Origin of the sequence: Streptomyces marianii (genome assembly GCF_005795905.1) — a bacterium.
In the GTDB taxonomy this organism is placed as follows: domain Bacteria; phylum Actinomycetota; class Actinomycetes; order Streptomycetales; family Streptomycetaceae; genus Streptomyces; species Streptomyces marianii.
In genome coordinates, this window is the sequence record NZ_VAWE01000001.1 from 1,029,340 (window position 1) to 1,087,010 (window position 57,671).

Consider the following 57,671-nt stretch of genomic DNA (forward strand, 5'->3'; position numbering starts at 1 on the left):
GAGGTGGGCGCGACGCGGCCCGGCGATCCGCGCCCCGTCGCGTTCCGACTCGACACTGTGGGCCTCCACGCCTCCGTGACCGACCCCGCCCTCACCTCCATGACGCTCCTCAACGACATCGCCGGGCGGTATCCGCAGGCCGTCTCCTTCGCGGCCGGCCGTCCCTACGAGGGCTTCTACGACACCAGCTCGCTACCCCGCCAACTGCGTGCCTTTGAGGAACACCTGGCGAAGGAGGCGGGCCTCAGCCCGGACGACGTCCGTCGCACCTTCTTCCAGTACGGCCGCACCAAGGGCGTCATCCACGAGCTGATCGCCCGGCACCTGGAGCTCGACGAGGCGCTGACCGTCGACACCGAGTCAATCGTGGTCACCACGGGCGCCCAGGAGGCGATGGTCCTGGTCCTCCGCGCGCTCCGCCGCGACACGCAGGACGTCGTCCTCGCCGCCGCACCGGCCTACGTGGGGTTCCTCGGCGCGACACGGCTGGTCGACATGAGCGTGCGGCCCGTACGCGAAGGCCAGGGCGGCATCGACCTGGACGACCTGACCGTGCAGATCCGCCGGGCCCGGCAGGAGGGACTGCGGCCACGAGCCTGTTACGTCGTACCGGACTTTGCCAACCCGAGCGGCGCCACCATGTCCCTGGAGGACCGGCAGCGGCTGGTGGACCTTGCTGAACAGGAGGACATCCTGCTCCTTGAGGACAACCCGTACGCGTTCTTCCACGGCGGATCCCTCAGACTCCCCACACTCAAAGCCCTGGACCGGTCACGGCGGGTCGTCTACTTCGGATCGTTCTCCAAGACCGCCTACGCCGGTGCCCGCATTGGATACGTGGTCGCCGACCAGCCCGTGACCAGGGACGGCTTCGGGGCCGTCCTCTTCGCTGACCAGCTGGCCCGTCTGAAGAGCATGCTGACACTGAACACTTCCACCGTCGCCCAGGCGGCGATCGGAGGCTTTCTCGTTGAGAACGGGTGCAGCATGGAACGCGCCACCCGGCGCGTCGCAGCCGTCTACCGGCGCAACCTGGGGGCCGTGCTCGACGGCCTCGAAGAGCGCTTCGGTAGCCGCTCCGGCTTCCGCCCGGCCAACGCGGTCTCATGGAACAGTCCGAGCGGTGGCATGTTCGTAGTCGTCACCCTCCCCTTCGTCGCGGACGACGCGGCGCTGGAACGCTCCGCAGCGGAGTTCGGCGTGCTGTGGACCCCGATGCACCATTTCTACGGCGGCGCAGCCGGGTTCCACCAGATCCGCCTCTCCTTCAGCGTCCTCACCCCGGAGCAGATCACCGAGGGCCTCGACCGCCTCGCGTCCTTCGCCGCCACCGGACCCCGGCTCGACCCTTGAACCACTGCAGAACGGACCCCATCATGACCGAACCCACCGAGGCCGGCAGCACGGCTCTCTCCACCGTCCACACCACGGACCACGGCACTCTCACCTGCGGTGACGCCCTTGACTGCCTGCGCTCCCTGCCCGCCGACAGCGTCCGTCTCATTGTCACCGCTCCGTGGTTCCAGGGCCCCTACGTCATCGACTCGACGGATCCGACCTCCCCTCGGTTCGGGGACTGGCTTGTGACGTTCATGGAGGAGTGCGAGCGCGTCCTACTCCCAGATGGCAGCGTCGTCCTTGAACTGGGATGCACTTGGGCCGCCGACCGACCGGTCCGCACCATCCAGCACTACGCGGCACTGTCCCGGTTGGTCGGCGAGCACGGCTGGCACCTGCTCCAGGAGCTGTACTACTACAACCCGCAGCTGATGGGTGCCTGGGACACCTGGGGAGGCCCAGGCGCCTCACGACTCAACGACTGTGTCAGCAACTTCTACTGGCTCTCCCGCACCCCCGATGTACCGGTGGACACCGCCCGAGCCCTCGAGTTCCAGAACACGCTGGTCAACCAGTCCGGAAACCTGCTGGCCCTTGGGGACACGTACGCCGACCACCTCCACATGCGCCAACGTGCCTCCGAGGGCAAACCGCCGGAGCCGGAGCGCAACCCCGTCTCGGTCCCCCTCTACTTCATCAAACTGCTCACCCAGCCTGGCGACCACGTGGTCGACCCGTTTGGTGGCACGGGCTCCATGGCAATCGCCGCCGAACTGACGCGACGCCACTGGACCTGCAACGACCTATCCCGGGACGCCGTCGACATCGCGAAGGACCGCCTCGCCCTGCTTGACAGACACGCCGCGCACTGACGGGGCACTAGGCTCCGACAGCGCCGTCACCGCGCTGCAGGTCCTTCCAGCCTGCGGCCTCGATTGATGCTGACGACGCTGTCCAAGGCGACCGGGCGGGGCACCGGTCAGCCCAGGAGCCGTTCATCACGGACAGCGAGGCGGACATGACGACAGCGCCCGGCTGAGATGAGGGATCCCGCACTGGCGAAAGGCTTACGGGAGATCTCGATCGCTCCTCTGCGTGCTGAAGCACTGCGTGAGACGAATCACCCCGACCAGGTCTCGGGTAGAAATGTCAGTGCCCAGGTCAAGACCCCAACCGCTGAAGCAATGAATGGTGCCCGACAACGGATGCTCGGATACGGCGACGCCCGCAACGAATCATCGGCGCCCGGCCGCACCCGCTGGTGCGACGTGCCCCCGGACGAAGCCGTCGCCCAGGTGGTCACGCACATCCGGCGGTTTCGCCCCGACGTCATCGTGACTCATGACGCGCTCGGCCAGCTCACCGGGCACCCGGATCACCGGCGCACCCACCAGGTGACGCTGCTCGCTGTGGAAGCAGCCGGAATCGCTCACCTCCACCAGGAGGCCGGCGAGCCGTGGCAGCCCCGCGCGCTCTACGCGGCCACCCACCCTCAGTCCGGTATCGGCGACCTCGGGCCGCTGCTGCGCGAGGTCGGCAAGACCCTGCTGGCCATGCCGGACGAGTACGTGACCGCCGCCGTGAACGTGACGGAATGGCTCGACCGCAAATGGCGCGCGATCTGCTCCCACAGCAGCCAGCTCGAAGGCGAGCGACCGCTGCCAGCGCTGCTGTCCCGCGTCGATACGGAGATGCGGGACAGCATTCTGGCCACCGAGTACTTCACCCGCTTCAGCCTCCCGACCGGCGGCCCCGTCGCCTCCGCGTTCACCGGCGGTCCGTCGTCCCGGTGACGCCCCGTCGCGTCTGACCAGCCCCAACCAGTGACCTCGGCCCACCCGATGACACGGACAAGGAGATTCATGCCCAGTTCATCCCACCTCTCCGGCCAGACGACCGATCCGACCTCGACCGGTGCCTCAGCCCCGGACCCGTACCGGGCCGCCAACGGACCAGCCGTTGCGATGAGGACCGGGCGCTGCCAGTGCGGGAACATCGTGTACCAGGTGGAAGGCATCCCGGACGATCCGCATCTGTGCTCATGCCGACACGCCTCGCCCTGGTCGGTGCGGATGGTGCGGGGGTCGAGTCGGCTGAGGTCGAGGCGGCCAGGGTGAGGGGTGGCGCGCGAGGCGTTGCCGCGTGCATAGCCGTCGCGGTCGACCCGTCGGCGGCATTCCACCGCGCCAAGGACGCCGACGTCCGGTACATGCGCAACCGGCATCCACTCCTCGACCTAGGCTGGTCGCGCAGTGACTGCGTCCGCTACCTCACCTCACTGGGCCTGGCGGACACGCCCAAATCGAGCTGTCTCGGCTGCCCCTTCCACGGAAATGCGCAGTGGCGGCACATCCGTGACAGCAGCCCGGATGAGTGGCGGGATGTCGTGGAGTTCGACGCCGCCATCCGGCAGGGAAATGCCCGCGCGAACAAGAGCGGCAACCCGCTGCTCGGGCAGGCGTTTCTCCACCGCTCCCGGGTGCCGCTGAGCGAGGCGCCGATCGACCACGTCACCGCAGCCGAGTGGGCCGCCCGCCAGCACGAGCTGGCCGACGCCAATGAACTGGAGCAGGGCGTGGTCGACGGCTGCTCTCCCTGGGCATGCCGCGGTGACGCCGAGCCGATGCAGGACGACTTCGGGCTGGCTTCTTGATACTGGACCTCTTCGCGGGTCCGGGCGGGTGGAGTCACGCGCTGACCGTGCTCGGCGTACGGGACGTCGGCCTGGAGTGGGACGAATGGGCGTGCAAAACCCGTGCAGCCGCCGGGCAGTTGACGATCCGAGCCGACGTGGCAATGTATCCGGCATGGCCGTGGGTCGGCCGGACGCGGGGGTTGATCGCGTCTCCACCTTGTCAGCAACACCGTTGCGTTAGCGCTGTGAGCGGCTGTTGAGGCCGTGGGCGAAGAACGCGACGGTGGTGTGGACGGTGTAGTTCTGGGCCTTCTGGGGGTGCTGTCCGGCGTTCGGTCCGTACTTGCTGGTGGGGTTCTTGCGGGTGCGGGCCTTCACTCGTTGCCGTCGGTGGGCGGGCAGGAGGTCGCTCAGGGCGGCGTGGCCGATCGTGCCGACCAGGTCGATGGGGGTGCCGGGGAAGATTCCATGGCCGGCGGTGACGGTGTCGGTTGCGGCGGCCAGCAGGACGGTGAAACTGATCCGTTCCCTGGGTACTTCCGGCCGCCTGGTCAGGGCGTCGTCGCCGGCGCGGATCAGAGCCTGGTAGGCGGTGAGCAGGGCGTAGACCTCCTGGTCGAGGCCGTCGGTGCTGCGGGAGCGCAGGACACGGCCGTCGAGCATCGTGGCCTTGATCGAAAAATACGTGGTTTCCGCCTGCCACCTGCGGTGATAGAGCTCAACGAGCTCGGCGGACGGATAACGGACGGGGTCCAGCAGGTTGGTGATCAGCCGCCATTGCTCGGTGCGGACGGTGCCATCGGCCAGGGTGACGGTGAGGGCCGCCTCGATTATGCGCACCGGCAGCAGCACCGGCAGGACGCCGTAGCCGATGCGGGCGATGTAGGAGCCGTCGCCCAGGTGCTCGGCGGGGGTGGGGACGCGGCGGGCCCCGGAGCGCACCAGGAACCGGGCCCCGCTCTGATGGACGGCATCAAGGAACTCGTTGCCGTCGAAGGCCGTGTCGGCGAGTAGGAGCATTGTCTGGTCCAGGGAGGTCAGAAGCCGCTTGGCGTAGGGGAGTTCGCCCTGGGACTCCGGTCCGAAGGCGGCGGCTATGAGCGCGCGGGTGCCGCACTCGACCAGGGTCAGCAGCCGCAGGAGCGGATAGCCGAACTCCAGACCCTCCCCGGCCCGTTTGGGGTAGTGCCAGGTGAGCGTCTCGTCGTCGGGGGTGTGCAGCAGGGTCCCGTCGACGGCCACCGTGCGCAGGCCCCGGTAGAAGGACCCCTCCTGCCCGGGGCGGGCGACGGGCCCGGCAAGCGTCTCGAACAGACGCCGCAGAGGTGCGGCCCCCACCCTGCGCCTGGCCCGCGTCAGCGAGGAGACCGCAGGACGCACCAGGGCCAGCGGGGTCAGGGCGGCAGTCAGTTGGGACCACACCGTGCGGTACGAGCGGTGTTCGAACAGCGCGAGAGCGAGCACGAAGTACACCACCACCCGAGAAGGCAGCAGCCGCAGGCGCTTCTCGCGCCGGCCGGTCTCCTCCAGCACCGCGTCCACCAGCGCGAAGTCCACGACCTGGGTCAACTCCCCCAGATGACCCGGCGCGAACACACCCCGGGCTGTCTCGATCGTGGACGTGATGACAGACTTCTCCTGCAACGGGACCCCTGACCTTGATCGACTCTCTTCGCCGATCGTTGATCTATCAGGTGGTCCCGTCGCGCTGTTCAGCAGGGCTTGACTTACAACTCAAAGACCAAACGCAACGGTGTTGACCTTGTCAGCAACACCGTTGCGTTAGCGCTGTGAGCGGCTGTTGAGGCCGTGGGCGAAGAACGCGACGGTGGTGTGGACGGTGTAGTTCTGGGCCTTCTGGGGGTGCTGTCCGGCGTTCGGTCCGTACTTGCTGGTGGGGTTCTTGCGGGTGCGGGCCTTCACTCGTTGCCGTCGGTGGGCGGGCAGGAGGTCGCTCAGGGCGGCGTGGCCGATCGTGCCGACCAGGTCGATGGGGGTGCCGGGGAAGATTCCATGGCCGGCGGTGACGGTGTCGGTTGCGGCGGCCAGCAGGACGGTGAAACTGATCCGTTCCCTGGGTACTTCCGGCCGCCTGGTCAGGGCGTCGTCGCCGGCGCGGATCAGAGCCTGGTAGGCGGTGAGCAGGGCGTAGACCTCCTGGTCGAGGCCGTCGGTGCTGCGGGAGCGCAGGACACGGCCGTCGAGCATCGTGGCCTTGATCGAAAAATACGTGGTTTCCGCCTGCCACCTGCGGTGATAGAGCTCAACGAGCTCGGCGGACGGATAACGGACGGGGTCCAGCAGGTTGGTGATCAGCCGCCATTGCTCGGTGCGGACGGTGCCATCGGCCAGGGTGACGGTGAGGGCCGCCTCGATTATGCGCACCGGCAGCAGCACCGGCAGGACGCCGTAGCCGATGCGGGCGATGTAGGAGCCGTCGCCCAGGTGCTCGGCGGGGGTGGGGACGCGGCGGGCCCCGGAGCGCACCAGGAACCGGGCCCCGCTCTGATGGACGGCATCAAGGAACTCGTTGCCGTCGAAGGCCGTGTCGGCGAGTAGGAGCATTGTCTGGTCCAGGGAGGTCAGAAGCCGCTTGGCGTAGGGGAGTTCGCCCTGGGACTCCGGTCCGAAGGCGGCGGCTATGAGCGCGCGGGTGCCGCACTCGACCAGGGTCAGCAGCCGCAGGAGCGGATAGCCGAACTCCAGACCCTCCCCGGCCCGTTTGGGGTAGTGCCAGGTGAGCGTCTCGTCGTCGGGGGTGTGCAGCAGGGTCCCGTCGACGGCCACCGTGCGCAGGCCCCGGTAGAAGGACCCCTCCTGCCCGGGGCGGGCGACGGGCCCGGCAAGCGTCTCGAACAGACGCCGCAGAGGTGCGGCCCCCACCCTGCGCCTGGCCCGCGTCAGCGAGGAGACCGCAGGACGCACCAGGGCCAGCGGGGTCAGGGCGGCAGTCAGTTGGGACCACACCGTGCGGTACGAGCGGTGTTCGAACAGCGCGAGAGCGAGCACGAAGTACACCACCACCCGAGAAGGCAGCAGCCGCAGGCGCTTCTCGCGCCGGCCGGTCTCCTCCAGCACCGCGTCCACCAGCGCGAAGTCCACGACCTGGGTCAACTCCCCCAGATGACCCGGCGCGAACACACCCCGGGCTGTCTCGATCGTGGACGTGATGACAGACTTCTCCTGCAACGGGACCCCTGACCTTGATCGACTCTCTTCGCCGATCGTTGATCTATCAGGTGGTCCCGTCGCGCTGTTCAGCAGGGCTTGACTTACAACTCAAAGACCAAACGCAACGGTGTTGACCTTGTCAGGCTTGGTCGATGGCCGGTAAGCGCCTCGGACTGGTGGACCAGCCACTGGTGCACCAGGCGGTCGCCGACCTCGCCGCCGGACGCGACACCCGCGAGCAGCTCCTCGCCGCCTGCCGGGACGAGCGCTCGCTTCTGGCCGCCGAGCCCATGCGCTACCTCCACGCCTTGCACACGGCCGGCGAGCCGGAGTGGGTCGCCATGGAGGAAGTACCGGACGTCCTGCCACTGTGGAAGCAGTACGCGGCGACTCTGCGCCGCTGGGGATTCTCCGTCTGGACCGGCATCCTCAACGCCGCCGACTACGGCGTCCCGCAAACGCGGAAGCGGGCGATCCTGCTCGCTTCCCGGGTCCGCACCGCCGGGCCTCCCCCGCCGACGCACGCCCGGCTCCCGGAGCCCGAGTCGCTGTTCGGGCTGGGCCGCGCACGGTGGGTCTCCATGGCCGAGGCCCTCGGCTGGGGCGCGACCGACCGGCCCGTTCCCACTGTGTGCGCCGGCGGCGGCCCCGGCGGCGGACCGGAACCGTTCCCCTCCGGTTCACGCAAGACACTCTCCGACGCCCGCGACCGCGGCACCTGGACGCCCCGGCCGGACGGAATCGTCCTGCAGTCCCGCAGGGAAGGGGCCGGCTGGGCCGCCCGGCACGGCACACGCGACAACCGGCCCGCTGATGCCCCCGCCCCCACGTTCACGGCGGAAGCTCACCGCTGGTCCTGGTCTCTGCGTAGCAACAACCAGGCCAACGCCACCGTCCGGTCCATCGAGGAGCCGGCCGGGACGCTGTTCTTCGGCCACCGCGCGAACGAGTGCACCTGGATCGCCGAACCCCGCGCCGCCCAGCCGGACGCCGAGCGCCGGGCCACACCGGAGCCGATCCGGATCACCGCCCGAGAAGCGGGCCTGCTGCAGACCTTCCCCGCCGACTATCCCTGGGCCGGAAACAAGGGACAGCAGTTCTCCCAGATCGGCAACGCCGTACCTCCGCTGCTCGCCGGCCACCTCCTCGCCCCTCACCTCAACCGGCCCCTCAACCCCGACGACTTCACCCTGGCCGCCTAATGGCACACACCCCCGACCACGAGGACGACGACCTCGACCCGACCCCGCCGCCACAGCCCGTGTACTACGCCGAGCAAGCCCTCCTCGGCGCCCTCCTCCTCGAACCCCAGCGCCTCGGCGACGTACCCGGCATCGGTCCGGACGCGTTCTCCACCGCCGCGCACGCCGCTCTGTTCGCCGCGTTCCGCTCCCTGCCGGCCCCCGATCCGGCCCAGCACGCGCAGAACACCAAGTGGCTCAACCTGGTGCTCACCACCGCTCGCGAGCAGGCCCGCGGGCTGACCGCCTCCTACCTCCACACTCTGATCCAAGTCTGCCCCTGGCCCCGGCACGCGCCCGCGTACGCGAGGATGATCGAGGCAGAGCACGCCCGCCGCCGCCTGCGCGCCGGCGGCCAGCGCCTCGCGCAGACCGCGCGGGACACCTCGCTCCCGCACCCGGTCGCGACCACCCAAGCAGCAGCCGACTCCCTCGCCAGCGTCGTGGACGACCTCGCAGCCCGCTTCCCTTCGCACGCCGGCTCCCTGCCCCGCACCCCCCAACCCGCGCCGACCACCGCCCCGTACGACGTCGAAGAAGCAGTCGACGAGGAACGGCTGCTGCTCGGCACCGCGACAGCGCACCCCACAGAGGTCGAACAGATGCGGTGGCTGACCCCGGACGACTTCACCCACCCTCTGCACACCGGGCTGTGGTACTGCCTGACCGCCCTGACCCGGCGCCGAGCGCCCGTCGACCCGGTCACCGTGCTGTGGGAAGCCCAGCACCGCGGCCTACTCACCACAGGCGTCGAACCCACAGATGTGCTCGACCTCCTCGGAAAACCGGCTGGCTGCCCGCAGCACTGGGGCGAACAGATCCTCCAGCGCGCCGTCCTCGCGACCGCGCACCACGTAGGCCGCCGCATCGAGGCGTTCACCGACGACCCGGCAACAACGCCGTACCAGCTCGTCATCGGCAGCCGCCGCGCGCTCGCCGACCTGTCTGCGGTACGCACCCGCTGGCAGCACGCCACCGCACCCGCACCCGCACCCGCACCCGCACCCGCACCGGCGACGAAGCCTGCACGGCCCAGGGCAACGCCCCCACCCCGGGCCGGCCCGCCGCCTACCACGTCGCCGCCCGCTGCGCGCATCTCCCGCTGACCCCGAACCCGCCGGTGGCCGGACCCCACGGCCCGGCCACCGGCAGAAACGAGCACCCCTTCGTGCCGACACCCACCACCGACGCGCATGTCCGCCTCGACACCCACCCCATACACCCCAGCGCCATAACCGCCACGATCACCGGCCCCCGTCCCCACCTCGCACGCGCTCTGCTGACCGCCCACGGCTTCGAAGCCATCAACGAGCGCACCCTGGTCATGGCCCGCATCGACCACGAGGAGCCCCACTGGGCCGAGAAGGCCGCCCAGGCAATGACAGCGGACGGAATCACCACCGAGATCAGCCCCCGGCTCCACGAGGCGATCGACGAGGAGTGGACCTGGGCCAACTATCCGATGCCCTGGTGCAGCCGCGAGGAGATGCGGGAGGTCTCCAACGAAGCCCAGAAGATCTACGACGACATCCGTCTCGGGCGCCTGATCATCCACGCTCATGCCGACGACAGCGGCACCGTGGTCGCTGTCGGCACCTACCCCGACAGCGGCAAGAGTGTCTACCTGCACGGCGAGAACCATCTGCGGCAGGTCGCCGACACCTTCGACTCGCCCGCCCGTGCCCTGGCAGCCTTCGAACGCCTCCACGGCGACACCATGCGCCCCGGCCCCGCACCGCTGACCGACACCGAGCGCCACGCCGCCGACGCCCGCACCACCCTCGGCACACCAGCCGCACACCCGGAGCCCGCCGTCCCGAAGCCGGAGATCGTACCCGCCTACGCCGCCGACCCCGGCGACCACGACTCCATCCTCGACCAGTTCCTCGCCGCACACGGCGACTGGGAGAAGTGGAGGACCTGGTCCGACGACACCACCCACGCGATCCACGAATCCCAGACACTGCGTATCGAGCGCGTCCACGAAGCCCACCCGCGCGAGACCGCCTGGACCGTGGCTGCGTACGAGTCCCCTGTCTCGGAGCGAATGTGGCACCTCACCGCGACCGCCTCCACTCCCGCGCCACTGCTCCAGACACTGCTGAAGCACCTGGCCGAGGGCGACGGCTGGGACACCGCCATCGGCGGCCCCATCAATGAGAAGACTGTTGCCGCCGCCACCAAGCCGCTCACCGACGCCGGCTGGGAACACACTGTCGACGGACGCTGGATCCGCTGGACCAACCTGACCGGGGACGCCGGCGTGCAGTTCGACGCCTTCGCCGCCCAGAAGGCGAATAGCCCCCTCGCCACCTGGACCGTCTGGGCGGGCCCCAGCATCGACCAGCCAACCTGGACCGTCACGGCGTCCCCGCACGCCCCGACTTCGCTGCTGGCCGACCTCACGGAGACCATCGCCCACGAAACCGGTACCCGCCGCGCCGATACCGCAACGCGCCCCCGCAGCGTCTATCTCCGAACCGCGCCACCAGCCAACCCCTCGACAGCGACCGGACCCCTGGTCAGCCGTCGTCTTTGAACCGGACACACCCGAGTCGTGCGCTGCTGCCGACCGGCAGCCGCCTTGCGCCCCGTGAGCCCGGTTTCCGTATCTGCCCTCGTTCGGGGCACGTCCTACCCAAGACCGGCCCTCACCCGCACACCGCCCAGAGGGGCAGCACGGGATCGATCTCCTCGTCAGTCACACTTGCTACGCCTTGCCCCGAATCTCCCTCGTAGCGCGGCTGTGACTTGGTACGTTCGGGCGCATGACACCGCGTTCAATGGATCTGCGCAAAGAGCCCGTGGAAGCCGTGCTGGACCGTGTCGAACGGTCGCTTGGGGTGCGCCTGAGCCGGGAGGCTGTGGTACGTAAGCGCCGGTCTGTGGGCGCGCGTACGGACCGCAATACGTGGGTGCGGATCGAGCGTCGCGGACTCGATCGGATCGGGGTCCAGGGAGGGGACGGCACCGCGTCCGCCGAGGCCCTTCGCGGGATCGCGAAACCGGCCTGGCTCACAGGCGTCGCATGGCGGGACGACACAGAGCCGGTGATGTGGCGGGCGGACGAGACAGAGCTGCTGCCGGCGGCACCGGTGAGCAACGCCGTAGTGGCGGAGGATCCACAGCTGCCCGAGGAGTGGTGGAAGGCGCTGAACGCCACGCTGGATGCCTTGGCCACGCAGCACACCAACCGCATCGCGACACCAGACACTGAGACCCTCACGCAGGACCTGGTCAGCGGAACGATCCACAGCGTGTTCCCGGGCGTCGATACGACCGTGGCCGAATGGCGGCCGGCCCATGCAGATTTCAACTGGGCGAATATCACGGCGCCGGTGTTCTGCATGTTCGACTGGGAGGACTGGGGCATGGCCCCCCGCGGCCTGGACGCGGCCAGTCTGTGGGGGGCCTCCCTCGCCGTCCCGGCTCTGGCCGACCGCGTCCGCAGCGAGCGGCGTGAGGATCTGGAGAGCCAGGACGGCATGCTGATGACGCTGTTCGTCGCCGCGAAGATCCTCGGCCCTTACGCCGATCCCGAGGACCCCCGCCTGGTCCCCGCGCGGAAGACAGCGGAGCAGCTGCTGCAGGAACTTCAGTCAGACTGACGGGCTTTGAGGAGCTGCCGGTACTCCCGGACCACGTTCTCGTCGACCTCGTACGCCAGGGCCTCGGTCAGCTCCCGCAGATGGGCGACGTCGTCTGTGCCGACCGCGACCGCGTCGACCCGAGGGAGGCCGTACGAGGAACGGAAGGCAGCCTGAATCTTCGTGGCGGACGGGGAGCCTCGCAGGAAGATCCTCGGATCGAAGCGTTCCCACACCGCCTCGGCCGTACTTCCGCCGAAGGGGCTCATGCCCCACACCTGCGACGGGCACCACCGCATCGCCAGGGCCTCGGCCGCTTCGAGGACGTCGACCCCGACCAGCAACCCCGCTCGGGCCATAAGGACATCAGGGCTTGGCACGTCGAAGTCCATGAGCGAGCGCGGATCCCAGGTCGAGACGCCCCAGCAACGGCAGAGCCCCGCCTGCGCTGCGTCGGCCAGGATCGTGCACGCCTGTTCCAGCGTCTCGGCGTCGGGTGCCGAGCGCTCTGGGTTGTGGAGAAATACCAGATCAGGCTCCCGCCCAAGATCCTTGATGGATTGCTCGACGGCTACGCGGAGCCGGGCGGGAGCGAGGCTGTGCCCCTCGGGGAAATACCCGACCTTGGTGGAGACCGAGAATTTCGGCAGAAGATCGCCTGCCGTCGCCTTCAGGACCTCGTGGGAGCGATGACGCAGGTAGTTAGACGCGGTGTCGAGGCGTGTTACATCGAGGTCGGCGGCTGCTTCGAGTAGGTCACGGGCGTGACCAGACCGGTGTAGCCCGAGGACGATAGTTCCGTCAGCGGTTCGCACAGCCCCTCCGTGATCAACAAGTCGGCCAAAGTGATGATGTCGTCGGGGGCACCCTCGAGGTAGATCGGGTGACCTGACAGGAGCGCACGCAAGCTCGGTTCTGCGCGCTCGTGGAAGGTCAGCCGCTTACCGCCACCGCACACTTGGACGGTGTCACCGGAGCGGACGATGGAGGGCGCGAACTCGGTGACGGCCGCGACTCCGTCCGGCCGACCGAAGGCGGCCACGTGCGGCATGTGGCGTGCGGGTGGGGTGCTGGACCGCAGTTCGTCCAGGTACCGCTCTGGGCTGTAGGTGGCGGCCAGGGCGCTGAGCTTGTCCGTCAGCACCTGGTGTGCGGTGCCCTGGGCGCCCTCCAGGTCGTGACGGAACGCGTCGTCTGCGCGGGCGGCGTCAGAGAGGAAGTTGGCCCAGGTGACACCGGTCCGTTTGGTGAACCCGAACGTCACGTGCAGGGAGTGTCCACCACTCCCCGAGCCGAGGCGGGTCGCGGTGTGCCAGAAGCCTCGTGGGATGTGCATGACGTCCCCGGCCCGCATCGTGCCCTTCCACAGCACTTCCTCGGAGGGCGTGCGATTGCGTTCCGCGTCGCGGTACATCGGCGCCGGCCGCGAGGGACCGCGCACTTCCCACGACTTCTCGCCAGAAAGCTGCACGGCGATGACCTCGTGGTCATCCCAGTGCAGATGGAATCCGTCGGTGTCACCCACCGCGAGGTAGGCGTTGGCAGAGGTGAGTTCGCCGGACCACCAGCCCAGGGCCCGGCAGGCGACTTCCAGCGTCGGATCGAAGAAGTCCACGTGATCCAGGACCACGGTGCCGCCGTCGTTGAGAATTCGGCCGAGGGCCGCCATGTCGGCCTGGCTCACCGCCTGCCTGCGCCGGTTGACGTTGGTGGACAGGAACGTCGACGGGTGCACTTCCTCGCCCTCGGCATAACAGCGCAGCTGCGGATTGGCCAGATGGCGGCGCTTGATCAGGTCCAGCAGTCTGAGCGGAGTCAACAGCCGTGCGGGCAGCTCCGGGTCCGTGAGACGGGCGCGCGCGAACGCGGTCCCCACGGAACCCGGCCCGTCCCAGCCGAGAGCTTTCTCGATGTGGCTGACGAGCCGGTGCTCCATGGGTTCCCCTTACTCTTTCGGGAGGTTCAGGTCGCGGTTGTCGCCGTCATCTCCCGCGCTGTTCTGCGAGCTGGTGATGTCGGACCGCTCGGACTCGCTGCGGTCGTGGGCGGTCGCCAACTCCTCCACGGCGATCAGAAGCGCGGGGCTGGTCCCCGCCACCTGGGTGGATGCGCTCTCTGCCATCTCGTGCCCTCCTCTTCGACTTCTCCCGACCGGCTCCGGGCGAAGGACCTGAGTTAACCCGCCTCCATGGGATGGCAGTAGGGCGGGATTCGGACAGCGCCGCAGGGTGCCCCCCAGGAGGGCACAGGATTGATAGAGGGTGACTCAAGTTGGATTAACCCGGACGGCCGCTGCGACAGTGACCTGCGTGATTTCCGATGACGTGACCGACGCCCCACCCCTGGTCTACGCCGACAGCGTGGACATACCCGTGCTGTTCCGTGACGGGCCGGCCAAGCGACCATTCAAGCAATGGCGGACGGCGAAGCACCTGCCGTGGACCACGCCGGGAGCCTTTCCAGGCAAGGATGGCTGGTACGCGCCGACGACGACGTGGCGGGAGGTCGTCAAGGCAGCCACCGAGGTAGGCCGTGACGTCACGCCCTGGTTGCACCAGGCCCCGCGATTGGCACGAGGTGAACTGGTCGCCCGCGTCTCCCCTCTGTACGCCTACCTCGGCATCCACGACGTCACCCCGCGGCATCCGCTCCCCCACACGTCGGGCCGGCGCCTGACGGTCAACGCCGTCTACGAGCACGGCACCGAACGCTCCGCCAAGACCATGCTCGGCTACCGGCTGGGCATGACGATGGCGGAATGGGCATGCCGCTCGTTGATGGGGCTGGGCCAGACCTGGCACATCGAGGACGGCGGCCCGATACCGGCTCTGGAGAATGACTCTGTTGCGCAATTCGTGGCGGGTCATGCGGTGAGCTGGTAGGCGAGGCGTTCGAGTCGGCTGGAGCGGGTGCGCCGGAGAGGGCTGTCGGTCCAGTACGCGTCGAGTCGGATCACGTTGATCGCGGTGGCGGAGAAGGCGTGCTGGAGGCGGACTTTCGGCAGGCCGCGGTAGCGGGCCTGGCGGATGTCGGTGATGTCGAGGGCCTGGTTGATGGTGCCCTCGACGCCTGCCCGCAGGGCGTATTTGTTCTTCCAGGTGTTGGTCTGCTGCTCGGCGCGGGCCCGGGCGAGGTTCTCGTGAAGTTCCTGGGGTCTGAGGGTGAGCATGCGGCGCCCGGGTTTCGAGGTGGTGCACTGCTGTTGGAAGGGGCAGTCGCGGCAGGTCAGGACGCTGAAGGTGATGACGATGGCGTCCTTGCCGTGCTGTTTGACGGGGTTCCAGTGGGAGCTGGTCTTCCCGGCGGGGCAGCGGACCTGGCGGGTCTTCCAGTCGATGGTGAAGGCGTTCTTGGCGAAGCCTTCCGCGGCCTTGGCCTGCGCGGAGTGGTCCAGAAGGACCGGGGTGACCATGCGGATACCGTCCTTCATGGCCTTGGTGATCAGGTCGGCCGACGGGTAGCCGGAATCGAGGTAGTGCTCGGCCGGCTTCACGCCGTGCCCGGCGAGCTTGCGCTGGATCGGCGCGGTCGCCTTCACGTCCGGCACGGTCGCGTCGGTCGTGTGCACGTCGGTAATCAGATTCGGCTGCACCCCTGCTACCGCTTCGGCTTCGGCTTCGGCTTCGGGGAGTGTGCCGCATGTTTCGGTGAGGTGGACCTTGTAGCCCAGCCAAAACAGGTCCTCGCCTTTGGCAGCCCAGCGTGCGTCGGTGTCGTAGGGGGAGGCCAGGCGGAGTTGGCCGGGCGGGACGCCGTCGTCGGCGTCCCGCTTCCTGATCACCTGCCGTCCCCGCGTGTCGCTGCGGATGGTGTAGGTCTGCACGAGGACCTGCCGCAGCAGGCCCACGGCCTCGATCTCACGGATCCATACCGGGGTATCGGCGGCCCAGGCCGCCCGGCATAAAGCGAGGGCGTCCTGACCGAAGACCTGGGCGAGGCGGTCGCGCTTGGTCTGCGAGGACGGCATCCGCCAGCCATCCACCCGGGGCCCGTACCGCTGGGCGAACTCCGCCACATCGATCCGGCCGGCCAGCCACGACGGCGCCGCAGTCGCGAGGGCCTCCAGGGCCGCCCGCACGCTCTCCCCTGCCAGCTCAAGACGGTTCAAGTCCCGCACCGCACTGATCACATGGGTGGAATCAGTACGCTGCCTGCCTCCGTCCCCCACCAGGCCGGCGTCCTTGCAGTGCTCAAGGAGCCGGTCGAAGACCACCCGTTCCATGCCGTTGTCCGCGAGCCGGGCCCGGAACCTGGACAGCACACTCGCGTCGAAACCGGTGTCCGTCAGCTCCATCCCGAGCGCGTACTTCCAGTCGATCGCCCGCACCATCATCGCCGCGGCCTGCCGGTCGGTGAGGTCCTCGCAGTACTGCAGCACCGTGACCAGCGACAACACCCCCGGCGACAGCCCCGGAGCACCCCGCACCCCGAACGCCCCCGCGAACGGCTCATCAGCGAAAATCCCCGCCAGACGGTCCCGGGCCCGTATCGCCAGGCTCCCCTTCGGGAACGCCGCCCGAGCCACCCTCACCGTCTGCTCCGGGATCTCCGGCAGCCCCACCGGCCGCATCGACACCCGCCCCACCTCCACGGCCGCACGGCACGAAAGCGACCCAGAGACGATCATCACCGACCCGGCCCCACCCCCGCAGCGAATTGCGCAGCAGAGTCGAGAATGACTTCAAAGATCCCGTCCGCACGCTGCCGGACCTGTGGGGACTGCACGACGCAGAGAACGCGTACTGGCTGATCGAGGCCAAGGGCGGCAACGTCCGCAAGAACCGGCTCACCGAAGGGTGGGAGCAGCTCGAGGAAGGGACCAAGGTCCTCCACGCGTACGCTCACCGCCGCATCCTGTGCGGTGCCTCCGTCCAGCCGCAGGGCGACCTGTTCGTGACCATCGACCACGACCACCACCCCGGACAGCCGGCGCTCCCAATCAAGGGGAAGACCGCTCCAACGCCCAGCAGCCCCGAGGACCACCTCGGAGAGAGCGACGACGCCCTTCTGACAACCGCTCGCACACAGATGCTGACCTACCTCGCCCTGCGCTCCGCACCCACTTCCCAGCTCCGGACTGTCGCCTTGCCCGCGGACCGCGCCACCCGCCGCCGGCGCGCCGACGGACTGACCACACCGCTGGAGCGCGACGAGATAACCCGAGGCATGCGCGCAGCCGTTCGCGCCGAATCACCATCGGACGACGAGCAGGCCCGCCGCAACATCACCCGGGCGATCGGCCTGGACGATTTCCTCACCTACCGCATCCCCGGCACCGAATTGCGCCTGGGCATGTCCCGTCGTCTGTTCGCCGCCTGCGACCAACTCCACTCCGAGGACCAGGACATCGCGGCGCGCACGCCCGGCCTTCGCGCCGAGGACCAGCGCACCGCCGAGGAGCCCGCCGACGAAGAGGTCGAGGAGCAGCGCCGTCGCACCCAGCGGCGTGTCTTTCGCGAAGCGCAGGAGGAGGAACGCGAGCTCATCCAGGAACGCCTCCGCGACGCCTACGAAGACGGCGCCGGCCGCCAGTGGCGAGACCTCCTGCCCGGTCAGGCAGAACCGAGCCTCGACCTCGACGACCACCCCGACCTGCTGGAGGCCGCGACCCCGGAGACCTACCTCGCGCTGCGCCGAGACGACCTGCCGCACCACCGCCGCTGACGGAGACACCCCATCCCTGTGACCACACTGCTCGTCCTCGCCAAGTCACCCGTCGCCGGCCAGGTCAAGACCCGGCTGACACCGCCCTTCACCCTGGCCGAGGCACGAACGAGATGGCGCCGCGAGCTACGGCAAGCGAAACTCCTGGCAGACCGCCCTGTATCGAGCTCTGGCCGCATCCCCGTGGTGCGTGAAGTCCGGATACCTGAACGAGTGGGACGCCTGAGCATTCTCACCAGCCGCACAGAGTGGATCACCCTCAAGGCCCCGGTCACCAGGAGTTCGCTGCCGTGAGCACCGTCCCCCTGTGTCACAGGCGGGTCGCGGCGTGGCATCGCTGCATCTGCCCGGGTGAAGAGGCGAAGCGTCGGTGCCAGCGGCGCGCCGTGCGGCTGCGCCAAGCCGCGCGGTGGCCTGACTCCTCAGCTGGCGAGAGCGCCGCCCGACAGCGATCACAGCACCATGCCGTTCGGTCATCCTCCCTGGATCGCCGAGCCTTCCACCTCGGCGACGAGTTGGACGAGACGACGACGCACCGGCTTCCCGTACTGGAGGTGCAATCCGAGGATCAGCGCCGGCGGCATCGTCCGGTATCTGAACCACCGGGGATGGCGGGGCGGTGCGATTCCCTCGGCGTTGTTGCACTGGGTGCATAGGAGGCCGCGGACGAGGCCAGTCTCATGGCAGTGGTCGACCACTGCGTCGGAGTGAAACGCGTGTCCGCACCCGGCACAGCGGCCCGCTTGCCAGGCAACAAGCAGTTCGACGGGGTCCTCGTCGGGCAAGGGCACAGCTCTTGGGTACGGCCAGGAGTGGCAGGCGGGTGGCTGGGCGGCCCTGAGCCTCTGTTCTGTCTGCTGCTCTACCGTCATATGGACGCATCCGCCGGAGACGTCGCGGAGATACGCATGCGGGTAGTCGATGGTGTCTTGCCATTCCTCGTCGTTGAGGTGACGCGCACATCCGGCAAGGCCAGGCAGCGGCCATGACTGGCATCGTCGGATTCCGTCGCTCAAGGGCCGGCCACACCGGCCCTCGTCAGGCAGCCCAGCTGCTCGTCGCTCGTGTCTGATCCTTGCGACCAGAGCGAGATGGCGGGCTCGCTCCGGCGTCATCTTCGGCTCACGAGGGGGCGGGACCGTAATACGTGAACTCATGCGGGCGACTCCTGGGTCGGCGGCAATGGCGCGAATCTCATCCCACCACTCACCACTGACAACGGGTCCACAGCCGCTCACGGGCCGTGAAGCATAGGCCGCGGCCGCTGGTGATCACCGGCGAGCCAGAGCGGGGAAGCAGAGCCCGAGGTCGCCAGTTGGCCAATCTGCGGATTGATGTTCCACCACCACTTGACACGCCCTTCTGACCGAGGCGGTGCCGTGGCCGACCCTGCGCCCGCCGGTAGACCGCCGGCCCACTTCCCCGGTGAAAACGCCGAGGAGTGGGCCGTTCGGAGGGCGGGGCTGCTTCTTAGCCGAGCAGTTCGGTGACCATCAGGTCCAGTTCCTCGGCATCGGGGGAACTGAAAAGGAAGTCACGCAGGGTGCGGCGGATCTGGATGTAACTCTTGCCATCCTCGAACTTCAGCTCCGCGATCCGCTGGGCCTCCGCCTCACCGATCTCCGCGATTCGTGCATGCTTGGGGTCGGCCGGGTCGAAGTCTGGGATGGGCAGCTCCCACACGGCCTTGTCGATGTCCCGCTCGTCCTTGCCGTAGGACATGAGGGGGCGCACAGCTTCGGTGGTGTACGGCGAGTTGAGTACCGCCAGCAGGTACATGCCCTCCTGCCGGTTGGCGACGGTTCCCCAGTACAACTTGTGCTCGATGATTGCGTTCGGATCGTCCACCAGCGCCGCCGTGACGTACATGCCGGATGCTCCGTAAACCACACGCAGCGGCGCGCCGGGTAGCTGTTCGGTCAACCCTTTGCGGAAGTCAAGCCTTTCGGCCAGGGAGAGACGTCCGCTGGAGCGGTTGTCATCCCAGAGCCGTTCCGCGTCGCGCCACCATTTCGCCAGGTCGGGGTAACGGTCGAGGTGGTCGTGCTCACCGTCCATGAGGGTTTTCGTTCCCTCAATGGGCAGGACGGCCTTGTCGGCACCCAAGATTCGGTAGGGTGGCTTTAACGCTTTGTTCTGGCCCCGCTTTTCCGGTCTGGCGTGGCCCCATTGAGCGGAGTCAGGTGCTGTCGGAACGGTCTGAGGTGGCCCCGGGTTCCGGTCAGTGCTGGCCCCACTCACGGGCCCTATCGGTCCAGGAAGCGTGGGTCGGCCGTCAGGATGTACTGGCTGAGGAGCTCGCGGTTGTGGAAGGCCGAGTGCAGGAGGACGGCCAGGTCCGTGAGGGCTTTGACGTCGCTGCTCGAGACCACGAACGTGCCGGCTTCAGATCCGAAGTGGAGCTTGTCCGCGCTGTCCGGCATGCGGGAACTGACCAGTGACTCGGCCAGCCCCTCCCAGCCGTGGCCATGGCTCTCGGCGTTGTGCTCCTCAAAGACGTCGGCGACCTGCTCCATGTCGCCGTCGAAGAGATAGAGGCAGTGGGAGGGGTCGGGGTCGCCCGTTTCGTCCAGGTGGAACGGGGCCAGGGCTGTCGGGTCAATCATGGGGGTGATGGTAGGTGCCTGGGTCTTGATCCGGACCCGTCGGTTGCTCAGGCTGAGCGGGTGTTCGTCTTCGCCGTCCTGGCCTTGGTCTGGGCGAGCCGGTAGGACTCGGTGCCGGTCTCGATGATGGTGCCGTTGAAGGTGAGCCGGTCGACGATGGCCGCGCAGAGCCGCGGGTCGGTGAACGTCTTGGTCCAGCCTCCGAACGACTCGTTCGAAGCGATGGCCACGCTGTTCTTCTCCTCCCTCTCAGTCAGAACCTGGAACAGCATCTCGGCGCCCCGCCGGTCGAGCTCGAGATAGCCCAGCTCATCGATGCAGAGAAGATCGACGCGCCCGTAGCGGGCGATCGTCTTGGACAGCTGCTTCTCGTCGGCGGCCTCGACGAGCTCGTTGACGAGCTTGGCGGCCAGGGCATAGCGGACGCGGCAGCCGGCCATGGCCGCGGCCGTCCCGAGGCCGATCAGCAGGTGGGACTTGCCTGTGCCGGAGTCCCCGATCAGGCAGAGCGGCTCGCCCTTCTTGACCCAGTCGCATGTGGCGAGGTTGTTGACCACGGCAGGGACGACGTTGGGGTTGGCACTGTAGTCGAAATCGGAGAGCCATTTCTGGCGGGGGAAGCCGGCTGCCCGGATCCGTCGCTCCGAGCGTCGCCGGTCGCGGTCCTCGCACTCGGACATCAGCAGCTCGGCCAGGAACCCTCGGTAGGAGAGCTGTTCGCGTTCGGCCCGGGCGACGAGGTCGGGGAACTGGGCTCGCATGGTGGGCAGCCGCAGGACCCGGCATGCCGTGTCGATCGCCGCGTCGGAGGCGGTCTCGGTCAGGTTGTGGTGCAGGCCGGTCATGGCGCGTCCTTCCTGGAGAGGTTCAGCAGCTGGTCCCAGCGGTCGAGAGAAGGCAGGGGACGCTGGTCGGTGGGGAGGCGGCCAGCCCGGCGGGCGTTCAGGCTGACCACCTCGCTGGGCTCCGGCCCGGGCAGTGCCGGTGCCGGCCCGGTGACCGTGACGGTGGGGGAACGGCCATCGGTTTGAGCGGCCTTGCGGGCTTCGAGGGCGACGATGTCGGCGGCGTGGGCGCCGGCCGCGAGGGCGGACCGGATTCCGGCGATCACGTCGCGGTGTTCGAGGTGCCGGTGCAGCAGGAGCACGTGGACCAGCTGCTTGGTGCCCTCGGTGTCTCCTTCGGCCTTCTTCGCCGCAGCCCAGAACGCTTCGTGGGCGGCGGTGAACGTGCCCTTTCGGCGGGCCTGGTCCAGGGCCTCGGAACCGGCCACGGCGCCGGGCTTGGCCAGCAGGACTTCGAGGAAGTGGTCCAGGACGACCCGCTCGGCGCCCTTCGCGGTCAGGCGGGGGTGGCGGGCGATCTCGGTGCGGCCGTGGAAGACGATCAGGTCGCTAGAGCGGAGCACGACGCGGACGGTGCGGCCGATGAACCGGGCCGGGACGGAGTAGCGGCAGACCCGCACTGCGATCATTCCGTAGCGGTCCACCCGCGGGGTGAACACGACGCCGGTCTCGAAGGAGTCCTGGGGCAGCGGCATCAGCAGCACGGACTCGCGGGCGAAGTCCTGCCCGATCGTGCGGATCCGCATCCCGATCCGCCGGCCTTCCTCTGCCCGCTCGAACTCGGCGAAGGACGCGTTCAGCTCGTCCAGCGAGGCCACCCGGGGCACGGGTGTGAGGTAGTTGCGGCGGAAGTAGCCGACCTGGCCTTCCACTCCACCCTTCTCATGGGCGCCGCGGAGTCCCGGCTCGCAATAGAAAGGTGTGAGCCCGAAGTGCTGGCGGAACTCCGTCCACCTGGGGTGTTCCTCCCGTGACCGACTCTTGTGGATCACTCGGGAGACCGCCGGCGAGAGGTTGTCGTAACGGATCTGCCCTCCCGGAACACCGCCCAGCGTGCGGAAGGCGTGAACGTGGCCGTCCAGGAAAGCCTCCTGGCCGCAGGACGTGGTGATGCGGTGCACCGCCTTGCCCGAGTAGGCCAGACGCAGGGCGAAGACGAAGCACTTCGTCCTCTCGCCCGCCAGGTCCACCCATGCCTCGCCGAAGTCGACCTCGGCGTCCATGCCCGGCTGGTTGTGGCGGATCACGAACCCCGCCCTCGGCGCCGCACCCGCAGCCTCGGCGATCTCCCGTCGCCGACGGGAGACGTAGTCCCAGACCGTGGTGTAGGCGATCTCCGCCCCGCACTCCTGCCGCAGCCGGTTCAAGATCCGCTGGACCGTGTGCCGCTGCTTCGGCGGCGCCTCCAGATCCCCCAGCAGCCACTCGTCGATCGTCTTCTTGAACGGCTCCAACCTCGGAGAGGGCCGCACCGGCTTCTTCCGCGGCCTGGGCACCGGCGACGCCAGAGCCTCCCGTACCAGCCGGCGATGCACCCCGTACTTACGGGCCAGCGCCCGCATCGACAGCCCCTCCTGCCACGAGTCACGGCGGATCCGCAGGAACAGCTCTTCCCTCGACAAATCCATCCGGCATCGCCCCCACACGGTGGCCCACCACGACCGTCCCACCACCCGCTACCCGGTGGGGCCAGATCAGACCGGAACAACCCCCGAACGCTCCCGTACGCCCCCAGGGGTGGGGCCAACTCAAGCCGGAAAGTGGAGCCGAATCAGAGCGTTAATGCCAGTAGGGGACGACGTGCTCGCCAAGCAGAACGGGCCGGACGAATTGCTTCTCGACCGATCCCTCCAGATCGGGAAGGTCCTTCCAGGGCTTCTTCTCCAGAGTGCTGCGCCGAGAGCGGACTGCGACGCGACCTCCTCCCAGGCCAAGAGGGCTGGCCGCCTGCTCCTCTACGAAGAAGAAGACCTTGGGGAAGATAGTCGCCCCATTCATGAATCGCTCCCGGTAGGGGGAACTGATCAGCCCCTCCTTGGGGTAGCGCAGTTCACCCGCCTTCCGGGTAATCCAGCCCTTAGCACGTTCCCAGTGAGCGGCATTCTTCGGGATCTTCCCAGTCCAGACCTCGGTCTTCCGAGGCAGCGCCACGGCGCTGTTGCCCTGCTGCCCGATTCTGAGGGTGCGGCGCTTGCCGAAAACGACGGCGGCAGCGCGGGGGAAGAAGTGCGGACGCAGTCGGCGCAGGTCCCAGGAGCCGGTGAAGCCAACCTTGACGGGGTGGTCGGGGTCGGTCCATTCCCCACTGCGGAAACCTGTCCAGTAGGGGCGGTCCAGGACCGGGTTCGGGACGACGAAGGCGAAGGAGCCGTCCTCGCGCAGGTACTGCTGGACGGCGCGGGCGATGAACAGGCCGGAAAGGTCCTGGTGGGTGGCGACCTCGAAGCCCTTCCACAGGCCGCGTGCCTGCATCATGTCCTTGAAGGTCTTCTGCATGTGCCCCGGCATGTGCCGGTAGGAGAGCCAGGGCGGGTTGCCGACGAGGACGTCGACGCGGTTCTCGGCGCGCGAGAGCCACATGGGTCGGGCGAGGTTGCGGACATAGTAGGACCAGATGTGGTTGCGGTCCTCGTCGACCAGCTCACACAGGACACGGAAGTTCTCCGCAAGTTCTTCCTGGTCGTCCTTGTCGGCGACGCCGTGCCGGTTGAAGACGGCGGTGAGGGAGGGCAGCTTGCCCTTGGTTCGGTGCGGGTCGGCTGCCTTGTCGGCGAGTTCGTTGACGATCGCGTCAAAGCGGCTGGCGTCCTGCACCAGCGTTTCTGAGAAGCGTAGCTCGTTGGCGAAGAGCTGGTTGCCGGTGCCGGTCTGGATGACGAGATGGCCGTGGTCGATGAGGTCAGTGCGCTGGTCCCACTGGAGGCTGTCGCCCAGATAGACGGGGACGCTTATCGGACCGCGCTCTTCGGAGGTCAGGGTCTCGCGTCCGATGGCGAGGAGGTAGGTGACGCGGGCCAGTGCCACGGCGACAGGGTGGAGGTCGACCTCATGTATTCAGCTACGGCCGTGACTTGATGCCCCGACAGAAGAAGGGTGCCTCCCACCTGCGATGATCTGGATTTCCTAGATCAAAACCGTCGCAGAGAAGAGACACCCAACAGGTGCAGGCTACCGAATGGGATCACCGGCTTGCCGTGCGGGCCGATGGCAAGAACCTGACCGGCCACGCGGGCGTGGTGCTGCTGCGGAAGGTCGCCGACCGCGTCGGCCTGGCCACCGTGCTCAGCGCGGCGCTGCCGAAGGGCACTGGGCCTGGCTGGCGTGACCGGGGCATGGCGCTGGTCCAGCTGGCCTGCGCGATCGTGCTCGGCGCGACGAACATCCTGGAAGCCGAGCAACTACAGCACCACTGGAAGAGCCTGTTCCCGCGGCCGGTCTCGGACAGCACCCTGCGCCGCACTCTGGAGGCGATCGACGGTCCGGTGGCGGCGCGGATCGAGCGCGTGCGCGCCGTGGTCCGGCGCATGGTGTGGACCCTGCTCGCCCTGCGCCCCGGCGGCTTCCCTTGGATCGCGGTGTGCGGCAGAGAACTCACCGGCTGGTACGTCCTCGACCTCGACGCCACCATCGTGACCTGTAGCAGCAAGAAGGAGGGTGCGGCCGGCACCTTCAAGGGCAGCTTCGGCCACATGCCGCTGGGAGCGTGGGTGGCCAACACCCGCGAGTGTGTCGCCATGCTGCTGCGACCCGGCAACGCGCCGCCGAACGATGTCGACGACCACAAGAGTGTCCTGGCCTCGGCGTTTCGGCAGCTCCCGCTGCCGCTGTGGTCGAAGCTGCTGATACGGATCGACGGCGCGGCCTTCAGCCACGACGTCCTCGGCCACCTCCAGAGCCTGACCACCAGCCGGCGCCGGGTGCGCTGGGTGACCGGCTGGGCCATCAACGACGCCGACGAGAAGGCCATCGCCCGGCTGCCGGAGAAGGTGTGGACGGCGGCGCTGCGGCAAGACGGCCAACTGCACGAGATCAAGGGCCCCGACGGCGAATGGCTGTCCTACCAGGTCGCTGAGCTGACCGGGGTCCGTGACCTGACCGGCTGGCCCCAGGGGATGCGGTTGATCGTGCGCCGGGTCAAGCCCTCGCGCCGGGATGCGAAGAAGCTGACCGCCTTCGAGAAACGCACCGGCTGGCGCTACCAGATCGTCGCCACGAACATCCCCTCCCACCAGGGACTTTCCGGGGTACCCGGCTCCGGCCAGGTCTGGTTCGTCGACGCCCTGTACCGCGATCACGCCGAGGTCGAGGACCGCGTCAAAGCGATCAAGCGGGTCGGCCTCGGGCTGCTGCCCTCGAAATCCTGGCAGTTCAACGCCGCCTGGGTGCTGGCCGCCACGCTCGCCGCCGACCTCGACGCCTGGACCCGGCTCCTCCTCCTGCACGACGAGCCCGAACTCGCCGCCGCCGAACCGGAGACGATCCGCAGGAAGCTCTACCACCTGCCCGCCCGCCTCACCTCCCACGCCCGCCGCCGCACCCTCCACCTTGACCGCACCTGGCCCTGGGCGGCAGCGTTCACCGCCGCCTGGAAGCGAGCCACCGAACTCCCGGCCCGTACCTGACGACCGGCCACCACCCCGACGACACCGGAGAGGAGAGGACCGCAGCACCCCCGGGGCCCGTGGAACCCGACGCCCCGCAGCGTCACGCGACGGCCAGTCCCGACACGGCACGGGACATACCGGGCAGCCAGCCGCACACGGCGACGCCGTCACGCCACCGAAGAATCGAGGTCGATGCCGGCAACATGGTCGTGCAGGCTGTCCAGTGCCTCACGCAGGGGCAGTCCGGCATCCTTTGCGGCGGTCAGGTAGCGCCGGACGCCGTGGAAGAGGAACGTGCCGGAACCGCACGACGGGTCCATGATCCGCTGGTTGAGCGGGTCGGGGACGGCCTCGATCACCGTCGCTTCCGCCAGCCAGTCCGGGGTGTAGTACTCCCCCTGTTTCTTACGGGTCTCCGTGGAGATCACCGACTCGTACAAAACCTTCAGGACGTCGTGCTCGACCCTCGACCAGTCGAAGCCTGCGAGCCGACGAGCCAAGTCTTGGACGAAGCCCTCGCCACCCTCGGTCTCCAGTGGCCAGCCGAAGAAATCTGACTCAACCACACCCGAGATTCGCGCCTGTGCGAACAGCTGACCGTAGACCAGCGAGGCGGGTGCCGTGTCCTTCACGTCGATGCCCATCACGGCGTGGGCGATGATCGAGGCTGTGTTCACCAGGAGCGTGTGCTCGATGAACAGGTCGTCGCTGTTCTCGAACTGGGCGCCCAGGGCGCTGCGCAGCAGCCGTGCCCACAGATCGCGCTTCAGTTGGACAGTCGGCTGGTTCTTATTCTCCTCGTACAGCGCCGTAAGGATCGTCTTGTCGATGGAGTGGGCGACGCTGTCCGCTCCGAGGCGGGTCGCGATGGCGTCCGGTGTGGGTGCGGCTCCCTCGGACGTCGCCAGGACGCCTTCGAGCCACCGGACCAGGTCCAGCGCCTTGACGTTGCGCTCCCGCACGTCGAAGCGGTTCACTTCGTTCAGCTCGTCGCGGACCAGTGTGTAGGCCCGCCAGTCAGCGCCGTCGGTGAGGATGCCGACGTGCCGCCGTTCGCGCTGCTCAGTTCGGGCCCGCACGTACTTCGTCAGTTGCACAACCGCCTCGTTGCGGGCCTTCGGGCGGCTGATGTCCTTCTTGACCTCGATGACGGTCGCGCCCATCTCGATGTCGATGCGGTGGCCGGTGCCGTTACCCACCTGGGCTTCCAGCACGGGGGTCAGGAGATCCTGCTCGCCAAGGTTGAGGTCCGCTTCGAGCAGGAACTGGCGGATGTCGGCCTGCAGTGTCGCTTCGGCGCTGCACGCCAGGCACGCCGGTCGAGTAGTTGTGACCCCTCGGAGGGACGACGAGGACGCGAGGCAGGCACGCTGGATGACCTTTACGTGTGGACGTTGTGACCCCTCGTAAGGACTATGAGGACCGGTGATGGCCGTCGCCGAGTCCGCCCGCGTCGTCGCGTTGTGATCCCTCGTAGGGGCGATGAAGACCGGCAGTCTGAGCTTGTTCCGCTTTGACGGACACCATTGGTGTGGTGGTCAGGCTGCGGGTGCGGTCTCGTATTCGGCGGGGCTGCGGTAGCCGAGGCTTCTTCTTCTCCATGTTCTCCGTGGTGGACATCCTCCCGGGGCAGAACCCCTGATCTCGAATGTCCGTCAAAGCGGATCAAGCCCATTCAACCCTTGGGCGGCTTGCGAGGCCAACTACTGTGCAACCGCTAGGCAACCAGTTTACGCGAGACGGCTTCAACTGATCGAAGAGGCACCGGAGATGATCGCCCGGTCAGCCGTCGTGAGGGATTGTCAGTGGCGCGCTTTAGGCTCTGCCTCGTTTGGGAGAGCCGGTGTTGGTTCCTCCGTCCGGATCGGTGCCGCGGCTTTGGAGAGTGAACGGTATGAGACTGCGATTAGCTGTCACCACGACGGCTTCACAGCTGCCCTGGGAGGCCGTTCTCGCGCCTGGGCGTGGCCTTGCGTACGACGTACTGGCCCGCACCGCCCCCGAGTTGGGCAGGCAGCTCCACGGAGAAGGAGTCGGTGTGCACGGCATGGTGCCGTTCGGGCACAGTGCCCCCGTCTTTCCTCGGGCACGGCGGGCGCGGGGGCAGTACGCGGCCGGCGGGAGCGGGACGATCGAGTTTGGCAGCCCGCTGCCGGAGGTGACCGAGGCCCTGGCTCGCGGCCTGAAGGAGCGGGAGCTGTTGGACTGGGGCGGTGTCGCGCTGCGGTTAACGGGGATTACCACTGTTGAGCCCCCGGACTGCACGGCGGGGGGGTGTGTCAACTTAACGGGTCTGGCCCGTAGTCGGTGGTGACGGCCAGTAGCCATCAGCGCAGGAGGATGCGGTGGCGGAGGAGGTCGAATCCGGCGCGGCCGTGCATCTGTCTCATGATCCGTTTCGTTCTGGTGTTGACGCCTTCGGTGCGGCCGTTGTGGTAGGGCAGGGTGAGGCCGGCGTCGATGGCTGAGCGGTCGAGTTCGAGTCCGTTGGCGAAGCTGTGCAGGTGGGGCAGCGCCGCGGCGCGGGTGGCGGTGATCCACCCCGTGAGCTTCACATCGTTGTCCAGGAGCGGCGTGAGCAGGGCCGCGAAGTCGCGTACGAGGTTGGCGAGTTCGGTCATCTCAGGGCAGGCTGCGGTGATCTTCTCCAGCAGGGCGGTCTGTTTCGGGCGCAGGTGGTCTGGGTCGGTGAGGAGGAGCCGCGCGGCGCGGCGTGGGGTGGTGACGGGCCGGTCGCCGTCGGCGCGGCCCTGGTTGAGGTATTTGTGCAGGCCGTTGAGGCTGCCGGTGTATCCGAGTTCCTTGATCTCGTGGAAGAGGTGGAGGACCGGGACGCCCGGCTCCTCGGTGCGGCGTCGGCGCAGGTGCTCGCGGTAGGCGTCAACGAGAGTGGGCCGGTAGGCCGGTGCGATGCGCAGGCCCGTGGGCTCGGGCATGCGGGCGTAGCGCTTGACGGTATTCAGCGCCAGGCCGAGGCGGCGGGAACAGTCCAGCAGCCCGACGCCCTGGCCGAGCAGGGTGTGGATCTTGTTCCAGCGTTCACGGGTGGTCTGCTCGCGTACTCCGCCGGGCAGCGGCGGGTTGAGGGCCGCGGCCCAGCAGTCGGCGTGGGCGCGGATTTCGAGCTGGACCTTGTCGCACAGGTTGCGCCAGATGTGCCAGCGGTCGCTGACCTGCACCGCGTCGGGCAGGGCGCGGCGGATGGCTTCGGCGTAGGTGGCTGAGCCGTCCCGGCAAACCGTCGTGATGCCGGGGTGTTTGCGTAGCCAGGCTTCCAGGGGACCGGCGTCCCGGCCGGGCAGGACCTCGATGCGCCGGCCGGTGATGGCATCGGTGATGATCGTGGCGTATCGGTGACGGCGCCGCAGCGCGAAGTCGTCCACTCCGATCACCGCGGGGACCGGCGCTTCGGGCGTCGGCAGGCGCCACAGCCACCTGAGCATGGTGGTACGGGAGGCCGGCACGGTGAGCCGGCCGGCCAGACGTGCGGCCGCCCGGCCGCATAACTCCCGTGCCACTTCGGCAATCTGCCTGGTCAGCCGCACCGTCCGACGCTGGTGGCGCTCCAGCAGCCCGGGAACCTGCTCACGGAAGGTCTGCCGTGCACAGCCCAGAACCGGACAGACCAGCCGCCGCGCCCGCAAGCGGACGACGACCTGCCGACCGTCGACCGGCACGTCCGCCACCGTCCGGCGGTGATACCCGTGCACCCTCGCAGTCAGCGCCCCGCACGCTGGACACGGCACCGCCGCGTCCAGCGTGCGAGCTGTGACCACGACTGCGTCCCCGCCGTCCGCCACGTCCTCGACGAGCAATGCCGACAATCCCGAAAACACTGTGCTCACAAGCGAGTTGACATCCACCACAAGATCATGATCGCTGATGGCTACTGGCCGTCACCACCGACTACGGGCCAGACCCGTTGATTAGACACTCCCAGGCCGGAAAGGGAAGGACGTCAAGCGCCTCGGACAGCTGGACATCCCCGGCCATGAGTCGGTCATGGAGATCCCCTGGCGCATGATGCAGTTCTTCCTGGAGGTAAAGAAGGTTGACGAGACCCCCGACGTGCGGGGAGCTGTTCCGCGACTGCCAGAGGACGGCCGTCCATCTGGAAATGCGCGACGCCTACATGAAGTCGGCACCACGGTCCTCCGCGGCCGCTGTCACGACCGCCTCCGGCCGACGCCACGGGTGAACGATCGGGCCGGACACGGCGGCGCCACCACGGGTGTGTAGGAGTCTGCCCGCTGTGGGCATGGTCACGAGGTTGCGGAGGCCAGCCATGGTGGGGGGCTGGCGGCGGTGCGGTGCTTGGAGTCACCCCCCACGGAGGGCACGATCCCGGACATGGCGGAGGTCGAGGGAGCACTTCTCCGTGATCTTCGGCGGCCGGGGGCTCCCCGAGGTCGTCATGAGGCGATCGTATCCGGGCGACCAGCAACCCAGGGCATCCCTTGCCGGGGTCGATCCGGGGATCCGTCCGGTCTGCCTCGTCCCTCATTCGCCACCAACCACCGTATCCCCGTCGAACCGCAGCGACGTGACAGGGCTTGATCAAGTTCCGTGAGTGTCGGGGTTGTTGGTGATGCCCAGGATGGCGAGTGCTCGTTCGGGTTCGTGGCGGATGGCGCGGGTGGTCTTGGCGATGTTGTCGGCTCCGAGGATCTTCAGGGTGCCAATGGCGAGGTTGCGGAAGGTAGCCATGGCGCGGGGCGCGTTGCCGGTGTGGACGGTCGAGGCGTCCTCGGCGAAGGTGACATCTCGGATGTAGTGGGAGGAATTCTCGATTCCCCAGTGCCCGCGGATGGCGGTGGCGAGGCCGGCGGGGCTGGTCTGGTGGATATCCAGGCTGGTGACGGCGTAGACGCTCTCGCGACTCTCGGGCTTGCCGGTGGGCTTGCGGCGGCGGTGGACGCGGATGGCGAGGCGGGCGTGGGGGAAGGCGATCCCGCCGAGGCTGTCGGCGATGGAACAGGTCTTGATCGACCGGGACTCGCGCCGTCCGTGGGCGGTGGCGGAGGCGGTGTGCTGGACGGTGATCGATGTCCAGGGCAGAGCGGCGAGCTGGGCGTACGCGGTGGGCTGGTTGGTCTTGATGACCGCGATGTAGTGTGCCTTCTTCGTCTCGACCAGCCAGGTGATGTTGGCCTTCACCGAGTGCAGGGCGTCGAAGGTGACCACGGCGTCAGCGAGGTGGAGTGGTGCCAGCAGGGGCTTGAAGTGCCGCGTCTCGTTGGTCTTCGCGCCGACCTCGACCTGTGCGAGCGTGGCGACGGGGTGATGCGTGACCGCCGCGAGCAGGTGCCGGCGCGGCGCGGCCAGGTGGGCCGAGCCCTTCAGCGCCTTGCCGTCCACGGCGATGACCCGCCGCGGTCGGGCCGCTGACGCATCCGCGCACGCGGACTTGCGGTGCTGGTCAGCGAGGTAGGCGCCCACGGCCTGGTCCAAAGCATCGCCGTCGACCGCCATGAGGACGCGTCCGATGGTGACCGGCTTGGGGCTGCGCCGCCAGCCGAGCAGGTGACGGCGGATCCTCAGGGTCGCCAGCAGGGTGTTCGTGGCCCGCTCGGCGAACTCGGCGATCTCGTCCAGGCTCTTCGCACCTGACACGGCCGCGCAGGCACACACCAGCAGGATCGACACCAGGGAGTACCAGCGGCCCCGGCGAGAACGCGGATCGGGCACCGATGCGAGGTAGGGGCACAGGTCAGCGATCCGGTCCGCATCCAGCGGACCCAGCTTCTCCAGCACGGCAGGTATAGGGGAAGATGCAACGGCAGGCACGGGACATCCTCATGATCATCTGGCTTAGTCACCACAATGATCACGAACCCTCGTGCCTGCACTGCTATCCGCTCCTACCGGCCCTGATCGTCAACCACCCGCTCATCCGCGGAACTTGACGGAGCCCTGGCGACGTGATCCGCGACTCGCCGACCCATTCCCGGAGGGTGTCCAGTGCAGCGGGCTCAAGTTTCGTGGTGAAGAGGATAGCCAGGTGCTCTCTGGCCCGTGAGCATGCCACGTAGAAGAGGTTGCGTGCCCTGATGAACGCCTCCAGTTCCTTGTCCATCAGTTCGTCGCGCCGGGAGAAGTGGGTCTTCGAATTTAGTGGGGGTGCGCCTGCCGTCGGCTCCGGCGGGTGGTCGCACAGCGTGAGCGTAGGCGCTGGTTGGCGCGGTTGCGGAAGCCGAAGGCGTTACGCGCTTCGAGCTTGATGAGGCGGTTGTTGCCTTCGGAGGCGGCGTTGGTGATGCCGGTGGTCAGGTAGGTCTCGATGCCGTCCCACCACTGCTCGATGGTCTCGGCGAGGGTGAGGAGTTCGTGCAGGTGGGCGTGGTCGGCGACGTGGGTGAAGAAGCGGTGGCGGGCGGCGGAGATCGCGGAGCGGTCGGGGGCGTGGTGGGTGCGGCTGACGGCCAGGCCGAGGAGGTCGCGCAGGAGTTCCTTGGCCTGCCAGGCCGCGTGGATCTGCCGGCCGTAGGTACCCATGTACTCCAACTCGGTCTTCAGGAGGAGGCGTTGGTCTTCGGTGAGGTCTTCTTTGTTGCGGCGCAGGAGTTTGCGGACGGTGTAGATGCCGTCGCCCTTGCGGGCCCGGCGGCCGTGCTGCCGCCAGGTGAGGCGTCGGCGCAGGTCGGCGAGGTGGCGCTGGGCGAGTTGCACGATGTGGAAGCAGTCGACGACCACGGTCGCGTGCGGCAGGGCACGGTGGACGGCGGCGCGGAAGGTGGAACACAGGTCGATGGCGACGTAGCGCACCTGTGCCCGCCAGGATGCGGGCTGGGAGCTGAGCCAGTCGGCGACCGAGGTGGCGTTGCGGCCTTCGACCTGCCCGAACAGTCCTTGCCCGCCGATCGCGTCGACGAAGCCGATGTGCCAGGCGTCCGCGACCAGTTCCCACTTCTGCGTGGCCGGGTTCTGGGCCCAGACCGGCTTGCCCCGCCGGGTCTCGTCGATCCCGACCGCCTCGGTCGCGGGCGGCGTCTCGGGCAGGACCGTCGCGGCGTAGTCCTCAAAGCATCGCTGCACGATGGGCCAGCTCAAGGACAGGTCGCGGCCGGCCTGCACGACGGTGCGGGATCCGTCGCAGACCGCGGCCCCCGCCGCCCGGCGCAGGGCGGTGGTGGTGCGCATCCCGGCGGGCACCGCGTGGATCGCCTCGGTGAACGAGCCGCGCTCGCACGCGGGTTCGGCGCAGTACCAGCGTGCCTTGCGCCACCGGATACTCACAGGGCGTCCACCGCAGGGCAGGTGCCGGGGCCGGGTGGTGCGGTAGTCCTTCAGCCGGGTGGCGAAGACCCCGCACGAGGGGCAGGCCCGGGCGGAGTCCTCGCTCGTGACCACGTACACCGTCGAACCGCCCGCCCCGTCGTCCTTGACCTGCGTCACACTCACCCCCTCCAGCCCCAGAAGTCGCGTTGCCGCTTCGTTGATGCCGGTATCGTCGCTGTTCAAGCCCGTGGGGTTTCATGATCGGTTGCCTAGACAACAACCATGATCACGAAGGCCCGCGGGCTCCTTGCGTCCAGGGCGCCCGCACCCCAACCACCTCACACAGCGTGACCGGCGAGCGCGCCCGTCACCGCCGCACCCCCCACTAAATTCGAAGACCCGGAGAAGTTGGCCAGCATTTCGGGGATCTGGAAGCGAGAGTGTCCCTTGCTGACCACTGTGAGGACCCGGTTGAACTCCAGTCCCTTGACTCCGTGTTGTGTGGCGAAGGGCGTGCAGCCGCCGAGGTGCTCGTTCAAAGCCAGCAACTCCGCGTACGACACCTGGCGCAGTTGTTGGTACTCCTTCGATCGAGCCGCCGCCCGGGCATGGGCCTTGTCGTCACTCATGGCCTGTGGATCGGTGCCGGATGGTGACACGGCCTTCCGGTGACGCTCGCGCACCTTCCCCAGGCCGTCGAAGAGTTGCTGCTCAAGGCAGAGGTCGAGGACGTCGCCGACCGTGCCCGTCTCGCGGGCCTCCCTCAGTTTCGTCAGGAACGTCATCCATTCCTGCTTGGCGGCCGGCGAGTTGATGGGTGGACGGCCACGGGGGTCGAGTGCGTCGAACATCGCGCCATAGCGCTTGTTCCGGTGGTGGAGGAGGGCCGGTTCCAGCGTGTCCATGAAGAAGGCCATGGCGTGGTCCTCCTTCCTCACGTAAGAGTCGTTGCGCCGAAAGGCCCCGTGGAGCTTCTGATATCCCAGTTCGCCGGCGATCGTCTCGTGCGTGAGCATGAGGATCTTCGTGCTGGGCTCATCCGCCCGCACCTGGGCATCGTTACCGGATACTCCAGTGCTCCATAACCGGTCGCGGACGTCGTCCAGTACCCATTTCCGGGCCGCGTGGGCCGCGTCCCAGCCGAGCTGACCCTTCCGGTGGTGAGTAAGCCTCGTCCCGGCCCATTCGTTGGTGTGATAGACGGCGACGGTGCCCTCGCCAACTCCTGACGCCGTGGTCTGTGTCAGTTCGGGACGCATCGTGTTCAGGAGGTTCACGACGGCGCGCTGCGAGCGCCGATTGCGCCGTCTGAAGACCGGTGTCGGGCGGGCGTCCTCGAGTGCCCCGCACGCGTTGTCGTAGATCTGCTGCCAATGGTCCCCGAAGAAGCCGCAGACGGGGCTGCGCGCGGTGGCCTCATCGCCCGGCGTGCCCAGCATGGCCTCCACCAGACCGGCAGGGGTGTCCTGGTACTCGTCCACGAAGACGATCGGGAACCGGTCGGCAGCCAGGGCCCGGAACTTGGGGAGGGCGAAGAACGCCCTCGCGAGGACGGGCAGATCGTTGTGCCCCAGCTGCACGCGACGGGTGTCGTGGTCCACTTTCTGGAAGCCGGTGCTGTACTCGACGGTGTAACCGTCCAGTGAGGTGTGGCCCTCCATCTTCGACAGCATGATGTCCAGCTCGACGATGTGGCGCAACAGGTGCTTACGGAAAGGGGAGAGCAGCTGCCACAGGAAACCATGGATGGTTTCGGCGAACACGTACGGGCTGCGGTCGGTACGGCTGATGATCTCGTCGCGGGCCACATTGGTGTAGGTGACGCAGGCGATGCGCTGGTGGGGCCACGGGAGGTAGCGGGGGCGGTCAGCCAGGATGCTCTGGAGCGCCTCGATCAGTGAGCTGGTCTTGCCCGCACCGGCACCGGCCTCCACCTTGAAGTGACGGCCCGCCTGGAGAGCCGTCAGGATCGTGTGCGTGACGTCTTCCGCCTCGGTCGTCACTGGACGTCCGCCTTCGTCGCCGTCCCGTCCTGTGCCATGAGCCACTCGAGGCCGCGCCTGATGTACTTCGGGACCTGCCAGTCGTGGTCTCCGAGGGCGTGGTCGAGGGCGAAGTCGACCTTGCTGCGCCTGGTCTCCACGCTGCTACGGGCCTGTTGTTCCAGTTCCTCGGCGGGAGCGGCACCTGTGGGGATACCGAACAGGGCCCGGTTGGCCAGCGCGAAGGCGTCCTCGAAAGTGCGGCCGCACGGACCGCCGGGCTCCTCCGGCACCTGGTAGGCGAGGCACATGCTGCCGCCGGCGATCGGCGGGTCCGTCTCGGCCAGCTGCAGCAGCTCGGCCACCGTGATGTCGGCCATCTCGGGGGACCACGCCCTGATGGACTGGTTGGACGTGCGTCCGGATTCGGACACCAGGCACTTGCGGATCTTGGGATCCCTGTCGTCGACGGGATCAAGATCCGTGATGATCAGGGCTGGGATCCCGAGGACCTTCAGCAGCGGATAGAACCTGTGGGCATGCGCCCCGCCGACCTCCATCAAGGTCACGTACTGGTGCTGGGGCGTCTGTCCGGGCCTCCTCGCCGCCAGCTTCTCCTCCGCAGCCGGGACGAAGATACGCTCGCTGGCGCCCTCGACGAGGATGGCCTTGTCCGCGAAGTAGAGGTCGGCCCGGGTGAGGGTCAGGTACTTGCGGAGGAACCTCTCGTCGCCGGTCACCTGGGACAGGTCCTTGATGACGGTGCGGGCCGGCCCCGGCTCGCTTCCGCTCTCCACGGTGTCCTCCTCCTTCCGGAAGTACCGGATGTCGGCGAAGTGTCCCCGGTTGGCTACGTGTGCCGAGTGGGTGGTCACCACGAACTGAGCGTTCCACCGGGGGCTGCTGTCGATTGCGGTGCTGCTCTCCTCGACCGCTCCCTTTTGCCCGGGCATCGTCGCTCTCATCTGCGCGTCGATCCGAGGGAACAGATTGACGGAGTACGTGAGTCGCTGGATGAATGCCTCCTGCATCTGCGGATGCAGATGGGCCTCCGGTTCCTCCAGGAAGACGAGATGGATCCCCGACTCCGGGGAGGTCGCCGTGTGGTCGCGATAGCGGGTCTTCGAATTTAGTGGGGGGTGCGGCGGTGACGGGCGCGCTCGCCGGTCACGCTGTGTGAGGTGGTTGGGGTGCGGGCGCCCTGGACGCAAGGAGCCCGCGGGCCTTCGTGATCATGGTTGTTGTCTAGGCAACCGATCATGAAACCCCACGGGCTTGAACAGCGACGATACCGGCATCAACGAAGCGGCAACGCGACTTCTGGGGCTGGAGGGGGTGAGTGTGACGCAGGTCAAGGACGACGGGGCGGGCGGTTCGACGGTGTACGTGGTCACGAGCGAGGACTCCGCCCGGGCCTGCCCCTCGTGCGGGGTCTTCGCCACCCGGCTGAAGGACTACCGCACCACCCGGCCCCGGCACCTGCCCTGCGGTGGACGCCCTGTGAGTATCCGGTGGCGCAAGGCACGCTGGTACTGCGCCGAACCCGCGTGCGAGCGCGGCTCGTTCACCGAGGCGATCCACGCGGTGCCCGCCGGGATGCGCACCACCACCGCCCTGCGCCGGGCGGCGGGGGCCGCGGTCTGCGACGGATCCCGCACCGTCGTGCAGGCCGGCCGCGACCTGTCCTTGAGCTGGCCCATCGTGCAGCGATGCTTTGAGGACTACGCCGCGACGGTCCTGCCCGAGACGCCGCCCGCGACCGAGGCGGTCGGGATCGACGAGACCCGGCGGGGCAAGCCGGTCTGGGCCCAGAACCCGGCCACGCAGAAGTGGGAACTGGTCGCGGACGCCTGGCACATCGGCTTCGTCGACGCGATCGGCGGGCAAGGACTGTTCGGGCAGGTCGAAGGCCGCAACGCCACCTCGGTCGCCGACTGGCTCAGCTCCCAGCCCGCATCCTGGCGGGCACAGGTGCGCTACGTCGCCATCGACCTGTGTTCCACCTTCCGCGCCGCCGTCCACCGTGCCCTGCCGCACGCGACCGTGGTCGTCGACTGCTTCCACATCGTGCAACTCGCCCAGCGCCACCTCGCCGACCTGCGCCGACGCCTCACCTGGCGGCAGCACGGCCGCCGGGCCCGCAAGGGCGACGGCATCTACACCGTCCGCAAACTCCTGCGCCGCAACAAAGAAGACCTCACCGAAGACCAACGCCTCCTCCTGAAGACCGAGTTGGAGTACATGGGTACCTACGGCCGGCAGATCCACGCGGCCTGGCAGGCCAAGGAACTCCTGCGCGACCTCCTCGGCCTGGCCGTCAGCCGCACCCACCACGCCCCCGACCGCTCCGCGATCTCCGCCGCCCGCCACCGCTTCTTCACCCACGTCGCCGACCACGCCCACCTGCACGAACTCCTCACCCTCGCCGAGACCATCGAGCAGTGGTGGGACGGCATCGAGACCTACCTGACCACCGGCATCACCAACGCCGCCTCCGAAGGCAACAACCGCCTCATCAAGCTCGAAGCGCGTAACGCCTTCGGCTTCCGCAACCGCGCCAACCAGCGCCTACGCTCACGCTGTGCGACCACCCGCCGGAGCCGACGGCAGGCGCACCCCCACTAAATTCGAAGACCCGCGATAGCAGGTGAAGAGCCTGAGCAGAATCATCACCAAGTTCCGCGTACCGAGGCCGTTGTACGACTCAGGGAACCGCACACCGGCCACTCCTGGATAGTGAATGCGCGCGAAGTTCCTGAGCAGCCTCTTGGAGTCCAGCCGGGCGGCCGTGACGAACTCCTGGTTGGCCAGACCCGGATAGCCGAATGCCTTCAACGTCGGCGCCACCCGTTCGCGGACCTTCTGGAGGCTGCTGTCGAGACTGCCGGAGGTATCCACGAGTGTCTTGTCGATGTTCGCCGCGAGCTCCTCCAGCCACGTCGCGTTCTGGCTCTTCTCCGCCGCGGTCAGCAGTTACTCGAAGACCGCTCCGATTGGTGCGGCATGCCCGTCGCTCTCGTCGTCCAGCCCTCGCTGCGCCTCGACGAAGTCCACCCTCACCAGGGTGCGCACGTCCGCGAGGTCGACCGGTCGGACGTTCGCCTCATCGGTCGGGTCCACCGCCATCACCGACATCTCGAAGTGCTTCGGGATGCCTCTGCCCAGCTGCTCAAGCGTGGCCGTGGCATCCGGCCCCACCGGCACGCCGCCGAAGAACTCCTTCAGGGCACCGTCCCCCAACGCGAAGGCGAACCTGATCACCACCTCGGAGCAGTCGGGGTCGAGGTCCACCACGAAGGGGGCCAGGGGTCCGTACTGGCCGCAGTCCTTGTCGTAGGAGATGTGGAGGGTGAGGGTGACTGCCGGAACCGTGTCGCGCGCCTGCTCTGCCTCGCCCGAGGCGAAGAGGCGATGGGCGGCCAGGAACTCCTCGTAGCAGTCGGCGGAGAAGTCCTCGATGCGCAGCGCGGCCTTCTTCCTCGCCACGAAGAATTCGAACAGTTTCGCAAGCGAGGTCTTTCCCGTGTTGTTGCGTCCGACGCACAGCGTCACCTTGTCGGTGAAGGAGAGCTCGGTTCTGCGGAGCAGCCGGAAGTTGCGGATGACCGCCTTGGTGAGCCGGGGCGGCACCGGGACTACGGTCCCGTGTGGTTCGGCGGAGCCGTCTCGCGGGCCTGGGATGGCACGCGGCTCACTGGGCTGGGTCATCGCGGCTCCTTGCTGCGCTCGTACACACCCTGGGACGTCCGGCGGGAACACACAGCAAAGGGAGCCACAAGCCCCATGAGATGCCGTCACCCCTCAGGATCTGGGTCCGCATCTTGTCACCATAAATCTCTGAATGCACAGCGGTCACATTCGATTCAATTTCGGTCACCTATCGATCCGAATTCATTCCCGAATGTTCGAGATACGGCACCCATACGGCCACCACCTCACAGGCCAACGGACCGGGTGAGAGATGGCCATGTACGAGGCAGGGCTCCGTCAAGTTCCGCGGATGAGCGGGTGGTTGACGATCAGGGCCGGTAGGAGCGGATAGCAGTGCAGGCACGAGGGTTCGTGATCATTGTGGTGACTAAGCCAGATGATCATGAGGATGTCCCGTGCCTGCCGTTGCATCTTCCCCTATACCTGCCGTGCTGGAGAAGCTGGGTCCGCTGGATGCGGACCGGATCGCTGACCTGTGCCCCTACCTCGCATCGGTGCCCGATCCGCGTTCTCGCCGGGGCCGCTGGTACTCCCTGGTGTCGATCCTGCTGGTGTGTGCCTGCGCGGCCGTGTCAGGTGCGAAGAGCCTGGACGAGATCGCCGAGTTCGCCGAGCGGGCCACGAACACCCTGCTGGCGACCCTGAGGATCCGCCGTCACCTGCTCGGCTGGCGGCGCAGCCCCAAGCCGGTCACCATCGGACGCGTCCTCATGGCGGTCGACGGCGATGCTTTGGACCAGGCCGTGGGCGCCTACCTCGCTGACCAGCACCGCAAGTCCGCGTGCGCGGATGCGTCAGCGGCCCGACCGCGGCGGGTCATCGCCGTGGACGGCAAGGCGCTGAAGGGCTCGGCCCACCTGGCCGCGCCGCGCCGGCACCTGCTCGCGGCGGTCACGCATCACCCCGTCGCCACGCTCGCACAGGTCGAGGTCGGCGCGAAGACCAACGAGACGCGGCACTTCAAGCCCCTGCTGGCACCACTCCACCTCGCTGACGCCGTGGTCACCTTCGACGCCCTGCACTCGGTGAAGGCCAACATCACCTGGCTGGTCGAGACGAAGAAGGCACACTACATCGCGGTCATCAAGACCAACCAGCCCACCGCGTACGCCCAGCTCGCCGCTCTGCCCTGGACATCGATCACCGTCCAGCACACCGCCTCCGCCACCGCCCACGGACGGCGCGAGTCCCGGTCGATCAAGACCTGTTCCATCGCCGACAGCCTCGGCGGGATCGCCTTCCCCCACGCCCGCCTCGCCATCCGCGTCCACCGCCGCCGCAAGCCCACCGGCAAGCCCGAGAGTCGCGAGAGCGTCTACGCCGTCACCAGCCTGGATATCCACCAGACCAGCCCCGCCGGCCTCGCCACCGCCATCCGCGGGCACTGGGGAATCGAGAATTCCTCCCACTACATCCGAGATGTCACCTTCGCCGAGGACGCCTCGACCGTCCACACCGGCAACGCGCCCCGCGCCATGGCTACCTTCCGCAACCTCGCCATTGGCACCCTGAAGATCCTCGGAGCCGACAACATCGCCAAGACCACCCGCGCCATCCGCCACGAACCCGAACGAGCACTCGCCATCCTGGGCATCACCAACAACCCCGACACTCACGGAACTTGATCAAGCCCTGTGTACGAGGCGCACAGCGTGACCGGTGCTCAGCGAAGGCGTTGCGCCAGGAGCGGTGAATGGGCCCACATCAGGCCCGGTGCCAGCCCATGTCCAGTCCCGTCGAGTCCTTGAGGACCTGGTTTAGCGCTTCGAACTGTCCGACGTCATCGAAGAGGCTGCGGGGAAGGTGGTCGTGAGCGAGAGGGCCGACGCCGTGCAGGACGTCGTCGTACGCCGACGCCACGGCGGCACCTATCAGTAGGTCCGTCGCCTCATCGAGGCCCACGTGCTCCGCCGGCCACCGGTACTCCCCCTGACTCACCTGGCACCGGGAACAGCCACTGCATGTCCCGGTCGGGCTTGATGAACCTGGTCGCTCCCTCGCCCAGGAAATTGACGCCATAGTGCGAGATCGAACAGACGTCTCTTTCCCGCAGGGCAAGCAGGCGAGAAGCGCACATGAGGGACACGGCAGGCGTCCGCGCGGACAGGTGCATGGGGGGGTCGTGGCAGCTTCCCGGAGGGTCGAGAGGTCGGACAGACGGGAAGCCACGCTTCCCATCCGGAGCCCACTGCGCTTGGCCAGCGTGTGCTGGAAGCGGACCGTCGCCTCGTGGCTCGGATACTGGAACTCCAGGTCCGCCTCCCAGCCCGTCATCGTCTTGGCCGCCGTCACGAAGCGGTAGGGAGGGTAGAGCTCTTTCCAGTCGACGGACGGGTCGTCGGAGTTCAAGCCCGGGACCACGGGGTTCAGTGCGAAGTGATGGCCAGCGCGGTCCGACCCGCCCGTCGCCATCAGGGCGGCACGCGGACACAGTTGCCCGGCGCGGCCGGAGCCATGTGGCGAGCCAGAGTTCCCGCTTCCGTCTCCGCTGATGCCGGGGCGGACTGCGGACCGGAGTGATAGAGAGATGCCGGTACGACGATCCTCACGGTCTGTGTATGACGGCCCTGAACCCGGAAAGCGGCGACGATGTTCTTCAATGGCCCCGCGCACGTGCGCACCGATGCCAGGCTCTTCCCGGTCGGCACCGGCGTCCCCGTCGAGCAGGATCTGCCAGTCCAGCCAGAAGACTTGGCGCGCGCGTTGTTCATCACGGGCAGGGCCCCATACGACCAAACCAAGCACGGGAGGTCATCGGCATACGAGTGGTGCCACAGGGTGGCGGTCCTGCCCGCCTATCTCAGCTGGAGCGATGATCCGGTCCGTCGCATCACACGTACCGACCTCGCCCGCGAGCTCGACCCCTCCGAGAAGGGCATGCTGTCCTACACCCTGGGGCAGGCCATGTGCCAGATCTTCGCCGAGAGGCAGCTATCCGTCCGGTTCTTCATGCACGTCGCCCGCTACGCTTCCGCCTACAATCTCACCTTCGCCCCCGGCCGGAGCCGGGCGGACTTCTTCGGAGAGCTGACCCTCGGCGGTTATGTCGTCGCGGAAGCCAAGGGCCGCTCGGGCCCGCTGACGAATAAGCTGCGCGAAGCCATGGAGGAACAGAAGAGGACAGTCAAGACCATCAAGGGCAAAGCGCCGAAGATCGCATACGCGAGCGCGGTGCACTTCTCCTCCCCCCATAGCCCCATGCGTCTGACGGCAATCGCCCCGGACACAGCCGACCCTCGCGCCGTAGACCTCCCCGTCGACCCGGACCTGCACGTGCTGGCCTACTACACGCCGTTCCTCGACGCGTTCGCCCATCAGGAACCACTCGTTCTGGGCGACTACGTCGTGGCTGGCTTCGCGGCGCTCGGCGTAACACTCGGGGTCTTGGCGCCGGTGCTGCAACGCGTGGAACGGGCGGCTCGACGCAACGAAACCGCAGGTCTTCGCGACGACATCCTGGGCCTGCTCGCCCGCCACCGGCCTCGCCAGGAGCGCACGCTCTACACCGACGGCACTCTCTTCGCGGCAGACTGGACGGTTCCCGAGGACCGGCGCCGCCCAGGCCGTCGGGACAGCGAGGTACTCCCCGACTTCCTGCACGAGGCGTTCCGCAGTATGAACGAGGAGGAGGACGACTGGCGAGTAGTGTCCGTGGAGGAGGGGGACCTCGACTGGCGGGATCTGTCCCCTGCCAGGGGCTACATGCCAGGAATCTTCCCCCAGGGTGATCTCCTCAAGGGCTGAGGCATGGACGGCCGCCGGGCACCCTACGGCGGCTGCAGATGCACCACCGTGGTGTGGACGCCGCCGAGAGCTGTTGGCTTGGCGTGAGCCGCTCCACCATCACGCGTCCAATCCGTCAAGTGCGGCACCCACTGGGAGGCCGGGGCTGCCCCGTCGCCCCGGACATCCGCGGGCCGAATTACTCCGGCACGTGCGCCAAACCGAGGAGACGCACTCAGCGCTGCACAATGCGTGTGCGGACGATAACCCGCGAAGGACCCTTCGGGAACGGCAAGGGCCTGAATCGCTGGGCAGCGACTTCACGCTCCACCCGGGGCGCCCCGCCCAAATCGAGCAGCAAACGATCGAGCTCACCAGCCGGAAGACGCTCCAGCATCCGGACCATCTCGCCAAGCTCGTCCCTGACCGACGTCATCGCTCACCCGCGAGGTCGAGATCACCCTTGCTCGTCTCGGCCACACCCTCAGCGCGTTGGGGACGGCGCCACGGACGGGCGATTGGACCGGACACCGCCCGCCACCACGCCTCCACCGGCAGACTCCCCGCCGGCTCGAACGGCTCACCCGGCCTCGGGAACGCCACGGCAGCGGCGGCGAGCCGCCCACTTGGGTGTACTCGGACTTCGCTCCGTTAGACCAGGCCGAGATACAGCTGACTTCGTCCACCTTCTGTTATCTGACGCTGTCGCCAGTCGAAGGGTTCGGGATCGGCGACGCTCGCGCGCGGCACAAGGGCAACGTCCCGGTCTCCGTCCCTGACGCCAGTGCAAGCACGAACTCGCCATGACGAGGCAGCGGCGGCGCGTACTGGAAGCCGTTCTCGGTGCGGGTGATCACGATGCTGCCTGCGCAGCAGCGACTCGCGGAGCGGCCACGGGCCATGGCCTCGGAGAGATGCCCTTCGGGTGGCGGCGGAGAGCCCAACTCGTGGCAGTGGACCGACAGCTGCGTGCAGGCGATGTGTGCGTCGGGTGCCGCCGCCCGTACTCCTTCGATGATTTCTGGTCGCGGATTGGCCGTTCGGCCGCTCGTCCCCATCGAGAAGATCACCATGCGCGGGTCAACCGCGGACGTGAGCGAGCGGGCGAACTCCACCGGATTCATAGCCCCGGGGAGGCCGCCGTGATGCGGGAAGACGAGTACATCCGCGCAGAGTTGCTGACTCCGGCGATCCAAGATGTCCCGTAAGCCGACGCCGTCGATGTCGCTCGCGAGGAGGACAGCAGCCGCGCCGTCGAGATGAATCCGGATGACGGCGGACATGGTGTTGCTCGTCACCGTGCCGAACCGGGCATCGCGCGTGCGCGGTCCCGAGAGCGCCATCAGCGACCGAGGATGACACACTTCAAGCTCTGCCCGACCCACCCGGATGGGCAGGCCCGTATCCGTGTAGACCGGCAGGATGCCCGTGATGCGCTTGTCGTCGTACACGAGCTGTAGAGTTTCCTGCAGGTGCCGCCACGCCCGAGTGTCCTTGGACGCGTCGGTGTTGACCCGGACGCGGCCGAGCGACCACCGCGGGTCCAGGAGGAGTCTGTTCATTCCCGCGATGTGATCGTTGTCGACGTGCGAGACGACGACTTCCTCGAGGTCCGTGCAACCGAGTCTTTCGAGTTCAGCGTGTGTGGTGTCGTCCGCGGCGTCGACAACCGCGCACCGTTGCCCGTCGCGGACGATGGCGGAGTTGCCATGACCCACATCCAGGATCGTGACCGCAAGATCACCCTCGGGAGATACGCCCTGACGGGGGAGAAAAGAAACGGTCACAGGGCGCGGACTTCCTCGGACAGTTGGGGGGCCAGGGAAATGTGTGCGAAGCAAAGGTCCTCAGCCCGCGGGGCGTAGCAGTTGACCTCGGCCCGTAACCAGGTGCCTGGCAGTAGGGCGTCGGCTTGGATCCCGGTGTCCTCCTCGAAGCGTAGGAGTGGCAGGTGCGCCACCTGCGTCAGGCTCCAGCCGCTGACCAGCACCTCGGCATACGGCGTTTCGCCTGCCAGATGCACGGCGAGGACCTCGACCGGGGTGCGGAACCGGCTCCGCTCTCGTGACCACCTGCCGGCCGCCTCTTCGAAGGCGTATCGGACGGCGCCAAGGACTTCTTCTTCGTCGGCCTGCTTGCGGACGACCGCGGGAATGTCGGCCCGCCAACGGTGGATGGAGGATGCCTCGTGGGTGCCTACATGCGAACTCATAACGATGGCCGGGAGCTTGTGAGGGCTGCTGTTGGCCCGGGCAGCGAGCTCCGCTCCCGTGAACGCGACCGGCCAGCTGTTGCTCAGCTGATGGTCGCAGACGAGTACGTCTAGAGGGGGGAGCGTCGACAGATATTCCTCCGCCGTGGCGCGGGGCTGCGGCCGGGGCATGATCAGAGCCTGCATGTCGAAGTCTTCGAAGAGCCGACCAAGGGCTTCCGCGTCGGCCTTCACATCGTCTACGATGCCGACCCTGCGGACACCCTCAAGGTGCAGAGCCATCGTCACTCCTCCCGCTCGTCGTTCGTGGTCCCGGCGGGGAGGGTTGTCGTCGAGGCAGGCAACTCGACCAGGAGCCGGGCCCCTCCCAAAGGACCGTTTTTGAAAGCCTTCTGACGGCCCAGCATGTCGCCGACCGTGTCACGGACGATGGTCAGACCCAATCCTGTCCCGCCGTCTCGCGTCGTGAATCCGGGAACCCAGATCTCTTCGGTCGAGGCATCCTGGATCCCTGGGCCCGTGTCATCCACGATGAGGCGAATCCACGGGGTGTCCTTGTCGACGAAGGAGCACGTCGCGAGGTGGATCCTGCGCTCGGAACCGCCGTCCGTACGCGTCAGCGCGTGGATGGAGTTGACTAGTAGATTGGAGACGATGGATTCGACAGCAGCCTCGTAGGTTCGTACGCGAAGGTTCTGGCAGTCGAGGTCCTGGGTGACGTGAATGCCGCGGTCACTTAGGAAGTTGTGGAACAGCCGCAATGTGGCCAGACACACTTCGTCGATGTCCACGTGTGTCAGATCGCGCTTCTTGCGGACAAGGAGTTCCAGGGGGAGCTTCGCAAAGATTTGCAAGGTGCGGGCCCCGTCCGTGATTGCGCTCAGAGACGGTTTGTAGCGATCGTCGACGATTGCCGGATCGAGGTCCCGACGCACCCTCCGGTCGACCGTGCGCACTTCCTGGAGAATGCGATCAGCGGGCTGCTGCGCCTCATGGGCGAAAACGGCGGTACTCGTTCCCACCGTGGCGAGAGCTCGGTAGAGGAGCAGCTCAGAGTGGAGATCCTTGATCTCGCGCAGACGCTGGTCCGCGAGGAGCTGCGAGGTGGTCAGGATGCGCTGTACCGACGCACGGTCGAAGTTGCCGTCCAGACGGCCCTGATTATCCGCCAGTTGCTCTTCAAGGGCCTTCTTGGCCTCAGTGAATTCGGCCTCGGCGTCGGCCGTCTGCGCCTTCGCGCGATTGCGTTGATCCTGCCGTTCGGCCTCGCGAATCTGGCGACGGCGCTGTGATGCCCACTCGATCGCGGACCGGGCGAACTCACGTAGCTCACCGAAGGCCGCGTTCTGGACGAAACCGCTACGGTCCGTCTTCGGCTGGAGGCGATCTTCTGGGTCGTTGACGACCAGAGCCCCTACGGAGTTGTTCGTGTAGGGCCGGAATTCGGAGAGCACAGCACGGCGGACATTGATGCTCAGCCAGTCGTCGTCAGGGTCGCCGTAGGGCTGGACGCGCAACCCGTGGTGATACAGGTGCACACCGCCGACGTCAGCGAGCCAGCTCTTGATCTCCGATGTCGGCTGAATCGAGTCACGCAGGGCGACCGAATGCCTCGGGTTGAGGTTGAACATCCACAGGTCGAACTTGGCCGCAGGGGAACTCGTGAAGAGACGTTGGCCGTCATCGGTGGTGGTTCGGCGTCGGACTCCTGCGGCCGCGGACCGAAGGTCGCCCGCCGTTGCGGTGCCGATCAGATGCCCTTGGTGGTCCCTGAGTTCCGCCGACTGTCTACCATCTGCACCGAGCCGCCCCGACAGGTGGAACTCGGCCCACTGCAAATGTTCATCAGTCACGGCTGAGGTGAGGTCCTCGTATCCGAACGCCGTTTGATTCCAGAGGATCTTGAAGGTCGACTCGGCCTGAAAAGGGCCCGTGAGCAGCGTGAGCGAGCGCGTCAGCCGCTCGACATCGGCGACGCTCAACCCCTGCCGGAGATCGTGTATCTCGATACGAGTTCCCACGCGGGCGTGAGGCTGGACGTCGCGGAGTTCGAGCGCTACGTCCTCCACCGCATGGGCGGAGTCTAGTTCGTCCCAGTCGATACCCAGGGTGTACTGCACCCCTGGGGTCGCCGCTGATCGTGTCGTGACCTTCACTCGTCGGCCCAGGCGAAGCGCCGCAAGACGCCCGAGCCCCTTCTCGCCGACCCGCCTTCGACCGCTGCTGGTGAACGGCGTCGACGGTTTCCTCGAACTGCCGATGAGCAGAAAGTCGGAGGTGAGCTCGGCATCGGTCATACCGTGCCCGTCGTCCGAAACGATGATCGAGCCGCCAGGGCGCGCGGAGTCGACCAACTCGATGCTGCACTCGGTGGCGTCGGCGTCGTACGCGTTGCGTACCAACTCCATGATCCCCATGTCCGGATGCGGAACGAGCTCTTCACCAAGACGCGTGAGGATCTTGGGCGCGAAGCGCAGATAATGCCTGGCCAACCGGCGCCGCCTCTCATCAGCAGTGGGATCCCAGCATGCTAGCTGCATAATGACCCTGCAAGCGCAGCTTTCTGACGTAACGTCACAGCAAGCCACCCAGGCTCACTGAACTGTTGCATGATCTGGTGGCAGCGCAGTTTTGGAGCCCAGGCTGCGGGTGGGGCAATGATGGTCTTGAAGCTTCCCCTAGATCGCGGGCACCTGGAGACTGGGACGTGTGAGCCCAGAGGAAGCAGTGCCAGATGGGAAGTAACGATCTCGGGGGAAATAGCGATCGTACTGGTCGGGCCGTGACATGAGAAGGACCGCACGGGTTGGGTGAGTTGTGAGGCTGACCTGGGCCCGCGCGGCAAGCAGGCGGAAGGGGCCGGCCGTAAGCCGAAGCTGGTCTTCTACGACCGGCTGCTCGTCACCCTGGTCCACCTGCGACACCAACTGCCGCACGAGGCCCTCGCCGAGCTCTTGACGGTGGACCGCTTCACCCTCTCTGAGGCGATCCGGCAGGTCCGCCCGCTGTCGGCGGCCCGCGGATTCGCGGTGCCCGATTGGCCCGGCCTGAGACTCAAGACGCAGCGGGAGAGACTCAAGCGACTGTGCAAGCTCGCCGCCGAGCAGGCCAAGACGATCGAGATTCTGAAAAAGCGACGGCCTTTTTCGCGAAGGAGAGGGACCGGTGAGCGAGATGTACCGGTTCATCTGCGTGGAGAAGGCCCAATTCACAGTTGTCCTGCTGTGCGCCGTCCTCGGCGTGGCCCGCTCCTCGTACTACGCCTGGGAAGCCGGCAAGCAGGCCCGCGGGGTGCCCGAGCGCGAGGACCTCGCCCTGGTCCAAGAGATCACCGTCATCCGCGTCGCGTCGAAGAGGACGTACGGCGTTCCCCGGGTGCACGCCGAACTGCGCCGCCGGGGCGCCCAGTGAACCGCAAGCGCGTCGAGCGGCTCATGCGCGAACACCGTATCGCCGATCACAGCCGCCGCACCAGGCGTCGCACCAGGCGTCGCAGCCCCACCCGCGCCGACCGCAAGGCCGCTCCCGCTCCGGACCTGATCGGGCGCGATTTCACCGCTACCGCCCCGCGCCTGCGGGTGGTCGGCGACATCACCTGTGTCCTCACCGCCGAGGGCTGGCTGTGCCTGGCGGCCCGGCTCGATCTGGCGACCCGTGAGGTGATCGGTTACTCGATGGCCGATCACCACCGCGCTGGCCTGGTCGTCGACGCCCTGGACTTGGCCGCCGGCCTGGGCCTCCTGGAGGACGGCTGCATCATCCACACCGACCGCTTGAGTCCGGGGAGTACACCTCGGCCCGGTTCCGGGACAGGCTGGGCGAGTTGGGGCTACGGCAGAGCATGGGGCGGACCGGGAGCTGCTTCGCCGCCGCCGACGGTTTCTTCGCCGTCCTCAAAGAGGAGATCGGCACACGCATCTGGAATGACCGGGCGAGTGCGCGAGCCGACATCTTCACGTTCATCGAGATCGAGACCTACTACAACCGCAGGCGCCTGCGCATACATCCCAACTGGGGCTACCTCACGCCCCACGAGACCCGCCAGCGCCACCACGGAACGAAGCCAGAGCACGCCCTCACCGCATGACAGAACCCTGTCCAAGATCACGGGGAGGCTTCAGTTCCGAGCCGTGGCCACCCGCTACCTCGCTGGCCTCCGACTCGCCTCCCTCATCCTCTGACTCCGTGAACCATGATCGTTTTGCCAGACACGGCCTTGCTCAGCGCTCCACGATGCGTATTCGGACGACAATCCGAGACGGGTCTTCCAGGGAGGGCAAGGACCTGAAGCTCTGAGCAGGGGCTTGATGCTCCGCCCTGGGCGCCCCGTCCAGGGCCCGGACAACACCATCGCGCTTCTCAGCCGGGAGACGCTCCAACATCTGGACCGTCTCCCAACTCGTCACCGACCGACGTCACCGCTCACCAGCAAGGTCGAGATCACCCTTGCTCGTCTCGGCCACACCCTCAGCGCGCCGGGGACGGCGCCACGGACTGGCGATCGGACCGGACACCGCCCGCCACCACGCCTCCACCGGCAGCTCCCCCGCCGGCTCGAACGGCTCACCCGGCCTCGGGAACGCCACCGCCTGACCAGCCTCCTCGGCCTCGTACTTCGTCCACTCCCCCGGCTCCGCCCACGCGTGCAACGCCAGGTTGAAGGTCCCCCAGTGGATCGGCAGCAGAACCCCGCCCGGACTGCCTCCCTGCAGGTCAAGATGGGCCTGCACCCCCTGGGCCGGCGACATGTGAATGTCTGGCCAGGCTCCAGGCAGCGGCGTATAGTCCGTGTGGTTCTTGGGCCATATGACGCTCTATCAGACTCAATTAGCCACAACTTCAGCAGAGCCCAAAGGCTGGCTTCAGGCCCTCGGCGGCGCCCTGAAGCTCACCGACGCCACCCCCAAACTGCTACAGGTGGCCTCCCATCTCACCCCCCGGCCCGCGGCCTCTGAGTCAGAGATTCGCCGCCTACTGCCGACGAATCTCTGACTCAGATCACTAGCCGCGTGCTCCTACGTCGCGCCGCTGCTGACCGACCGGGCCGGTCTCGCCACCGGACTGGTACCGCTGGTCCTCGTCGGCTTCGGACTCGGTGCGCTGGCCGGCTCGCTCGTGGGCGGCCGTCTGGGTGACCGTCGCAGGCAAATGGTGACTGTCACCGCCGCCGCGGACGGGGTGCTTCCCCTGCTGGCGGTCGTCCTGCTGGCAGGCTCCGCCCCCGCCGTGATCGTCCTGATCGCACTGCTCGGCTTCTTCGGCCTCAGCGCCAATCCGGTCCTGGTGGCCCTGCCCGTCCGCCACGCCGGCCAGGCGTCCACCCTCCGCCTCAGCACTGACCTTCGCGGCGTTCAACCTCGGCACCACCATCGGCTCCGGGATCGCCGGCCGAACCCTCGACTCCGGCCTGGGCCCCACCGGCCGCGCCGTCGTCGGCACCGCCATCGCCGCCCTGACTCTGATCCGCACCTCGTCCTGGCCCGGCGCCACCGCCGCCCTGCCCCGGCCTGCGCGGGGACCCGTTGAGCCCGGATGCGGCTTCGCGGACATGCGGGCGCCGACCGCAAGGACCGCATCCCCTTCGACACCCTGGACGCGTTCTTCACCAGGAACTTCACCTGACCGCCCCACTCCACGGCGACCGATGCGGAGGGGCTGCTCGCGCTCAGCGGTCGACGGCGTCAGCGGCACGCGCCCTCGCTGAAGGTCGCGTGGGAGACGTAGAAGGCGAGCATGTCCGGGTCGGGTGGCGGCAGGTCCTCGGTTCCCGGAAAGGCCACGGGCGGCTCCGGGTCCGGAGTCAGTGTGACGCGGACGCAGTACTCGGTGTCGGTGTCCTCGGTGCCGACGGTGTAGCCGCCAGCCTCCTCCTTGTGCGTCTCGACGCCGTGCCCGGGTCCGATACCGCTCTCCTGGATCGCCTCGGCGATCAGGAAGCCACGGTCGCCCGCGAGACTCGTGTAGTGCCCCTTTCCGTCCAGATCCGCGACGCCCTTGTGGACGGCGTCGCGGATCTCGCCCTCACTCCACGTCGACTCGGCCCGCATGCCGAACAGCCCGCCGAGCGCGATGAGCGACGCCAGGACGATCAGTGCGAGACCGACCGGGTTGCGGTGGTTGTAGACGTACCGGCCCGTTCCCCACCCGCTCCTGACGAAGACCGGCTCCTGGCTCACCATGACTCCGATCCGGGATCAGCCCGACCGGGCCCCGTCCGCACGGCGTTCACCCACAGCCGGCGATGCGTGCGAGGTTCGTGGCCGCCTCCCGAACGATCGCCGCGCTGTTGCGGATCGCGGTGTCGCTGTCGACGAGCTCCTTCTCCTGCTGCTCGCCCTTCTTCGAGGGCGCGATGAAGGTCACCGTGATGTACGGGGCGGTCGAGCCCATGCGGGCGGCGCAGCCGTCGGGCAACACGGCCCTGGCCTCCTCGGGGAGCGCCCAGCCCTTGAATCCGGAACCGAGGGGGACGGAGTCTTTCCGGGGACCGGAGTCATGCCGCTCGTCCGCGATGACCAGGTTGAAGGTTCCTCGGCGGGAGTCGCTGCCGGGGTTGGCGCGCATCACTCCGCATGCCTTGAACACCGCGTCGTCACTGCCCTTGCCCTTGCTCTCCCACTCCTCCGCGCTGACCTCGCCCCCCTTGCCGTCGTCGATCAGCTCGGCCGTCTGCCGGCTGAGCGCCCCGTGGCACAGGGCCTGCGCCAGCGGCGGTCTCTTCTCGTCGTCAGGCCAGATACTCGCCGTCACGACCGCAGCCCCGGCGACGCCGAGCACGACGGTCAGCGGCAGCCACTTCTTGTGCATCGGTCACTGGCCCATCGACTTGTCGGCGTCTTCCATGCCGTTCTGGTACCACTGCTCGGTGATCGTCTGGAGGTGGTCCTCGAACTCGCCGGGGCTCCTGTCCAGCTCCGTCTCCGTGAGCCCGCGATGTATCGCCATCCCGCGCAACATGCCGTACATCTGCTTCTGGCCCTCGTCGTAATGCTTGATCATGTTTTCGCGGGTCGCGGCGTCGACCTTGGCGTTCTCGTCGTTCAGGTTCGCGCTCAGACCCCAGTCAATCGAGCGCTGGACCCCATCGCCGACGATCGGGATGGGAGTCAGCAGCCCACCATACACGTGGTAGTTGACCATCTTGTTCCAGTTGTTGGCGTCCTTCTCCGCCTGCCCCAGGTCATAGATGACGTCGCCGCGCACACCGTCGAGGTGACCGAGCGCCGACGCGGACTGCTTGACCCAGGCCCGCAGCTCCGGGTCCTCCTTGCGGAAGGACTCCTCCGGGAAGCGTGACAGCCCCTCGCCGATCACGGCGGTCTGCGAACCGTGGATGGCCTTGAAGGCGTTGGGGTCCTCGGCCGTGGAGCGGATGATCCGGGTGAGGTCGCCGCGGTCGATCTCCAACTGATTGAAGTCGGTCGGGCCGTCCATCTTCTTGCCGAGGATCTGGTGCACGTCGGAGCCGTAGTCGGCGATCATGTCGGCCATCGGCAGTCGCATGGAAACGGGGATGGCGCTCTGGTTCGTCCTGAGCTCCTTCGTGTACTCGCCCATCACCCGCTCGAAGATCGCGGTCTCGGCGCCGTCGTGGTGAGCCGGCACCGGGTGCATCGGCGAGCCGGGGGCACGGCCGGTGGCGGCGGCCTCGAGCGCGAGACCGAGCTCGGCTCGGGCCGAGCTGTGCTGCAGCTCCCCCGGCATCTTGCTCTCGACCTCGCCGCCGGGCCACTTCCGGTCGTCCAGGAAGTACTTCAGGTTGTCGGTGGTGTTCGGGTCGAAGTAGTGGGTGGCGGCGGACGGGTTGCGGCTCATGGCGTTCAGCAGGCCCTTCATCGGGTCCTCCTGCGTGCCCTGCCAGTTCTTCATATGGCCGTCGTACGGGTCGTCCGTGTGCGTCTCCCAGTCCCGGATGGTCTCGGCGACCTCTGTGAGGAAGGCCTCGCTGTACACCGGGTCGCCCTCGTCCTTCTGCCAGGGCGAGGACTTCTCCTTGGGGTCCTTGTTCGGGTCGTAGACCTGCAGGCCGTCGTTGTCCGCGGCCATCAGCTTGGTCAGCGCGCTGAGCCCCGCCGCTCCGCCGCCCAGCTGCCCCGGGTGCCGGTTCGGAAGGCCGTTGCCGTCACGGGCCACGGCGATGAGGCGGTCGGTCCAGGCAGAGGTGACGCCGCCGGGGGAACCGAGCGGCGAATCGGGTCCTGTGGCGGTGGCGAGGCTCCCGGACAGCGCCCGGTAGAGGCGGGCGTCGGTCGCGGAGAGCTGGCCGTCGCGTCCGCCGTGCTCCAGGCTGCTGGCCAGCAGAAGTACGGCCTCCTGCTGCTCCCGACCGTTGAAGCTGAGGTTGGTCATGAGCTCGGCGGAGAACGCCGGCGATCCCTGGCCGTCCTCCACGAGCCTCAGCAGCCGCTCGCGCTCCTTGTCGTCGAGGTGCTCCCAGCGGGCGTAGAGCTTGGCGGCCTCCCGGCCGTTCTCCGCCTGCTGCTTCTCCTCCTCGCGCAGCCTCTTCGCGTCGGCGATTCCTCCGAGGTCGGTGCTACCGAAGTCGTTCGGATGGTTCTTGATCAGCGCGCGCAAGCCCCAGGCGCATAGCTCGTCCGCCTCGGCGGCACGCTTAAGGATGCCCTCGATCTTGCCGCGCAGCGCCTCGAACTGCGCCTCGGTGGCCACCGGTTCCGTACCGTCGGCCGACCGGCGGTCCGGGTGGACGCGGTGGCTGATCACACCGTTGGGGTAGATGGTGATGCCCGGCGGAGGGTTCTCGTACGTCGCCTTCAGGTCGTCCTGGGCCGACTTGAGCAGGGTGTGCGCGTCCTGGAGGAGGTCGCGGACGGACTCGGCCTCGGTGACCGCGTCACCGAACTCCTTCGCCGTCTTCGTGACGAAGCCCTTCGTCACCGAGGCGTTCTCGCCCCGCCAGGTCGACTTATCCGCCTTCGTCTTCATCGCCGACGCCTCCGTCTTGAGGGCATTCAGCTTGGCGATCATCTCCGTCCACTGGGTTACCGCGGTCTGCGCCGGCCCCAGCTTGGCGTTCAGGAGCTGTTCGAACGTGGGCATGAGAGCTCCTTACCGGAAGAACTGACTGATCTTGGACACCGGTACGGCTCCGTCGTCGCCGGGCGCGACCGGGCCGACGATGCGCAACTGCGCCGCGATCCAGTCGTCGTCGGCCTTCGCGGACTTCTTCGTGAAGTTCAGGTGGTTGGAGATGTGCGCACATGCCTGGAGCAGGGTCCTGACCTGTGTCTCCCAGGTCCCGTTGACCTCGCTCAGGGCGGCGCCCGCGTCGAAGCCGTCGCCCTTCAGGCCGCTCGCCGCGGTCTCGCTCGCCGCGCCGGCGTGCTTCCCGCCCGCCTGGAGCCCGTTGAACAGGCCGTACGCGGCGTGGCCGATCGCACCCAGGTCGTCATCCTCGATGACGTAGTCCGCCGATCCCTTCGCCGGCGTCGAGCCGCCCGTACCGCCGGCCTGGTTCAGTCTCATGGCGGCGGCCGCCTTGACCGCGGCCCACTCACCCTCGAACGACATCGTCGCCACCCCCGCGTCTTGACGGTCGGAATCGCGCCGTCGGCCATGGGCACCGCACAGGGCCCACAGGCCGAGCAAGAGTAATCGATCATACATACGGGCACTTCCGACCTGGCCGACCTTCACTCCTCCCGCACGAGAGAAGCCCACATCAGCGATGGACGCGGAGCCGAGACACGGCAGGGAGTATGTGGGGAACCTTCGATCGCGGTCCCCAACTGGTCCCCGACCGGTCCCCAGAACGGTCAAGGGGTTTGACGACAGGCTCTGAGCTTGTTCTTTATGGTGCGACCGCGTGGCGTTCGGCTTTGGTCTTGGGCCGCTTGACTGTTTTGCCCACGTCGTAGCGGGTGGCGGGGTGCCGGTTCTTCGAGCCGAGCGGTCTGCCGGGGCCGGGTCTGTTGGGTTTCGGCGCACGGGCCGGGCAGGGGAAGTTGCTGCGGAGGTTCCTGAACCCTCGGCGGACTCGGGCCGGGGTGAGCCGTCCGGGCTCGGCCGGCTTCTCCCAGGGGCGGCGGAGGTCAGCGGCGAGTGGCCGGGTGAGGCGGAGTTGCGTGTGGGCGGCGATGACCAGCCAGGTCCACCGGTCCGCCGCCTCGGGGGTGCGAAGTTTCGGACGGGTCCAGCCCAGCGTCTGTTTGATCATCCGGAAGGTGTGCTCGAGATCGAATCTGCGAAGGAACGCCTGTCAGCGCAGGTCGACGTCATCGCCCGGCAGGCGGTGGCCGACGACCACAGCCAGACGGGGAGTGGGTCGTGGCCCCCAGGCAAGCGGTCGACCTCCAGCCGGATCACGGTGCCCTCGATGACGGGCAGTTCGCCGGTGTGGTCAATCCACGCGGAGCGGGTGGTCAGCCGGGGATGGATGCGGTCCCAGGCCATCGCGCGGGCGGTGCCGTAGCGGTCGGTGACCTGCACGGTCGCGGCATCGGGCTCGCCCCAGGTGTCGGGCCTGGCGAAGCGGAACTCCTTGCCGTGCTTGGGCGGCCGCCCGCCCTGTGGCGGCGAGACCCACGGGACCGGGACGAGCTTGCGCATCACGCGGTCCGTGCGCATCCGCCCCAGCACCTCCACAGGCAGTCCTTCCAGCAGGTAGGCCATGCGTGGGGCGTCGTAGCCGGCGTCTAATACTGCAACCGCATGTGGCGTGACGGAGTGTCGTGTTGGTCGTTGGGCTGACTGTGTGATGAATCGCTGACGGTCGCGCAGATCGAGGACTGGTCCGACGGGATAGCTGGTCTCCATGCCCGGTTCGCAGGACGTTTTGGCAGGTCGGAGCCGCGTGAGCGGGCGCTGGACTACCTGTCCACCTTGCTCTCGCCGCTGGAGAAGAAGAACGGGTGGACGCTGGCGGAGCAGGCCGGCCAGCGTCGGCCGGACGGTTTCCAGAGACTGCTGAACTTCGCCGACTGGGACGAGCACGCGGTCCGTGACGACATCCGTGACTTCGTCGTCGAGACGATCGGAGCGAAGGATGCGGTCCTGATCGGGGACGACACCGGGTTTTTGAAGAAGGGCGTCAAGTCAGCCGGAGTCCAGCGGCAGTACTCCGGCACGGCCGGACGCACGGAGAACTGCCAGATCGGCACGTTCCTGGCCTATGCCTCCGCCGCGGGCCGGGCCTTGATCGACCGCGAGCTGTACATCCCGGTCTCCTGGACGGACGACCGCGAGCGGTGCCGGGCGGCCGGGATCGGTGACGAGGTCCCGTTCGCCACGAAGATCGAGCACTTCAAGTGGATGCTGCAACGCGCGATCGACGCACGCGTCCCCTTCGCCTGGGTCACCGCAGATGAGGCATACGGCCAGGTCAAGCACCTGCGGGCCTGGCTGGAGGAACGGCACGTCGCCTACGTGCTGGCCACCAAAGTCAATGACACAGTGACCACCGCCGACGGCACCGACGCCGAGGTCCGTGCGCTGATCACCCGCCTGCCCCGGCAGGCATGGAAGCGGATCTCCGCCGGTGCGGGCGCGCACGGCCAGCGATTCCACGACTGGGCCCGGATCGCGATCCGGGCCCAGTGGGTGGACGGTTTCGGGCACTGGGTCCTGGCCCGCCGCAACATCAGCGACCCCACCGAGATCGCCTACTACGTCTGCTACGGGCCCGTCACCTCGCGGCTGAAAGACCTGGTCAGGACCGCCGGAGCGCGATGGCAGGTAGAGGAATGCTTCCAGACCGCCAAGGGAGAATGCGGCCTGGACCACTACCAGGTCCGTCTCTACCGGGCCTGGTACCGGCACATCACCCTCGCGATGGCCGCCCTCGCCTACCTGACCGCCATCCGCGCCACAGAAGCCGCAAAAGGGGCAGCCCAGACGACGAGCGAGGCCTCATACCCCTCAGCGTCCCGGAGATCCGCCGGATGATCGGGCACGTCGTCATCACACCCCAACGCCACACCAACGAGCATCGTCTGCGCTGGTCACACTTCCGACGCCGTAGCCAAGCCCGAGCCCGCCGCTGCCACTACCAACGCCGAGGCCACGACCCACACATGCGGTTGCAGTACTAAGACGACCAGGATGTCGCGGTCGCCCACCGTCCAGCGGCCCATGTCGATGAGGTTCTCGACCACACGACGGACCTGGGCCGCGGTGACCTCGGCGACGTCGTCGGTCGGCCCGAGCCTTAGCGCGTCCAGGATCTGGCACCATGAGGACCGGCCCGGCTCCAAAGCGGCGACGAACGAGTAGGGCCAGCCAGGCACGAACTGATCCGAGGACCGGCCGCTGCGGCCGTAGACGTGACAGAACAAGCGGTCCGGATTGGTCGGCGCATCGGGTCGGAGCCAGTGGGTGACGTCCACCGCCAGGACCAAGCGCCCGTCAGTGGCCTCGGGTTGCGGCAGCCCCGCCAGCACCTGCCGCAACCGCGGCGCATCCACGTTTCCCCCGGTTCAGCGCGTCGTACATCGCACCATGCCCGCGTCGATGCTCGGCCGTCAACGTCAGATCCACCGGCGCAGTCACCGGCCCGTTCTCGCACAGCATCGCGTCGAACAGCTCGAACAGCGTGTCACCGCGCCGGGACGGGCACGAGTAGAGCCCTCCCGGAAGTGTGACGCGAAGTCGAACGCATCGCGCCGGGCGTCGTCGTGCAGCAAACTCACCTCTGCGGCCTTCGTATGAACCTGATTCCGTGGCGGAACGCAGGATCATGCGAGGGCCGTCCGCCTGTCCGGCGAATCCCCAGGTGAGTGACGTCGCACGACGCGCTGTTCGAGCTCGGAGGTTGAAGAACTAGCTAAGAGCCGCCATGACCAACCTCATCAGGGACCAGAACATGGCCGGCCTCCTCCAACACCGCCCAGACGCGGCCCGCACCTGCTATGCCAACGGCGCCCATGTGGCCGCCATCATCATGCTCGGCAGCCTCCTCGAAGGCGTCCTCGTCCATGTCGTCCACGAGCGCAACGCCTCGCTGCTCGGCCCTACGTCCCCGGACAGGGTGAGCCTGGATACCCTGATCAAGACCTGTCACGACGCCTGCTGGATCGGGGCCGACGTCGAACGCCTCTGCCACGAGTTGCGCAAGTACCGCAACTTCGTACACCCCCGCGCCGAGATCCGGGAAGCTCACGCCCGGGACCGCGACACCCC

Annotated in this window: 47 protein-coding genes and 7 pseudogenes (2 of these 54 only partly in view); 21 read left to right on the forward strand and 33 right to left on the reverse strand. The window is 67.8% G+C overall.

The genetic code is table 11. The features are described 5' to 3' along the window. The 5 genes and pseudogenes from FEF34_RS04740 to FEF34_RS04765 form a co-directional block, all read left to right on the forward strand. Window positions 1-1,353, forward strand: the 3' portion of a protein-coding gene (locus FEF34_RS04740) for an aminotransferase-like domain-containing protein (RefSeq protein WP_325063618.1). It extends 27 nt beyond the left edge of the window; 1,353 of the gene's 1,380 nt are visible here — the last part of the coding sequence; the start codon falls outside the window, past its left edge; its stop codon occupies window positions 1,351-1,353. Between the two features lie 23 nt (window positions 1,354-1,376). After that, window positions 1,377-2,210 carry a DNA-methyltransferase gene (locus FEF34_RS04745; protein WP_138051998.1) on the forward strand — a complete coding sequence of 278 codons (834 nt, stop codon included), beginning with the start codon at window positions 1,377-1,379 and terminating at the stop codon, window positions 2,208-2,210. A gap of 312 nt (window positions 2,211-2,522) precedes the next feature. Continuing rightward, window positions 2,523-3,131, forward strand: a complete 609-nt coding sequence (locus FEF34_RS04750; protein ID WP_325063619.1) for a PIG-L family deacetylase — start codon at window positions 2,523-2,525, stop codon at window positions 3,129-3,131. Between the two features lie 248 nt (window positions 3,132-3,379). Beyond that, window positions 3,380-3,991 (forward strand): hypothetical protein, encoded by a 612-nt coding sequence (locus tag FEF34_RS04760; protein WP_234043055.1) that lies wholly within the window; start codon window positions 3,380-3,382, stop codon window positions 3,989-3,991. Next, window positions 3,988-4,197: pseudogene (locus FEF34_RS04765) on the forward strand (DNA cytosine methyltransferase); the annotation flags it as partial. The gene FEF34_RS04760 and the pseudogene FEF34_RS04765, both read left to right, overlap by 4 nt. A gap of 13 nt (window positions 4,198-4,210) precedes the next feature. Here FEF34_RS04765 and FEF34_RS04770 read toward each other — a convergent pair. After that, entirely contained in the window at window positions 4,211-5,617 is a 1,407-nt protein-coding gene (locus FEF34_RS04770) for an IS4 family transposase (protein WP_138052000.1), read from the reverse strand. A 138-nt stretch (window positions 5,618-5,755) separates the two neighbouring features. Next, window positions 5,756-7,162 (reverse strand): IS4 family transposase, encoded by a 1,407-nt coding sequence (locus tag FEF34_RS04775; protein ID WP_138052000.1) that lies wholly within the window; start codon window positions 7,160-7,162, stop codon window positions 5,756-5,758. A gap of 116 nt (window positions 7,163-7,278) precedes the next feature. Between FEF34_RS04775 and FEF34_RS04780 the strand changes: the two are divergent. The 4 genes and pseudogenes from FEF34_RS04780 to FEF34_RS04795 all read left to right on the forward strand — a co-directional run. Then, window positions 7,279-8,346: pseudogene (locus tag FEF34_RS04780) on the forward strand (DNA cytosine methyltransferase); the annotation flags it as partial. Continuing rightward, window positions 8,346-9,491 carry a DnaB-like helicase N-terminal domain-containing protein gene (locus tag FEF34_RS04785; RefSeq protein ID WP_138052002.1) on the forward strand — a complete coding sequence of 382 codons (1,146 nt, stop codon included), beginning with the start codon at window positions 8,346-8,348 and terminating at the stop codon, window positions 9,489-9,491. The pseudogene FEF34_RS04780 and the gene FEF34_RS04785, both read left to right, overlap by 1 nt. Before the next feature lie 62 nt (window positions 9,492-9,553). Next, the gene (locus FEF34_RS04790) at window positions 9,554-10,924 is read left to right on the forward strand and encodes a DUF317 domain-containing protein (RefSeq protein WP_138052003.1); all 1,371 of its coding nucleotides are present in this window, start codon (window positions 9,554-9,556) and stop codon (window positions 10,922-10,924) included. 229 nt (window positions 10,925-11,153) lie between these two features. After that, window positions 11,154-11,993 (forward strand): hypothetical protein, encoded by an 840-nt coding sequence (locus tag FEF34_RS04795; RefSeq protein ID WP_171052822.1) that lies wholly within the window; start codon window positions 11,154-11,156, stop codon window positions 11,991-11,993. Here the strand turns inward: FEF34_RS04795 and FEF34_RS04800 are convergent. From FEF34_RS04800 to FEF34_RS41030, 3 genes are read right to left on the reverse strand one after another with little or no spacing between them, the layout of a single operon-like run. Continuing rightward, the gene (locus FEF34_RS04800; RefSeq protein WP_138052004.1) at window positions 11,981-12,787 is read right to left on the reverse strand and encodes an aldo/keto reductase; all 807 of its coding nucleotides are present in this window, start codon (window positions 12,785-12,787) and stop codon (window positions 11,981-11,983) included. The two genes, FEF34_RS04795 and FEF34_RS04800, sit on opposite strands and share 13 nt — an antisense overlap. Further along, window positions 12,697-13,908 (reverse strand): JmjC domain-containing protein, encoded by a 1,212-nt coding sequence (locus FEF34_RS04805; protein ID WP_138052005.1) that lies wholly within the window; start codon window positions 13,906-13,908, stop codon window positions 12,697-12,699. The genes FEF34_RS04800 and FEF34_RS04805 overlap by 91 nt, the downstream gene beginning before the upstream one ends. A gap of 9 nt (window positions 13,909-13,917) precedes the next feature. Beyond that, the gene (locus FEF34_RS41030) at window positions 13,918-14,094 is read right to left on the reverse strand and encodes a hypothetical protein (protein WP_171052823.1); all 177 of its coding nucleotides are present in this window, start codon (window positions 14,092-14,094) and stop codon (window positions 13,918-13,920) included. A 187-nt stretch (window positions 14,095-14,281) separates the two neighbouring features. Between FEF34_RS41030 and FEF34_RS04810 the strand changes: the two genes are divergently transcribed. Then, window positions 14,282-14,854 (forward strand): hypothetical protein, encoded by a 573-nt coding sequence (locus FEF34_RS04810; RefSeq protein ID WP_234042277.1) that lies wholly within the window; start codon window positions 14,282-14,284, stop codon window positions 14,852-14,854. Here FEF34_RS04810 and FEF34_RS04815 read toward each other — a convergent pair. Then, on the reverse strand, window positions 14,836-16,542 hold the full coding sequence (locus FEF34_RS04815; protein WP_138057288.1) for an IS1182 family transposase: 1,707 nt from the start codon (window positions 16,540-16,542) through the stop codon (window positions 14,836-14,838). The genes FEF34_RS04810 and FEF34_RS04815 overlap by 19 nt on opposite strands. Window positions 16,543-16,628: 86 nt before the next feature. Between FEF34_RS04815 and FEF34_RS04820 the strand changes: the two genes are divergently transcribed. Both FEF34_RS04820 and FEF34_RS44160 read left to right on the forward strand, forming a co-directional pair. After that, a complete protein-coding gene (locus FEF34_RS04820) occupies window positions 16,629-17,636 on the forward strand; it encodes a hypothetical protein (RefSeq protein WP_138052006.1) in 1,008 nt (335 codons plus the stop codon). Window positions 17,637-17,654: 18 nt separating this feature from the next. Next, on the forward strand, window positions 17,655-17,930 hold the full coding sequence (locus FEF34_RS44160; RefSeq protein WP_407698254.1) for a hypothetical protein: 276 nt from the start codon (window positions 17,655-17,657) through the stop codon (window positions 17,928-17,930). A 179-nt stretch (window positions 17,931-18,109) separates the two neighbouring features. Here FEF34_RS44160 and FEF34_RS41035 read toward each other — a convergent pair whose 3' ends face one another. The 6 genes from FEF34_RS41035 to FEF34_RS04855 form a co-directional block, all read right to left on the reverse strand. Further along, window positions 18,110-18,421 carry an endonuclease domain-containing protein gene (locus FEF34_RS41035; RefSeq protein ID WP_171052825.1) on the reverse strand — a complete coding sequence of 104 codons (312 nt, stop codon included), beginning with the start codon at window positions 18,419-18,421 and terminating at the stop codon, window positions 18,110-18,112. A gap of 685 nt (window positions 18,422-19,106) precedes the next feature. Then, complete coding sequence (locus FEF34_RS04835) at window positions 19,107-19,742, reverse strand: hypothetical protein (protein ID WP_234042278.1); 636 nt, start codon at window positions 19,740-19,742, stop codon at window positions 19,107-19,109. Window positions 19,743-19,882: 140 nt separating this feature from the next. Beyond that, the gene (locus FEF34_RS04840; protein WP_138052008.1) at window positions 19,883-20,242 is read right to left on the reverse strand and encodes an Imm51 family immunity protein; all 360 of its coding nucleotides are present in this window, start codon (window positions 20,240-20,242) and stop codon (window positions 19,883-19,885) included. 47 nt (window positions 20,243-20,289) lie between these two features. Next, a complete protein-coding gene (gene istB, locus FEF34_RS04845) occupies window positions 20,290-21,087 on the reverse strand; it encodes an IS21-like element helper ATPase IstB (RefSeq protein ID WP_138052009.1) in 798 nt (265 codons plus the stop codon). Beyond that, a complete protein-coding gene (istA, locus tag FEF34_RS04850; RefSeq protein ID WP_138052010.1) occupies window positions 21,084-22,715 on the reverse strand; it encodes an IS21 family transposase in 1,632 nt (543 codons plus the stop codon). The genes istB and istA overlap by 4 nt, the downstream gene beginning before the upstream one ends. A 151-nt stretch (window positions 22,716-22,866) precedes the next feature. Beyond that, entirely contained in the window at window positions 22,867-24,141 is a 1,275-nt protein-coding gene (locus FEF34_RS04855; RefSeq protein WP_407698342.1) for an Eco57I restriction-modification methylase domain-containing protein, read from the reverse strand. 107 nt (window positions 24,142-24,248) lie between these two features. Between FEF34_RS04855 and FEF34_RS04860 the strand changes: the two genes are divergently transcribed. Then, entirely contained in the window at window positions 24,249-25,709 is a 1,461-nt protein-coding gene (locus FEF34_RS04860; RefSeq protein WP_234042280.1) for an IS1380 family transposase, read from the forward strand. Between the two features lie 149 nt (window positions 25,710-25,858). On the opposite strand, the gene FEF34_RS04865 is transcribed toward FEF34_RS04860, so the two are convergent. From FEF34_RS04865 to FEF34_RS04895, 6 genes are all read right to left on the reverse strand, one after another. Further along, on the reverse strand, window positions 25,859-26,905 hold the full coding sequence (locus FEF34_RS04865) for an N-6 DNA methylase (RefSeq protein WP_234042281.1): 1,047 nt from the start codon (window positions 26,903-26,905) through the stop codon (window positions 25,859-25,861). Window positions 26,906-28,018: 1,113 nt separating this feature from the next. Further along, complete coding sequence (locus tag FEF34_RS04870; protein ID WP_456113553.1) at window positions 28,019-29,557, reverse strand: ISL3 family transposase; 1,539 nt, start codon at window positions 29,555-29,557, stop codon at window positions 28,019-28,021. Window positions 29,558-30,248: 691 nt separating this feature from the next. Then, window positions 30,249-31,445: an ISAs1 family transposase gene (locus tag FEF34_RS04875; protein WP_138051345.1), complete on the reverse strand. Its 1,197-nt coding sequence runs from the start codon at window positions 31,443-31,445 to the stop codon at window positions 30,249-30,251. Between the two features lie 357 nt (window positions 31,446-31,802). Further along, entirely contained in the window at window positions 31,803-33,152 is a 1,350-nt protein-coding gene (locus FEF34_RS04885) for an ISL3 family transposase (protein WP_199800618.1), read from the reverse strand. Between the two features lie 95 nt (window positions 33,153-33,247). Continuing rightward, the gene (locus tag FEF34_RS04890) at window positions 33,248-34,912 is read right to left on the reverse strand and encodes a UvrD-helicase domain-containing protein (RefSeq protein WP_171052827.1); all 1,665 of its coding nucleotides are present in this window, start codon (window positions 34,910-34,912) and stop codon (window positions 33,248-33,250) included. Further along, window positions 34,909-36,102 (reverse strand): ATP-dependent nuclease, encoded by a 1,194-nt coding sequence (locus FEF34_RS04895; protein ID WP_138052013.1) that lies wholly within the window; start codon window positions 36,100-36,102, stop codon window positions 34,909-34,911. Before FEF34_RS04895 ends, FEF34_RS04890 begins: the two co-directional genes overlap by 4 nt. Window positions 36,103-36,166: 64 nt before the next feature. On the opposite strand from FEF34_RS04895, the gene FEF34_RS04900 reads away from it, so the two are divergent. Then, window positions 36,167-37,516 (forward strand): ISL3 family transposase, encoded by a 1,350-nt coding sequence (locus FEF34_RS04900; RefSeq protein WP_199800618.1) that lies wholly within the window; start codon window positions 36,167-36,169, stop codon window positions 37,514-37,516. Here the strand turns inward: FEF34_RS04900 and FEF34_RS04905 are convergent. Both FEF34_RS04905 and FEF34_RS04910 read right to left on the reverse strand, forming a co-directional pair. Beyond that, window positions 37,466-37,789 carry an ATP-binding protein gene (locus FEF34_RS04905; RefSeq protein ID WP_138052014.1) on the reverse strand — a complete coding sequence of 108 codons (324 nt, stop codon included), beginning with the start codon at window positions 37,787-37,789 and terminating at the stop codon, window positions 37,466-37,468. The two genes, FEF34_RS04900 and FEF34_RS04905, sit on opposite strands and share 51 nt — an antisense overlap. A 75-nt stretch (window positions 37,790-37,864) precedes the next feature. Further along, window positions 37,865-38,599 carry an AAA family ATPase gene (locus FEF34_RS04910; protein WP_138052015.1) on the reverse strand — a complete coding sequence of 245 codons (735 nt, stop codon included), beginning with the start codon at window positions 38,597-38,599 and terminating at the stop codon, window positions 37,865-37,867. 431 nt (window positions 38,600-39,030) lie between these two features. Between FEF34_RS04910 and FEF34_RS04915 the strand changes: the two genes are divergently transcribed. Continuing rightward, a complete protein-coding gene (locus FEF34_RS04915) occupies window positions 39,031-40,227 on the forward strand; it encodes an ISAs1 family transposase (protein ID WP_138051345.1) in 1,197 nt (398 codons plus the stop codon). A gap of 79 nt (window positions 40,228-40,306) precedes the next feature. On the opposite strand, the gene FEF34_RS41045 is transcribed toward FEF34_RS04915, so the two are convergent. Further along, complete coding sequence (locus FEF34_RS41045; RefSeq protein ID WP_171052828.1) at window positions 40,307-40,462, reverse strand: hypothetical protein; 156 nt, start codon at window positions 40,460-40,462, stop codon at window positions 40,307-40,309. A gap of 729 nt (window positions 40,463-41,191) precedes the next feature. Here FEF34_RS41045 and FEF34_RS04920 point away from each other — a divergent pair. Continuing rightward, window positions 41,192-42,346, forward strand: coding sequence for a hypothetical protein (locus tag FEF34_RS04920; RefSeq protein ID WP_138052016.1), 1,155 nt, complete (start codon window positions 41,192-41,194; stop codon window positions 42,344-42,346). Window positions 42,347-42,757: 411 nt separating this feature from the next. Here FEF34_RS04920 and FEF34_RS42590 read toward each other — a convergent pair. The 4 genes and pseudogenes from FEF34_RS42590 to FEF34_RS04940 form a co-directional block, all read right to left on the reverse strand. Continuing rightward, a pseudogene (locus FEF34_RS42590) lies at window positions 42,758-42,940 on the reverse strand (MBL fold metallo-hydrolase); the annotation flags it as partial. 77 nt (window positions 42,941-43,017) lie between these two features. Continuing rightward, window positions 43,018-44,112, reverse strand: a complete 1,095-nt coding sequence (locus tag FEF34_RS04930; protein ID WP_138052017.1) for a ComEC/Rec2 family competence protein — start codon at window positions 44,110-44,112, stop codon at window positions 43,018-43,020. Then, window positions 44,109-44,819: a DNA-binding transcriptional response regulator gene (locus tag FEF34_RS04935; RefSeq protein WP_138052018.1), complete on the reverse strand. Its 711-nt coding sequence runs from the start codon at window positions 44,817-44,819 to the stop codon at window positions 44,109-44,111. Before FEF34_RS04935 ends, FEF34_RS04930 begins: the two co-directional genes overlap by 4 nt. 2 nt (window positions 44,820-44,821) lie before the next feature. After that, complete coding sequence (locus FEF34_RS04940) at window positions 44,822-47,029, reverse strand: sensor histidine kinase (protein WP_138052019.1); 2,208 nt, start codon at window positions 47,027-47,029, stop codon at window positions 44,822-44,824. A 318-nt stretch (window positions 47,030-47,347) separates the two neighbouring features. Between FEF34_RS04940 and FEF34_RS42595 the strand changes: the two are divergent. From FEF34_RS42595 to FEF34_RS04955, 3 genes and pseudogenes are all read left to right on the forward strand, one after another. After that, window positions 47,348-47,548: pseudogene (locus FEF34_RS42595) on the forward strand (transposase family protein); the annotation flags it as partial. A 163-nt stretch (window positions 47,549-47,711) separates the two neighbouring features. Continuing rightward, window positions 47,712-47,948, forward strand: coding sequence for an IS3 family transposase (locus FEF34_RS04950; protein ID WP_234043056.1), 237 nt, complete (start codon window positions 47,712-47,714; stop codon window positions 47,946-47,948). 412 nt (window positions 47,949-48,360) lie between these two features. After that, window positions 48,361-48,624, forward strand: coding sequence for an IS3 family transposase (locus tag FEF34_RS04955; RefSeq protein ID WP_138052021.1), 264 nt, complete (start codon window positions 48,361-48,363; stop codon window positions 48,622-48,624). 328 nt (window positions 48,625-48,952) lie between these two features. Here FEF34_RS04955 and FEF34_RS04960 read toward each other — a convergent pair. The 7 genes and pseudogenes from FEF34_RS04960 to FEF34_RS04995 all read right to left on the reverse strand — a co-directional run. Continuing rightward, window positions 48,953-49,300 (reverse strand): annotated as a pseudogene (locus FEF34_RS04960) (MBL fold metallo-hydrolase); the annotation flags it as partial. A 238-nt stretch (window positions 49,301-49,538) separates the two neighbouring features. Beyond that, on the reverse strand, window positions 49,539-49,892 hold the full coding sequence (locus tag FEF34_RS04965) for a hypothetical protein (RefSeq protein ID WP_138052022.1): 354 nt from the start codon (window positions 49,890-49,892) through the stop codon (window positions 49,539-49,541). Between the two features lie 326 nt (window positions 49,893-50,218). Next, complete coding sequence (locus tag FEF34_RS04975; protein WP_138052023.1) at window positions 50,219-50,716, reverse strand: hypothetical protein; 498 nt, start codon at window positions 50,714-50,716, stop codon at window positions 50,219-50,221. Between the two features lie 46 nt (window positions 50,717-50,762). Continuing rightward, complete coding sequence (locus tag FEF34_RS04980; protein WP_138052024.1) at window positions 50,763-51,344, reverse strand: hypothetical protein; 582 nt, start codon at window positions 51,342-51,344, stop codon at window positions 50,763-50,765. 3 nt (window positions 51,345-51,347) lie between these two features. After that, on the reverse strand, window positions 51,348-53,594 hold the full coding sequence (locus tag FEF34_RS04985) for a DUF6571 family protein (protein WP_138052025.1): 2,247 nt from the start codon (window positions 53,592-53,594) through the stop codon (window positions 51,348-51,350). Window positions 53,595-53,603: 9 nt separating this feature from the next. Beyond that, complete coding sequence (locus FEF34_RS04990; protein ID WP_138052026.1) at window positions 53,604-54,065, reverse strand: hypothetical protein; 462 nt, start codon at window positions 54,063-54,065, stop codon at window positions 53,604-53,606. 280 nt (window positions 54,066-54,345) lie between these two features. Then, a pseudogene (locus FEF34_RS04995) lies at window positions 54,346-55,196 on the reverse strand (transposase); the annotation flags it as partial. A gap of 78 nt (window positions 55,197-55,274) precedes the next feature. On the opposite strand from FEF34_RS04995, the gene FEF34_RS05000 reads away from it, so the two are divergent. Continuing rightward, window positions 55,275-56,438, forward strand: coding sequence for an IS701 family transposase (locus FEF34_RS05000; RefSeq protein ID WP_138051846.1), 1,164 nt, complete (start codon window positions 55,275-55,277; stop codon window positions 56,436-56,438). A gap of 146 nt (window positions 56,439-56,584) precedes the next feature. On the opposite strand, the pseudogene FEF34_RS05005 reads toward FEF34_RS05000, so the two are convergent. After that, a pseudogene (locus tag FEF34_RS05005) lies at window positions 56,585-57,181 on the reverse strand (transposase); the annotation flags it as partial. Window positions 57,182-57,327: 146 nt separating this feature from the next. On the opposite strand from FEF34_RS05005, the gene FEF34_RS05010 reads away from it, so the two are divergent. Further along, window positions 57,328-57,671, forward strand: partial view of a hypothetical protein gene (locus FEF34_RS05010; protein WP_138052027.1) — the 5' portion only. The gene runs 70 nt beyond the window's last position; the window shows 344 of its 414 coding nt (coding positions 1-344); the start codon lies at window positions 57,328-57,330; its stop codon lies beyond the right edge, outside the window.

Excerpts from the sequence above, each read along its gene's own strand:
- FEF34_RS04745 (WP_138051998.1), top strand. The coding sequence starts at position 1,377 with ATGACCGAACCCACCGAGGCCGGCAGCACGGCTCTCTCCACCGTCCAC.
- FEF34_RS04750 (WP_325063619.1), top strand. The coding sequence starts at position 2,523 with ATGAATGGTGCCCGACAACGGATGCTCGGATACGGCGACGCCCGCAAC.
- FEF34_RS04760 (WP_234043055.1), top strand. The coding sequence starts at position 3,380 with ATGCCGACACGCCTCGCCCTGGTCGGTGCGGATGGTGCGGGGGTCGAG.
- FEF34_RS04785 (WP_138052002.1), top strand. The coding sequence starts at position 8,346 with ATGGCACACACCCCCGACCACGAGGACGACGACCTCGACCCGACCCCG.
- FEF34_RS04795 (WP_171052822.1), top strand. The coding sequence starts at position 11,154 with ATGACACCGCGTTCAATGGATCTGCGCAAAGAGCCCGTGGAAGCCGTG.
- FEF34_RS04805 (WP_138052005.1), bottom strand. The coding sequence starts at position 13,908 with ATGGAGCACCGGCTCGTCAGCCACATCGAGAAAGCTCTCGGCTGGGAC.
- FEF34_RS41030 (WP_171052823.1), bottom strand. The coding sequence starts at position 14,094 with ATGGCAGAGAGCGCATCCACCCAGGTGGCGGGGACCAGCCCCGCGCTT.
- FEF34_RS04815 (WP_138057288.1), bottom strand. The coding sequence starts at position 16,542 with ATGCGGCCGGTGGGGCTGCCGGAGATCCCGGAGCAGACGGTGAGGGTG.
- FEF34_RS04840 (WP_138052008.1), bottom strand. The coding sequence starts at position 20,242 with ATGATTGACCCGACAGCCCTGGCCCCGTTCCACCTGGACGAAACGGGC.
- istB (WP_138052009.1), bottom strand. The coding sequence starts at position 21,087 with ATGACCGGCCTGCACCACAACCTGACCGAGACCGCCTCCGACGCGGCG.
- istA (WP_138052010.1), bottom strand. The coding sequence starts at position 22,715 with ATGGATTTGTCGAGGGAAGAGCTGTTCCTGCGGATCCGCCGTGACTCG.
- FEF34_RS04910 (WP_138052015.1), bottom strand. The coding sequence starts at position 38,599 with ATGACCCAGCCCAGTGAGCCGCGTGCCATCCCAGGCCCGCGAGACGGC.
- FEF34_RS04920 (WP_138052016.1), top strand. The coding sequence starts at position 41,192 with ATGTTCTTCAATGGCCCCGCGCACGTGCGCACCGATGCCAGGCTCTTC.
- FEF34_RS04935 (WP_138052018.1), bottom strand. The coding sequence starts at position 44,819 with ATGGCTCTGCACCTTGAGGGTGTCCGCAGGGTCGGCATCGTAGACGAT.
- FEF34_RS04950 (WP_234043056.1), top strand. The coding sequence starts at position 47,712 with ATGTACCGGTTCATCTGCGTGGAGAAGGCCCAATTCACAGTTGTCCTG.
- FEF34_RS04975 (WP_138052023.1), bottom strand. The coding sequence starts at position 50,716 with ATGGTGAGCCAGGAGCCGGTCTTCGTCAGGAGCGGGTGGGGAACGGGC.
- FEF34_RS04980 (WP_138052024.1), bottom strand. The coding sequence starts at position 51,344 with ATGCACAAGAAGTGGCTGCCGCTGACCGTCGTGCTCGGCGTCGCCGGG.
- FEF34_RS04985 (WP_138052025.1), bottom strand. The coding sequence starts at position 53,594 with ATGCCCACGTTCGAACAGCTCCTGAACGCCAAGCTGGGGCCGGCGCAG.
- FEF34_RS04990 (WP_138052026.1), bottom strand. The coding sequence starts at position 54,065 with ATGTCGTTCGAGGGTGAGTGGGCCGCGGTCAAGGCGGCCGCCGCCATG.